We start from the raw sequence: 57,671 nt of genomic DNA, 5'->3' as shown, positions 1-57,671 counted from the left end.
ATAGCGATTCGCTTGCTCATGGCTTATGAATCACTTTGCGGGTGGGTCGCAGCTTGTTTCGGCATATTCACACCGGCCAAAGGCTGAAAATCATCAAAGCGCGTGGTGTAATGTTCAGGCTTTTGAATCAATAATTGCTGACACAATTCTCCACGCTCTAAATATTTAATTTCAAAATGCGTTCGGGCTGAGTCGGAAGCAACCACTTCTTTGACATAGGGTAACTTCCAGACCTGTTGTAACTGCTGCTCCGCTTCCGCTATGTATTCTGGAATATTGCTGGCCAATGTAATTTGCCCACCCACCTGTAAACGAGACAGTAGAAACTCGAAAAACGGCATATTTAACCAGCGCTGTGCGGGATTATGCGGTTCTGGATTTGGATAGAGGATGAAAAACTGCTGGACCTGAGCAGGTGCTAAAGCATGCACAACCCAGGGTAAAGCATCCGCATGAATAGGGGTTAAATTCGGCTGCCCTTCTAATTGATGCTGCTTTTGCATGGCTAAGAACTTTTCACGCGTACGCTCGACAGCAATTAATTTGCATTCAGGATGTTCACGCGTAAAGAGCAAGGCATGTTTGCCTTTGCCTGCACCAATTTCCACACAAATCGGGTCTGAATCAATCATGATAAAATCACGAGGGGCATGCATGTGCTGTGCTTGAAATTGACGAATCGGCATAATCAGATCAAACTTAAGAAAATCTGCGCCAGTCTAACACTGTGCAAAGTTTTGACCAAATCTTGCAACCGATTCACAGGAGCCAATCATGCCCAAGACCTTTGCTTGCCCACGTTGTGGCGAACCTTCTACTTGGGAAGGGAATCCTCATCGACCATTCTGCTCGGAACGCTGCAAATTGATTGATTTAGGAGCATGGGCCAATGACGAATATAAATTGCCTACACAAGATGCACCTCAAGCAGGTACGAAACGTCACGAAGATGACTATGAAGACTAACCTGCTTTACCCGCGACAAATGGATTGTGCTGTTTTTCAAAGCCAATCGTGCTGAGCGGCCCATGACCGGAAATAAATTGCGTTTCATCGGGTAAGCTAAAACATTCACGCTTGATTGAATCAATCAACTGTTGATGATTACCGCGTGGAAAATCTGTTCGACCTATCGAGCCTTTAAACAAAACATCGCCTGTCCACAACAAGGCATTTTCCGCATTATAGAACATTACATGCCCTGGAGTATGCCCCGGTGCAAAACGAACTTCGAAACTTTGCTGACCAAGCTGTAACGTTTCCCCACCTTCCAACCATTGGGTCACTTCGACCTTTTCTGGAATCGGAAAACCGTAACGTGCCGAAACGTCTTGCAGCATATCTAGCCAGAATTGGTCTTCTTTATGCGGTCCAACCACAGGGACATTCCAGATCCGACTCAAGGCACCGACCGCTCCAGCATGGTCTAAATGTCCATGCGTCAGCCATAAGGCTTTAACTTTTAACCCTAATGCCTCTACTTCTGCCTGCAATTTTTCAGGTTCACCACCTGCATCAATTAAAACCGCTTCTTTACTTTCAGAATCCCAGACAATGGAACAATTCTGTGCAAAAGCAGTTACTGGTACAATTTTTACTTGAAGCATCGTCGCAGGTCTCACTTAAGAATAGGCTAATGTTTGACGTAAGCCATCAAGATTAGCTTGCAATAAACTGAACAGCAATTTTAGATGATCTTCCCGCGTATTCAATGCCGGAATATAGGCGTACTGTTCACCGCCCTGCGACAAGAATAACTCGGCATTTTCAATCGCCAATTCTTCTAAAGTTTCCAGACAATCGGCAGAAAAGGCCGGACTCATAATCTGTACCGACTTTACCCCCTGTTCAGCCCACTCTTGTAGCAATTGATCTGTGTAAGGTTTGACCCATTCCTGTTTACCAAACCGTGACTGGAAACTAATCGCCCATTGACCCTCACTTAAATTCAGCGCTTGAGCCAATAATTGCGCGGTAATACGACAACGATCAGCATAAGGATCACCCTTATCGGCATAAGGCTGCGGAATACCATGAAAGGACATCAACAGTTTTTCCGCCTGTCCATGCACTGCCCAATAATCTTGAACACTTTGCGCTAAAGACTGAATATACAAAGGGTGCTGATAGTAATCCCGCACAATTGAAATCCCCGGCAAGTTACGTTGCTTCTGCATCCACTGTGCCAAAAGATCGTATAACGGTGCCGTTGATGTGGCTGAATATTGCGGGAATAACGGCAGCAGAATCAGATGGTCTTGGGGCGTTTTTTCTAGGCTGGCAAGCACACTAGATAATCCTGGCTGACCATAGGTCATGGCAGGCACCACATTCAATTCAAATTCGGGATAGTGTTCAGATAAGGCTTGTCGAATCTGCTCGACCTGCGCCAATAAAATCTCACGCATCGGAGAATCTTTTGACCATACACTGGCATAGGCATGTGCTACCCGTTTTGGTCGAAACGGCAAAATAAACAAACGCAAAATGATTTGCCACAACGGCTTGGGAATCTCAATCACGCGTTGGTCCGAAAGGAACTGCTTCAGAAACCGTCTCACTGCTGGAGCAGTTGGTGCATCGGGCGTTCCTAAATTGGCTAAAATAACGGTAATTTTTGCTTTTTCCGCAGGCATTATGCAACCTTCATATCCAATTCAACCCACCCACTTTAACAACTTTTGAGTTAAATTAAATATGAATTAATACAATTATTTCGATAGAGAAACACGATGATCGGCAAGCAGATAAGTTTCAATGATGTTATGTCCTTTCTGCGTCAGCTTCCATAACATGCGTTGACGGTCATCACGCCCTGCAGGACTAATCCACTCATTTTGGCGCATCTGCATTTTAATGTTATGCAAGGCTCGAATATTGATTTGAGCACGAGCAACAGCATGTGCACGTGGCATTTCCTGTCGCGCATCGTCCAAACCAATTTCATTCAAATATTCATTCATACGTTTAGAAAAATATTCTTCAGGCGTTGGATTGACAAAAGTACTGCCCAGTACTGCCAATAAGTCAGACCATGTCAGAGTTTTCTGAATTTTCAGCTCTTTAAAATTACCGTCCTGATAGGCATGTATGCGATATTCAAAACCAAAGGCTTCATTCATCGCCACTTTCGGCAAAGTCAAAAATGGATCTGCTTCTCGCGTCCCCAAATCGCGCTCGAGCTGGTTAATTTTGGCTTTTAGACGGTCAATTTCATCATGTAAGGCTTGTGTATTTTGAGGACGCACCCAACCCGTTGCTGGAGATCGTTCAAGCATATGGGTCATGTTTAAACGCACGGCCATTTCTAAGTCACGCAAAGTGCGGTAAGTAAAGACCTGATCTGCCTCTTGTTGTAGCAGCTTACGGAATTCATTAAATTTTTCTTTTAATTCTGGTTTCTGATCGTGCAAGGCTGGATCACGTGATGCTGGATCTTCATGCATAAACACAATAATCGGTTTTTGTTTGGTCACAGCATAAATATATTCAAGATGCATATACCCCACACCAGACACCGATTGTTCACCATATTGGCTACCAAGAAGAACAATCACATAGTCACAATCATCAATTTGACGACGTGCAAATGCTGTACTCAAAGGTGTTCGTTGTTCTAATCCCCATGAGAAAAATCCCATACCAACCAAAGTTTGAGATAAAACCATGCGCTCTGGCTGCATGTCCGCACCAGAGGTTGAAATAAATACTTGATAACGCTTATCGATCATTGGTTATCCTCATCCTTTCCTTTCATACCGCAGTTACAGCCATGCAGTATGACGACCCCAATTATTAGTATGAATGCATAAGTTCAAGACAGATTATTGTTCTACATCTATTTTGTTGCGATATCCGCAATACTCCAACTCAAGTCCGCTTGAATCAAGTGTTGCAAAATCGGTTCTAGATGTGTGGCATTATTTCCACTGACATAACATTCTATGCGCAGCAAACCATCATTCCGTCTTTGTTCAAATAATAACTCATTTTTTAATAAAATACGGCTAGTTTGACGCGCAACGGCATATCCAGAGTCAATTAATGTCATTTTTTGCCCAAAAATTGATTCGATTGCTGGTTTTAAGAACGGATAATGGGTACACCCGAGCACCAAATAGTCTGCGCCCTGATCGACCACAGGCTGCAAAAGTTGTTCTAAGGTCATTAAACACGCAGCACTCATTTGCTGACCACTTTCGACAAAAGGGACCAAATCCAGACAAGTGACAGGCAATACCGTGACCTGTGAAGGAATTGCGAAACGCTGTACCACATCATGAATCAGCTTGCCTCGAAAAGTCGCTGGCGTTGCCAGTACTGCGACGGTTTTACTTTGGCTTTGCAATACAGCGGGTTTTAATGCCGGCACCAAACCAATAATCGGGAAATTCTCTCCATAATGTTCGCGCAAATAATCCAGACTAAAGGCTGAGGCGGTATTACAAGCCACCACTGCAACTTTACAGCCTTGGCGATAAAGCCATTCGATGGCGCGTGCCGTCAGCTCACGAATTTCCTGATCATCGCGCGGACCGTAGGGCACATTGGCCGTGTCGGCAAAATAGAGAATCCGTTCATTGGGTAAATAGCGAGCGATTTCTTGCGCCACCGACAATCCACCAATACCCGAATCAAAAATTCCAATCGGGGCATCCAACTGCGCTTTTGGCATTGGATTGATTAAGGGATAAATCGGATGAATCGCTGTCATAACACACTATTCACAGGTTTGGATGGGAGATAAAACAAGCTTAAACCTCAAGTGCCTAATTGCAAGTGAAAATCACCGCTTTGTAGCGTTAAGATGGTATCACCCTGCTCATTTTCAAGCAGTGTGCCCATTTCAATTAAATGAAAAAAAGCCGAACGCTGAATTAAGGCATTAATTCCCCAACGTACATGCACATAAGGACGCAGTTCACCAGCATATTCACGCATAAAAATAGGATGTGCTACATCAACAATAATCACATCATCATGTGTGGTCTGCAGTTGAATATAGCGTTTATCCTCAATGACCACGGAGTCAACTTGATTGACGAACAAGGGTTCATCTTCTACCTCAATCTCAATTTGCTCGGTGGGGGTCTTTAAATAAAAACGCCCCTCTTCTTTCCAAAGCACGCTTGAAAACAGGTCCAGTAAGGACTGACGCTTAATCAATTGACCTTCGTGCCACCATTCTCCATTGGCTAAAACCTTTAAATCCATTCTGCCACAATGCTTTGGCTGCCATTGCTCCAAAGGGGGGATTGACCTTTTGTGACCGCCCTGTGCACTTTTTAAGTCTTGTGCAATACTCATTAAGTTTTTATCATCAATTTTCGCTGAATTATTCGTCGGGCTACTGGAATTAGTTTGATTTACCATGAATTAATGCCTACTTGACGTAAAAATATTATGATTCAGCCAATTGGCTAGACCGCGGTTTAAAACTATACTAGCCCACAATATAAAAGGCATGCTATGACAGTTGTGCCGAATATTTAAGAACACTCATGGCAGCACTGTAAAGAGTCATACAGTTGCCACCTTTAAGTAATATGAGGAGTCCTACATGGAACACATCGAACGTGAATCGATGGAGTTTGACGTCGTTATCGTAGGCGCAGGCCCTGCAGGTCTTTCTGCTGCGATCAAAATTCGTCAACTTGCGATTGAAAACAATTTATCTGATTTATCCGTTTGTGTGGTAGAAAAGGGCTCCGAAGTCGGTGCACATATTCTTTCAGGTGCTGTACTCGAGCCACGTGCAATCAATGAACTCTTCCCGAACTGGAAAGAAGAAGGTGCGCCTTTAAATGTTCCTGTAACGGAAGATAAAACCTATTTCTTGATGTCGCCTGAAAAAGCGCAAGAAGCGCCACATTGGATGGTGCCAAAAACCATGCACAATGATGGCAACTATGTCATTTCATTGGGCAACGTGGTGCGTTGGTTAGGTCAAAAAGCGGAAGAGCTAGAAGTTTCAATTTTCCCGGGCTTTGCTGCAGCTGAAGTACTTTACCATGCAGATGGCACGGTCAAAGGTATTCAAACTGGTGACATGGGCATTGGTAAAGATGGCGAGCCAACGCATAACTTTACCCCAGGTTATGAACTGCATGCCAAATACACCATTTTTGCTGAAGGCTGTCGTGGTCACTTAGGTAAGCGTCTCATTGCCAAATTTGATTTGGACAAAGATGCCGATCCACAGCACTATGGCATCGGGATTAAAGAACTTTGGGAAATTGATCCTGCAAAACACAAACCCGGTTTAGTGATGCATGGTGCAGGCTGGCCTTTAAGTGAAACAGGTTCTTCAGGCGGTTGGTGGCTATACCACGCAGAAAACAACCAAGTGACTTTGGGGATGATCGTCGATTTATCTTACGAAAATCCACACATGTACCCATTTGCAGAAATGCAACGCTGGAAAACCCATCCACTGGTGAAACAGTATTTAGAAGGCGGTAAGCGTATTTCTTACGGTGCACGTGCCGTGGTGAAAGGTGGTTTCAACTCACTACCGAAGTTTACCTTCCCAGGTGGTTCTTTAATTGGTGATGATGCAGGCTTCCTCAACTTCGCTAAAATTAAAGGCTCACACACCGCCATGAAATCAGGCATGTTGTGTGGTGAAGCCGTATTTGAAGCGATTCAAGCCGGTGTTGCCAAAGGTGGTGATCTCGCGATTGCTCGTGTCACTGAAGGTGAAGACTTCTTCGCGAAAGAACTCACGGCTTACACCGAGAAATTCAACAACAGCTGGTTAAAAGAAGAGTTATACAACGCGCGTAACTTTGGTCCAGCCATGCACAAGTTTGGTCAATGGATGGGTGGTGCATTCAACTTTATCGACCAAAACGTGTTTAAAGTACCGTTCACTTTACATGACCTCGTGCCTGACTTCAGTGCATTAAAAACGGTCGATGCGGCAAGCTTTAAACCAAACTATCCAAAACCAGATGGCAAATTAACTTTTGACCGTTTGTCTTCAGTCTTCGTTTCAAATACGGTGCATGAAGAGAACCAGCCTGCGCATTTGAAACTGACCGATGCCTCTATTCCAGTGAATGTCAACTTACCAAAATGGGATGAGCCTGCACAGCGCTACTGCCCTGCCGGTGTTTACGAAATCATGGAAAATAATGACGGTTCAAAACGTTTCCAAATTAATGCGGCGAACTGTGTTCACTGTAAAACGTGTGACATTAAAGATCCATCGCAAAACATCACTTGGGTAACGCCAGAAGGTGGCGGTGGTCCTAACTACCCGAACATGTAATATCAGCACATTGTGTCGCATTTTACTCGGCACTACTGCTGCATAAAAAATCCCCTCAAATGAGGGGATTTTTTATTGGTAAAACTTACTGGCTAATTAGCCCTTTTTCACCAAATAATGAAATTCTTTATTGCCATTTTCATCTAAACGTTCTTCTTGCAATAATAACTCGTGTCCCAAATGCAGACAAAATTTAGGAATATCCCAAGAAGTTGAATTGTCCGTTGCAAATACCTCAACCACATCCCCTGATTTTGATTTACGGATAGCTTGATGCAGCATCATCACAGGTTCTGGACAACGCAAACCACGGGTATTTAATTGTAAGGTCGGGGTAACAGAGGATTCAGACATCAGGACACTCTAGGCTTAGAAACAGGGATATTCTAACATAAACTCAGCACAGCACAGCAGCGGCTGCTTGAGCAGCCAAATGATGCTAAAAATGCCAATTTCAGCACCAGACTCAAGATTGAAAAATGACGATAACATTCATATTTTGCTATATTTTTTGCATAGACATCTGCATTTTCTAAGGTATGATGAAAATAATTTTTTTCATATATAGAGCCTTTAGGAAAGATCATGCACGATGAATCAAGCCCGTCGTGGGGCATGCGTGGCTTAAGAAAGTGGTTAGGAACTGCACCGGAAACTCGCGACGAACTGTTAAAATTAGTACAAGATTCACGTCGTTTTTTAGAACCCGATACTGTTGCAATGCTTGAAGGCGTGCTTGACCTGCCTGCAACCAAAATCCGTGAAGTCATGACTCCGCGTACCGCGATGATTAGCCTGCAAGAAGATGATGAATTACTGGATATTTTGCATGTGCTGATTGAATCTGCACACTCGCGCTTTCCGGTATTTTCATCCGATCAGCCCGATAATGTGGTCGGGATTTTACTGGCCAAAGACTTATTGCCTTTCCTCACGGAAAAAGCCAGTAAAGTCGATATTCGGGTACTGATGCGTCAGCCGCTGTTTGTACCTGAAAGTGCTCGCTCTGACCAAGTCTTACGTATGTTGAAAAACACGCAAACCCATATTGCTGTCGTGATTGATGAATATGGGACAACCTCTGGTTTGGTCACCCTTGAAGATATTCTTGAAGAGATTGTCGGAGAGATTGAAGATGAGCACGACATGGTCGATGAAGAAGCTCAATACATCGTACCAGATGATGATCCGAAGACAGCCAATACTTGGTTGGTGCAGGCACTTACACCAATTGAACATTTTAATAATCTTTTAGATGCTGATTTTCCTGACGATGAAGTAGAAACTATGGGCGGTTTATTGCTTCAAGAAATTGGTTTAGTGAGCGATCTACAAGGTCAAGTGATTGAAATTGGCGATTGGGAATTTACCATTGTAGAAGCAGATGCACGTACTATTCATCTGATTCGAGCTGTACTTAAATGAGAACTTATTTTCAGGCGCTGTTAAACTCTTCACAACAACAAAAACAGCTCCCCGTCATTTTACCTTTCATGATTTCCCTCAGTGCTGGTGCCATTCTAAGCTTTGCCTTGGCACCTTATTACTACTGGTGGATTGCACTCCTCTCCCCGGCCTTACTGTATGCCTGCTTACATCAACGTTCTGCAAAACAGGCGTTTTTCATTGGCTGGGGCTATGGTTTCGGATTGTGGTTTGTTGGCGCCTTTTGGCTTTACACCTCCATCCATGTCTATGGCGATACCAGTGCTGTACTCAGTGTCATTATGATTGCGATCATGGCGCTGGCGATGGGCCTTTTTACCGCACTACAAACCTGGATTTATCGCAGATTTTTCCCCGAAACGCCACTGACCTTTGCGCCACTTTGGGTGTTGTTTGAATGGGCAAAAACTTGGGTATTTACAGGTTTCCCATGGTTATTCGTCGGTTATGCCTTTACCGAACGTTTCCTCGATGGCTATGCACCACTTTTTGGCGTGTTTGGGGTATCCTTTGTGGTGATTCTCTTGGCCTGTGCCTTGGTCGAGATGCTCCATAAAAAATTCTTTTGGCTCATTCCCGCGGTGCTTTTACTGTTAGGAGCATGGGGAGCGGCTCAACTACAATTCGTACAACCGAAAGCAGAAAAGCCTCTCACGGTATCCCTCGTTCAGGGCAATATCCCGCAAGACCTGAAATGGCTGACAGAATACCAGACCCAAACCTTGATGATTTATGCTGAACTCACTCGAACTGAATGGGGACGGGATTTAATTGTCTGGCCGGAGTCGTCTATTCCGATGTTCCAAACTGATATCCAACCGTTCTTGGATGCCATGAAAGCTCAAGCGCAAAAAACAGGAACCTCTTGGGTCACTGGCATTCCGTATTGGGATCTAAAGGCTTCGGCACAACAAGACAGCCCCATGTTCTATAACAGTATTATGGCGCTCGGGGATCATGCCGATGGGCTGTATAAAAAGCAACGCTTGGTTCCATTTGGCGAATATATTCCGCTGTCTGGCATGCTCAGTTGGGTACTGCCAGCCTTACAAAACGATCCTTCGGTGAGCGGTTTTTCACGTGGTGCTGCCGATCAAAAGCCCTTACAGATTAAGCAGCATAACTTAGCTGCGGCCATTTGTTATGAAGTGGCTTATCCAAATCTAACCCGACGCAATGCCAGCAATAGTGATTTCTTAGTCACGGTGTCTAATGATGCCTGGTTTACTGGTACGGCGGGACCTTGGCAGCATTTACAAATGGTGCAAATGCGTGCCAAAGAAAATGGTCGCTGGTTTATTCGTGCCACCAATACGGGTGTGACAGCCTTCATTGACCATCACGGCCATATCGTGCGCCAAGCTCCGCTGGATCAAAAAGCAGTGTTACGCGGTGATTTACCGGCGATGCAAGGTCAAACCCTGTATACCCGCCTGAGTGACTGGCCAATTCTTGGATTCTCAGCGCTCTTATTAATCATTGGCTGGATTTTCCGACCACGCAAAGTCGATATTTCCTTTAAATCTCGACGCTAAGACATAAAAAAGGGAGATCAATATCTCCCTTTTTTTCAACACATATATTTCACTGGCACTGCTCAACGCTAAAATAGAACCGTGACTTGGGTTGCCAAATAAGCTGCCAAACTCGACAAAAATAGCATGGGAACATAACGGTACAATTTGAATACCACTTGCTCAGTGTGTGACAGACCCCTGCATTGCCATAGTGTGGCCTTGAGTGCCTTTAAAAAACAGACCACGCTCCAAGCTGTCACAATACTTAGGCTGACAAAGCCCACCATAATCTGACTGCTCCCTTCGGTATGCTGCCACAAGGTCAATGCACCTTGTATCATGGGCAAAACAGTCAGAATTAACACAACCGATTTCAGCATCGCCCAATGAAATTGGGTAATTTGATCTGATATCACGAATGCTTTCATTCTATTCTCCCCCACAACAATTTTTTGTTATGTAAATCATTATGCAAGGATTTTTTTAAATAAAAAGACTATTTATCTTCATAGTTGACTATTTTTGTAAGCATTACAGTTAGGAATAATTCTTATTATAACTCTCAAAAACCAATGATTATCTATATATATTATTTTTCAATATCTTATATTATAAAACCTGAACAAGAAAGATTATCACTTTATCTATAATTGAATATTTCATAACATAAAGTGATAATCTCAGAACTAGATTTAATCTCTTTTTTAATTAAGGCTGATAATAAATATCGGCATCGGTACCTTCACCACCTTCTTTACCATCGGCACCAAAGGAATATAAATCAAAGGCACGACCTTCAGCCCCTGGGCTGATATATTGGATATCATTTTCCCAACTGTCTTTTGGATAGCCGCCTTTGACATAGCCGCCTTGCATCCAGTTTTTGGCAGAAGCGGGTTGGTTCACCAAAGCATCTAAACCGCCATCCTGCATCGATGGGTATTTGCTATTGTCCAATTTATATTGATCTAAAGCCCCTGCCACCCCTTTTAGGGTAATCGCAGTCGTGTCGACCTTGGCCTTTTCACCACGCCCCATCACATTGGGAACAATCAGGGCAGCCAACACGCCCAAAATGACAATCACCACCATCACTTCAATTAAAGTAAAACCCGATTGTTTGATTTGATATTTATTCACTTGCATGCAACAACTCTCTTGGAAATCTTTTTCTCTTTAAATCATGTTATTCATGTTCACAATTGGCAGCATCACCGCAATCACAATCACCAAAACAATACTGGCCATTAGCACCAGCATTAACGGCTCCAGCAAAGCCAACAAGGTCGAAATCAGCGTGGTAACCTCTCGATCCTGCATATGTGATGCCCGTGCCAACATCCGATCCAGCTCACCGGAAGCCTCCCCACTTTTGATCATTTGTACCATCATCGGGGGGAAATAACCACTGCGCTCTAATTGGGTCGCCAGATTGCCGCCTTCGGTGACTTTTTCCGCTGCCAAGTTCACGGCATCCCGTATCACCCAATTATTACTCACCGCTGCACCGATCTTTAAAGCATCGACCAAAGGTACGCCCGACTGGGTCAAAATAGACAAGGTACTGGCAAAACGTGCCGCATTAATACCACGCGATAATTTACCAAATAATGGCAGTTTGAGTGCTAAACGATCAAAAGCATAATGCCCCGCGGTACTTTTTAAAAATCGTAATAACACCCCGATGCCGAGCACACTGACCACCAATAAAAAGGGCCACGCCATACGAATAAACTCACTGGCTTTCATGAGTGCTACAGTAATCCATGGCAATGCATCTTTATTTTGATCAAAGGTTTTTACGATATCGGGTACCACATAGGTCATCAGCCCCATCACAATCGCAAAGGACATCAGCATTAAAATGATCGGATAGATCATCGCGCCTTGAATCTTCTTTTGCATGGCAAACCGGTTTTCGGTGTAATCTGCCAATTGATCCAAAATCAGATCCAGATGTCCCGAACGTTCACCCGCAGCAATAGTGGCACGGTACAGTTCAGGAAAACGCCCCGATTGCTGTAAGGCATTGGCCAAGGAATGCCCTTCCAAGACTTTGGAACGCACTGACAGTACCAACTGCTGTACATGGTTTTTTTCACTTTGTTTGGCAACGGCGCGTAATGCTTCTTCTAAAGGAATGGCGGCTGCCACCAAAACCGACAACTGGCGGGTAAACAGCGCCAAATCATAGGCTGTAATTCCTTTTTGGAACCAACGCCCGCCTTGCTGCTGATCTTTCTGCTCCACAGGATCGACAGCAACAGGAATTAAAGATTGCTCACGTAATTGTTGACGGATTTGACGGGCAGAATCGCCTTCTAGTACCCCTTTTTGCTGCTTCCCTGAAGCATCGATGGCCGTAAATTGATATGCAGGCATTGTAATGCTCTAATTTTCCGAAATTTCCTTCAGCGCAGTTGCGTCTGACCACTAAAATCATTCATATTCTTGAATATAAATTTTATTCGCTCACTCTAACATAACTCTAGACTTCACACGACGACTATTCAGCTGGAACATTTGACCTGTTTATGCCAAATTCTGTACCGCCTTCATCGCCTCTTTATCGTATTCGTGTTGCCGTTCCAGCACATGTCTATGACTGTTTTGACTACCAAATTAGCGCTGCAGATTATGCACGTGCTCAGGTTGGGGCACGGGTTGCCGTTCCCTTCGGACCACGCAATCTCATTGGGGTGATTACAGAAAAGCTAGCCCTAGATGCCCCCAGCAACCCCAAATTCAAATTAAAGCCAATTCAAGCCCTGTTAGATGATGAGGCCATTTTAGATCACAAAGTTTTAACTTTATTGACATGGGCGGCTCAGTATTACCAATTTCCGATTGGTGAGGTCATTCAAAGCGCATTACCGACCCTGTTACGCCAAGGTAAACCTTACGACCTGTTGGCACATATGTGGCGTTTGCTGGATCTGAATGCTGAGGAAAAAATCAAGCGTTCGGAGAAACAGCAGCATGCTTATAAAATTTTAAAGCTGCATCCTGCAGGTACCTCGGAAAATATTCTGAATTTGGCCGGCATTGAAACTGCCACTTTAAAAGCCTTAGAAAAGAAAGGAATTTGTGAAAGCTATTTAGACCAGAAAGACTTTAGTCCACAAACCATGAGCTTGGCTCAAATGCCCTTGACTGCCAATCTCGATCAGAAACATGCGATTCAGCAGGTACTCAAATCGCTGTCGTCTTATCATGCTTTTTTACTGGATGGTTTGACGGGCAGTGGCAAGACTGAGGTCTATCTGCAAATTATGCAAGAGGTGCTGAAACAAGGTAAACAAGTCTTGGTCTTGGTGCCGGAAATTGGTTTGACACCACAAACCATCAGTCGTTTTCAGTCCCGTTTTCATTGTCATATTGCCTTGCTGCATTCAGGTCTCACCGACAGCAAACGTTTGCAAGCGTGGCAAAGTGCGCAAATGGGCAAGGCGTCGATTATTCTGGGAACCCGTTCCGCCATTTATACCCCGCTGCCGAATCTGGGATTAATTATTCTAGATGAAGAACACGACTTATCTTTTAAGCAACAAGAAGGCTTCCGTTATCATGCCCGTGATGTGGCACTGTATCGCGCCCATTTGGAAAACTGTCCGATTATCTTGGGGTCAGCCACGCCAAGCATGGAAAGTTATGCCTTGGTCAATCTCAACAAACTGACCTGTTTAGAGTTGAACCAACGCGCAGGTACAGCCTTATTGCCGAAACTACATATTCTCGATCTGAAAGTTGGCCGTAAGCAGCATGGTTTTAGTCAGTTCCTCTTGGATGAAATGCATAAACGTCTAGCAAAAAAAGAACAAGTGCTGATCTTTTTAAATCGTCGTGGCTATGCCCCTGTGCTGATTTGCGAAAGCTGTGCCTGGCAAGCCAAATGCCCGCACTGCGATGCCAATTTTACCTTGCATACTCAACCTTACCAGCACTTGCATTGCCATCACTGCGGCACTATTCACCGCATGCCCGATCATTGTCCGCAATGTCATCATACTGAACTGAAACCGATTGGCATGGGCACCGCCAAAGTGGAAGAACACTTAAATGAACTCTTCCCCGAGGTTGATGTGATTCGAGTTGACCGTGATTCAACCAGCCGGGTCGGCAGTTGGCAAAAAATTTATGAGCGGATTCAAAAAAGCGAGCCTGTCATTTTATTGGGTACACAAATGCTGGCCAAAGGTCATCATTTCCCCTATGTATCTTTAGTGGCAATTTTAGATATTGATGCAGGTTTACTCAGTGTCGATTTTCGTGCCCCAGAACGTACAGCACAGTTAATCGTGCAAGTTGCAGGGCGTGCAGGACGCGGCGAGAAAAAAGGCGATGTCTATTTACAAACGCTGCGTCCAGAGCATCCCTTATTGCACACCTTGGTTGATGGTGATTATCGTCAATTTGCTCGCCAAACCTTAAAAGAACGGCAGCAGGCGCTGTTCCCGCCCTACCGCTATGCTGCACTGATTCGCTGTGAATCGAAAAGTCAGGAACACAATCAGCAGTATCTCGGTGAATATGCGCAACAGTTACGTGAGATTTCAGCACAAAGTATTGAAATCTGGGGACCAATTCCAGCACCGATGGAGCGTAAAGCAGGTCGTTACCAAGCGCATATGGTGTTATTGTCTCAAGATCGTGCACGCTTACACTATTACTTACGGTCTTGGTGGCAAAATATGTTGCAACATAAGCCTGCCAGCATGAAACTGAGTCTGGATATTGACCCGCAAGAATTGAGTTGAATGCACACTCAACTGTTACTTTCAGTATAGAACCCATTTTTCAGGACAGAGGCATGTCGTTATTGTTGCAAATCACGCTTTTTCTCGGTGCAGCCCTGCTGGTGGTGCCGCTCCTAAAACGCTTGGGGATTGCTACAGTCTTAGGCTATCTCATCACGGGCATTGTTTTGGGACCACATGTACTGAATATTGCCAATGATCCTGAAGCGATTCACAAACTAGCTGAATTTGGCGTGATTTTCCTAATGTTTTTAATTGGGTTGGAGCTGCGACCGCAACGGCTTTGGACGATGCGTCAGTCCATTTTTGTGATGGGCAGTGCACAAGTGGGCATTACGGCCCTTGTGATTGGCAGCATTCTATTTTTGGTGTTAAAACAAGGCATCGCGACCAGTCTGGTGATTGGAAGCGCACTGGCACTGTCATCAACCGCATTTGTATTACAACTGTTGACCGAAAAGCAGCAACTGAATACCAGTTATGGACAACAATCTTTCTCAATTTTATTGTTCCAAGACATTGCCGCGATTCCGCTGATTGCGGTAATTCCCCTACTCGCGGGCAATGAATCCACCCATTATGGCATCGCCTACTTTGCAGCAATCGTGGCGGCATTTACCGGACTATTTTTGTTTAGTCGCTTTTTAATTCGACCTTTTTTTCGCTTTATCGTGAAAACTGGTGCACATGAATTAATTACAGCGATCAGTTTATTCATTGTTCTCGCTGTGGTGTTACTGATGGATCTGCTGAATATCAGCACCACATTAGGTGCATTCTTAACGGGAGTATTACTGGCGGATTCTGAGTTTCGACATGAACTGGAAGCCAGTATTGCGCCTTTTAAAGGACTGTTACTGGGACTGTTCTTTATCACCGTGGGGATGCTGACTCCAATTCAGCTTTTATGGCAACAACCGCTATTTATCTTGGCGGGTGCACTACTCTTGCTGTTGATCAAATTCACCCTTTTAGCGGCCATTGCCCGTTATTATCAGTTGTCTTGGCCCAACAGCTTGCTACTGGCCAGTTGTTTGGCACAGGGTGGAGAATTTGCTTTTGTCATATTCAGCGTGGCACAAACTGAACAGCTGCTCACAGAAGCGATTATCGCGCCTATCACCTTAATGGTGATTATCTCGATGATCCTCACCCCAGTTCTATACTGGATTATTCGCCAAGGAATTGTGCCCCATCTTACGCCTGTCACAGTACCCGCTTATGATGAAATTTTGGATCAGCAACCGGCCATGATCATTGCAGGTTTTGGTCGTTTTGGACAAACCATTGCACGGGTGGCCCATCTGCAACATCAAAAGTTTACGGCCATCGACAGCAATCTGGAAAAAGTTGATTTTGTGCGGAACTATGGGGGGCATTTGTATTATGGCGATGCCACCCATCCTGACATTTTAAGAGCCGCGGGTATTGAACAGGCCAAAGTCTTTGTTCTCGCCATTGATGATATTGAAGACTCGATGAATGTGGCACGCCATATCTGCCTGAATTACCCTACGTTACAGTTATTAGTCAGAGCACGAGACCGACATCATGTACACTTATTACGTGACTTAGGTGTGCAGCATATTTGGCGAGAAACCTATTTATCTTCGCTTGGCATGGCGTATCGTGCCTTGTGTGATTTGGGTGTCAGTGACAGCGATGCCAAGAAAAGTATCGAGCTCTTTCGCGATTATGATGAACAGCTTCTGGCACAGCAACAACGCGTCTATACCGACGAACAGAAGGTATATGAATCGCATCGCAATGCCCTAGCTGAACTGGAACATTTATTTGAGCGCGATGCAGAAATTCGTGCGGTCGAAACAGGCGTCGATTTACAGCGCGGTTTAGATTCTACCCGAATAGATGTGACACGAGATGAAGCAAAATGACTTGTGTTTTACAATATCGCCACCATTAAAGCAGGGTTTTGGAGAAAATTATGTCTGATATACGTCAACGCTTTTATATTGAAGATTGCCCTGTACGTGGTGAAGTCGTTCATTTAGAAGAAACCTTACAAACCATTCTAGCTCAACGCGACTACCCACAAGCCGTGCAAATTTTACTGGGCGAAATGCTCAGTGCGACCGCCTTGTTGGCCAGCACGCTAAAAATTAAAGGGCGTATCAGCTTACAAATTCAAGCCTCTGGAACATTTAAATGGGCCATGGCGGAATGCAACCATTTAGGTGAAGTCCGTGCCTTGGCGGATTATGAAGAAGATCCGCGTTTTCAAGCTGCAAGCGACAGCAGCACAGTGCTGAAAGCTTTGCTTAGCCCAGTGTTGTTTATTAACATTGAGCCTGAGTTTGGTGAGCGCTATCAAGGGATTGTACCCTTAGACCAACCGACACTCTCTGGTTGCTTGATGCAGTATTACGACCTCTCGGCACAAATTCCGACTCGCATTGTGTTAGCGAGTACTGCACAGCGCTCAGGTGGTTTACTGATTCAACTGTTACCACGTATCAATGAAGAAGAACAGCAGCGCGTAGATGAAGATTTATGGCCGCGTTTGACCATGCTGACGGAAACGCTCAAAGTCGATGAGCTGACCGAATTAGATGCCAATGAAATTCTGTATCGCTTGTATAACGAAGAAGATGTCCGCTTGCCTGAAGTAGAGCAATTACAGTTTGGCTGTACCTGTTCTAAAGAACGTTGTGCCAATGCCCTGCAACAAATTGGGGTCGAGGCTGTACGTGAAACCCTAGAGCATCAAAATCCAATTACCATGGATTGCCAATTCTGTAATACGCAATATCAATTCACCGCAGAAGAAGCACTGGCATTATTTGGCGAGCATCTCAGCTAAATTCACCGCCATCCCTGCCTGTTGGAGCATGTCTGCATGAACCAATAGGCAGATCTGTGCTGCCGAATGAATTCTTCGGTTGCAACCACAACAAAAAACAACTCCCCATCCTATAGTCCCCCCTAAGTTTTCGGCTCTTGGACTAAAATCGTATATATTTCAACTCCGCAATCACTCTATAAAAGACTGCGACCAAGACAACAAAAATACTGTTTACTGCGTCCTATCATGACAATAAATCCATAATTTTAATATGTGATTCATACCACTTCGACTTATACAATGAGGTATTCCTTCATGGGAACAACGTTTCTTTCCCGCACGGTTTTGATGTCTAGCCTTCTTTGCAGCCTGCACACCTTTGCCGCAACCGACCCGCTGCTCGGGAAATGGAAAACCGTGGATGATCGTACAGGACATTCACTGGCCGATGTCGTGATCAGCAAAGATCCGCAGGGGAATTATCAAGCGCAAGTAACCGAAATTCGCGCTATTGCAGGTAAGGACAAGCTAACTACTTGCCAAAAATGTCCAGGAAGTTTTAAAGATCAGCCCGTTTTGGGTTTAACCATTTTATCGGGATTGAAGAAAAACCCAGAACACCGGGATCAATATATCGAGGGACGTTTTCTGGACCCCGTTTCAGGACATTTATATGTTTCAGAAGCGCGTCTAGGACAGCAAAATAAATATCTACAAATTCGTGGTCAGGTTGCAGGCTCGGCCAATGTACGGCATATGACATGGATTAAAGTGCCTTAATGCACACCCGACTTCTGTTATAAAAAAGCCCGATTCGGGCTTTTTTTATGCATCTGGCATATGACATACACCAGAAGGTGCAGGTTTCAGTTCGTTAAATTGCATTGCATTTGCATAAATCAATATAAGTCATTCAATATTCTCAGAATAAGGAGAAATCTGTACTGCCTAAAAGGCGCATTGCTATTGCACCGTCATGATTTGAAACAAATATCAACAGTTCTACACTACTTCCCTGCTTCAGAAAGACATAATAATATTGGTGAAAATATCATCAATATTACTATGCTCATATGCCTAAGAATTATTACGAGATCCTTGGGGTAACACGCGAAGCTTCCCCCGACCAAATAAAAAAAGCATATCGAAAGCTGGCACGCAAGTACCATCCCGATATCAGTAAAGAGAGTGATGCCGAAGCCAAAATGCAAGAAGTCAATGTGGCTTACGATACGCTCAGTAATGAGGAAAAAAAGAAAGAATACGACTTCATCCTGGATCATCCTGAAGGATTCGCCAACTTTGGCGGGCAAGCAGGTCAATCTGGCTTTGATGGTGCCCAATATTATCGGCAGGGGTTTGGTCAGGGAAGCAGTTCAGACTTCTCGGGCTTTGAAGACTTATTTGGTCGCTTTGGTACAGGCTTTGGAGGAAGTAACTATCAGTACAAGCAAAGACAGCAGTCCTTTCGTGGTGAAGACCAGCATGCACGGATTGAAGTCGATTTAGATGTGGCATTTCATGGCACCTCACAGCAAATCACCATGCAAATTCCGAGCATTAATGCCTATGGTGAACCTGAGGTACAACGCAAAACCCTCCAAGTCAAAATTCCCAAAGGCATGAAAGAAGGACAACAGATTCGTTTATCGGGTCAAGGACAAACTGGCATCCGTGGCGGAGAAAACGGGGATTTGTATATTGAAATTTATTACAAGGATACCGCACAGTTTCGGGTCGAAGGTGCAGACATTTACTACACCGTTCCAGTGAGTCCTTGGGAAGCTGCGCTTGGTCAGCAAATTGAATTGCTGACTCCAGCAGGGAGCAAAGTGCAGGTGAACTTACCCAAAAATGCCCATACGGGACAACAATTACGCTTAAAAAATCAAGGGATTCCCAATAAAACACCAGGACACTTATTTTTAATTCTTAACATTGTGAATCCACCTGCTCAAACTGAGCAAGAACAGCAAGCCTACCAAGCTTTTGCTCAAGCTTTTCAGCAGTTTAAGCCTCGACAACTTTAAGGAGAACGCTATGACAACAATTCATTATCGTGAAATTATTTGCGACGGTTATAGTACCGCAGAAATCGTCGATGAACATCGTAGTTTCGATTTAAAACATTTTGCCGAAGCCTGTGGTCAAAGCCCTGAATGGGTGTTACAACTTTTAGAATACGATATTTTACCGTCTCGCCCAGAAGATCGAATTCATCAATTCTTTGGTGAAGATGTTTCACGTGCGCGTAAAGCCTACCGCTTACAACGGGATTTTGATGCCAGTTTTTCGGCGGTCGCCATGATGCTGGATTTAATTGATGAAGTCCAACAACTACGGCGCCAAGTTCGGCATTCCCATATTCAACAATCATAAACCTGTCATACAACCCATTTTTTTGATTAATCATCAAGCAATGGGTTGTTTTCTTTCAGCACTAACAGAAGAGTAAAACGGTTGCCATGAAAACAAAAGAATGTAACAAGAAAGTCAAACTCATGTTTCCCGAACATCGTGAGATTATTCCGCAATTGCGACAAGAAAATCCGCATTTTGCAAGAATTTTTGAAGAACATGCAGATCTCGATCAGGAGATTTGCCAACGAGAGCTGAATCCCGTTTTTCGCATCAATGATGATATTGAAGCCTTAAAACGGAAAAAACTGCGCCTCAAGGACGAAATTTATCGTCTGCTCCAGCACCATGCCAATGCTCAAGTTCAGGATGTATTCAAATAGGCGAAGATGATGCATACGAGCGTGAACAATAATTAAAAGCTCACCAAAAACAAAAGATTAAACTCTCGTTATAGACACAGCATAAAAGAAGAAGATGTCATTATCATGACATCTTCTGTCTTTGAGCAGGCCTATTTTAACTTCGTCAGTTTTTCTACTTCCTTGATCGTGACTTTAACCCCCTGTTTAATCGGCTCGTAATCCAAGAACCACAATAGCCCCACATGCTGGTCTTGATGTTGTTGTGCCAGCATATCAATCACGCTTTTCTCGCCTCGCCCCACCAAATGCCGGCGATAAAAATACAAAATGAGCCACACCGTGGTAATCAGCATCACCACCAACATAATCCAAAACCCAATCGGAGATTTCAGCCCAGGAATAAACTCAAAGTTCATGCCATAAATGCCAGTCAACAAAGTAAGGGGCGCAAAAATAGCGGTAATAATGGCGAGAATGCGCATATTTTCATTGGTCTGATTGGCAATTGCTGAAAAATGAAGTTCTATCGCAGCCTGTACTGCACTGCGCAAACGCGTAGTATGTTTTTGAATCCGCTCCACATGGCTTACCAGATCATCGGTCCGTACCAAGACCAGATCACGCTTTTCAGAACGTTTTTTCGGCTTTAAATGGGCAAAGTTTTCGACGATCTCATCGCGCAATTCCTGCAACACTTCAATTTGTTCTTCACATAAATTTTCAATCTGCTGAAACGCCATGTTTTCTTGTAGCAATTGGTTCCACTTGGTAAAGCGTCGGTGACCTTGTAGCAACTCCTGCTGCCAATATTCTACCCGTCGGGTCAAAGGTACTCGCAAGTCCAAATAACCGTCGACCATGGCATTCAAGAGACGTAATGCTAAGTCGAGCGGGCTTTGCGAGAGTTTTCTTGGCTTGTTTTGCTCGTCTTGTGAGCGTGCAGAAATCGCATTTATTCGTTCGATATATTGCTCGATGACACGATTCCCCCGTTCACGCACGGTAATCAGGACTTGAGGGGTCATAATAAAACTGATGGGCGTGGTGGATAATCCAAAAAATCGCTCATGCTGCTCGAGTGCTTGCTCTCCGACTTGAATTTTGTCATCGGGCGTAATCAGTTTACGGAAAATCAAGACGTCATAATCTTCCATCGCATCAAAAGCACACGGATGTTCTAAATTCAGAATATCCTTTAAATGGAATTCATTTAAGCTCACACCCGATAATTCATAGATTTGTGCTTGCCAGTGTTCAGCATGATTCACTACATCTTCACGGGTACTGTCGATCCAAATAAATTCGGGCTCAAGATCTTCACGGAGCTGCTGCTGGACATACAAATGTGCTTCGGTCGGATGTTGATAAAAATAATAACTTTGCATCGATCCCATCACTCTATGCTGGTGCTGTTGACTGTTTTAATAGGCTTGAGTGTACTGCATATTTTTTAACTTATTCATCTTTATCGCAATTTCACCACAAACTTTCCCGCATTGATCAACAAGCAATCTTCCTCATTTTTTGACATAAAAAAAGCCCACTTCAATGAGCGGGCTTTTTTAAAGTCAGTTTAATTCAAGATTAAACTTGCTCAATATCTTTCATCGTTAACTTGATACGACCACGGTTGTCGACATCTGCAACTTGTACTTTCACTTCCTGACCTTCAGATAATACGTCTGCAACATTGGCAATACGTTCATTTGAAATTTGAGAAATGTGAAGTAAACCATCAGTACCCGGAAGAATGTTCACGAATGCACCGAATTCAACGATACGAATAACTTTACCAGTGTAAATTGTACCTGGTTCAACTTCAGCTGTAAGCGCTTGGATTTTTGCAATCGCCGCTTGTGCAGCAGCTTTGGTTTCACCAAAGACGCGTACTGTACCGTTGTCTTCAATATCAATTGCCGCTTTAGTTTCTTCAGTAATTGCACGGATAGTTGCACCACCCTTACCAATCACGTCACGGATCTTGTCTGGGTTGATGTTGATAACTTGGAACGTAGGCGCATGCATCGAAATTTCTGGACGTGCACGTGAAATCACTTGGTTCATAGCATTCAAGATATGCATACGACCTGCATACGCTTGGTTTAATGCAACTTCCATGATCTCTTCAGTAATGCCTTCGATCTTGATGTCCATTTGCAGTGCAGTAATACCGTTGGCAGAACCTGCTACTTTAAAGTCCATGTCACCAAGGTGGTCTTCGTCACCCAAGATGTCAGAAAGAACTGCGAAACGCTCGCCTTCTTTTACTAGACCCATTGCGATACCGGCAACAGGTGCTTTCAATGGAACACCAGCATCCATAAGGGATAATGAAGCACCACATACCGAAGCCATAGAAGATGAACCGTTTGATTCAGTAATGTCAGATACAATACGAATCACGTACGGGAAGCGGTCAGCCGCTGGAAGAACAGCCTGTACACCACGACGTGCCAAACGACCGTGACCAATCTCACGACGTTTAGGACCAGATTCACGACCTGTCTCACCTACAGAGTATGCAGGGAAGTTGTAGTGCAACATGAAGTTGTCAGTTTTAGTACCAGAAAGCGTGTCAACCATGAGTGCATCACGCGTGTTACCCAAAGTTGTAGTTACCAACGCCTGAGTTTCACCACGTGTGAACAATGCTGAACCGTGTGCACGACCTAACACACCCACTTGTACGTCTAATGCACGTACAGTTTTCGTGTCACGACCATCAATACGTGGCTTACCAGAAAGGATGTTGTCACGTACCGTACGGTATTTCAAATCTTCGAACAATTCGTTCAAGTCATCTGCAATACCTGTTTCGTCATTTTCAGGAACGAACTGAGCAACCGCTTCCGCTTGAATCGCGTCTAATGCTGCATAACGGTCTTGCTTAACAGCAATCGTGTACGCTTCAGAAATTTTCGCTTCAAACGCTTCTTTTAATTTAGTACGAAGCTCTTCATTTTTCGTTGGTGCAGTCCAAGTCGACTCCGTTGCACCCGCAGCAGCAGCAAACTCTTTAATCGCTTGTACAGCAATTTGCATTTCGTCATGACCGAAAAGCACTGCACCGAGCATTTGGTCTTCAGAAAGTTCTTTTGCTTCTGATTCAACCATCAATACTGCTGATTCTGTACCTGCAACCACAAGGTCAAGGTCAGATTGCGCCATTTGTTCAAAGTTCGGGTTAAGAACATATTCACCGTTGATTAAACCAACACGCGCAGCACCAATTGGACCACGGAACGGTGTACCTGCAATAGCCAATGCCGCAGAAGTACCGAGCATTGCTGCAATATCAGCATCCATAGTTTTGTCAGAAGACACAACAGTGGCTGTTACTTGAATTTCGTTGTAGTAACCTTCTGGGAACAACGGACGGATTGGACGGTCGATTAAGCGTGAAATCAACGTTTCAGCTTCTGAAGCACGACCTTCACGTTTGCCATAACCACCTGGGATACGACCCGCAGCATATTGTTTTTCTTGGTAGTTCACAGTGAGTGGGAAAAAGTCTTGACCCGCTTTCGCTGTTGGTTGAGCAACAACGGCAACCAATACCGTTACACCACCCATCGTGATTAAAACTGTGTTTGCTTGACGAGCAACACGACCAGTTTCTAGTACCACATTGTACTGACCGTATTGGAATTCTTTACGAACGATATTAAACATCGACATATATTTTTCTTTCCTGATTTTATTCTAGTGGAGACCCCTAAGGTTTGGCATTCACAACCTAAAGTTTGTGCAAATGACAAAGCTTAGAAGCCGACCTCACTAGAAACACTATTTTTAAACGCAAAGAAGGAGCGAAACATTCGCCCCTTCCCCTTTATCTAGACGAAGCTAGATATTCTTTAGTTTTCAGCAATACAGCATTCAACATGCAATAATCCGAAAATAAAAGTTTCAATCGAATTAACGACGTAAACCTAAAGCACCGATCAAAGCAACATAACGGCCATGATCTTTACCATTTAGGTAGTCAAGTAACTTACGACGTTGGTTAACCATACGGATAAGACCGCGACGGCTATGGTGGTCGTGTTTGTGCTCTTTGAAGTGACCTTGTAAGTCATTGATTTGAGCAGTTAAAAGAGCTACTTGAACTTCTGGTGAACCAGTGTCGTTTTCAGCACGAGCAAATTTAGCGATGATTTCTGCGCGATCTGCGTTTGTTAAAGCCATTCGATTTCTCCGAGATGCTTAAAAAAGTTACATTTGATACGAATCAATCGATTGCTCAATTGACTGCCGTGCATCACTACAGCAAGAGCGTTATTTTAAGGGAAAATGCCGATGATTGCAAAATATGCGCACTATTTAAATTTACTAAACAAAAATAATGCATGAATAAATCACATCTGGCTCCGTAAATTGTCAAATATCATGAAAATAAGCGCACAACATGAAATAATGAATAGATAATCATAATTTGCATTCTATTGGATACCGTTGCCGATATTTCAACAACCAAGCCAGCGTATTGCACTAGCCCTTTCATCTTTAGCCAGAATGCACGATGCAAGAATTGAGCTTGTCGCAGTCTCGAGATAAAGTTTAAAACTCAAGATCAGATTTGCTCGGCAATGGCGGAGAGCATGAAAGAATACGTAAATTCCACAAAATAACGTGCTCAGATTCGCAATTTATAACCTTAAACATTAATTGCATCAAATTTAAATAAGATGTATTTGTGATACATTTTGCCAACCATTATTGCGATCTAGTTCCAAAAGAAAAATGCCCAAGCATAACTTGGGCATTTCTCATTGCGCTGTAGTTCTTATATTTATTGTTATTTTTATTTTAGTTATTGCGCATAATGCGCTTATTGTGACAACAGTCCTTGTTTCCACCAAGATGTCCTTATGTGTAATATTTTGCCACAACAAAGCAAAAAGCATAGAGGTGTTTTACCTAACTCAATGTACGCTTTAACTTACATGAGCGGGCTAAATGGTCTGGCGGATTCTGATCGGAATATTGGACTAAATATAAAAGTACAGGCAATAAAAAAGCCCTGTAGTCTCTCCCAAAACTACAAGGCTTAGCGGCTGTAAGTTTCCTCATTCACCTACTTCACTGTAAGTTCGCTGTCATATCCTGACTTTGTTATTATCCTTTTGCGATTATGGCTCAACGTTCCGTGTTGTGCTCTTTATGTGAACTCATCTTCTCAGAAACCGAATAAAAGCTCTATGCGCAAATATCTCGAATCAATGTAAGCTTTTTCGTACAAGAACACCGATTATTTAGCACAGATTAATAATCCAAAAGACCCTTTATTTTTTCTAAAACACCACTCATGCGCGTTGTTCTTTTCGACAAGGCTTGGATTAATGCCTGAGGATCTACCAACAGGCTCACAACGGTTTTAGCCCGAGTAATGGCGGTATACAGTAGCTCTTGGCTTAACAAGTTTTGTGCCTGAGCATCGAGTACCACAGCCGTATGGGTAAACTCAGAACCTTGGGATTTATGAATGGTCAGTGCAAAAGCCGTTTCGATACTTTTCGGTAAGCGCGTGGCTAAAACCCACTTCTCTAAACTCGGGAAGTAGACTTCAAACTGTGCTTGTCCCTGACGTTGCCGTTTAAAACAAATCCCGATATCCCCGTTCGACACGCCCAACTGATAATCGTTATAAGTCATCATCACGGGACGCCCCACATACCAATCCCCTTGCTTGGTGGTATAGCGACTTAAGGCACTGAGTAAACGCTGCTCAATCTGCTGGTTCAATTGTTTTAAGCCCAAAGCGCCATGACGGATTGCGGCCAAAATCCGATAGTCATCAAAGACCTGAATCACATGCTGAATAGAAGCTTCAGGATCTTCCGCAGTTAAATGTGTTTTTAAGGCTTCAACATAGTGCTGATAGCCTAGCATTAACTTATCGTAATAAGTCTCTGGATTAGTAAGATCCGCACTCAAATATTCCAGTTGCAACACATTCGGCATTTGCGCTTTCAATGGCACAGCACGAATTTCAGTCGGTTCAACCACCTGTTGATGAAATTGTTGTAATAATGCTGCGGTAGATGCTGATTCTGGCGGTTGCTGAATAAAACGGGCCATCTGTCCAATCAAGGCCTGACCATCAAAGCGCCGACTGGTCTGTAAATTGACCCTGTTATGCTGCAATGCCTGAACTTGCTGTAAATCCGCCAATACCGCGCCCACGTCCACCGAAGCCAGCTGATTCGCATCCCCCAATAAAATCAGACGGGCTTGACTCGGCACGGCAGCGAACAACATGCTGGCCAGATTAAGATCCAACATTGAAGCTTCATCCACCACAATAATGTCATAAGGCAAAGGCTGTTCGGCATGATAACGCGGACGGGCGGAATGCCCCAGCCCCAATAACCGATGTAAAGTGACTGGATTTAATTGTTTTAGCGCTGGCGTGACCAAAGGTTGCAATTTTTCATCATTCAATGCCTTTTGCAGGGCTTCTTTCATGCGCTGTGCAGCCTTACCTGTCGGTGCGGCCATCGCAATACGTAAATTGGGCAAAGACTGGTTTAACACGGTAATTATCCGCGCCAGGGTATAGGTCTTTCCTGTACCGGGCCCACCCGTAATAATATTCAGGGCATGCTGACAAACCATCTGCAGTGCCTGCTGCTGATGCGGATCACTGAGTAACGTGGCATAAGCCTGCGCATCGACGGTTGGCACCACTTGCTGCTGCAAGCGTGCGACATGCCGCGCCAAACCATCTTCCAGCTTCCAATAGCGATACAAATATAAATACTGTGAGTCATAAATGAAGGGCGCGACGCCAGTCGCGACTTGCTCGGCACTGACCGCCAAGTTAGCTAAGATTTGCGGTGTATCGGCCTGAATCGGCACACAACTGTTGCCCTGTAACATCGCTGCCAGCACAGACTGGATCAGCGTATCGGCCTGTAGATTTGGGCTTGCACAAAAAGGGGGCTGTTGGATTGATTGGCTCCATTGTGCAATCCAGTCGGGAGTTAATTGCAATGCCTGCTTGTTTTCCACACAGTTATCCTCAAAGTTATCCACAATCTAATTCATTGTTTTTTAATACAAGCTCAGCGCAACTATGCACTTTTATGCACCGCCACTTCAGCAAAATAGCCCAATATTGCATCCAAACGCAGAATAAACTCGGCCTCTGGGCACCAAGTATTAACCCCTAGCCCTGCTACGCCTTGCATACCACGTAAATACAAATAACTGGCTCCACCTAAATGTTGTTCAATCGCATAACCTTCAAACTGGACTTGCAAATAGCGATGCAGTGCCACCAAGTACAATCCGGCCTGCAACCAATAACTGGCATGCGACATGCTGTCCTGTATTTGGGTTGGATGATAGTCCTGCACATCGGCCCCCAAGAAGTTACTTTTATAATCGGCAATATGGTAGCGTTCGCCATCAAAATAGACCAAGTCGATAGAGCCCGTTAAGTATCGTGCTGAATTTGCAGCATTCAGCTCCGGCATCACAATGCCATATTCTGCAAACAAATCTTGAATGCGTTTAATCGCCAATACATGGTTGGAAAGAGACAGATAAAAAGGGAATTCCGCCAAATGTGCTTCTGCCGAAAGGTGCTTTAAGCAAAACTGCTGATGCAAAGGCGTCGATACCACCTGAGCCAGCCATTCTTGCATCCAGGTCAACAACTGCTCCTCATCCACAGACAGAAACTCTTGCTGATATTTGTCACACAAGTTCTGCCATAGACTCGGATAGTCATTTTTAAAACGACGGCGAATTTCAGTTTTCCAGTCCTGTTGCTGCTGAAAATCAATGTGCTCAAAGATTTCATGCAGGAAATTTCCCGCCAAGGTGCCCATCGGAAATTGACGCTGAATCCAGGGAATTGGTTGAGAAATCGCTACATCTTCAATAATCGGCTCTACATCTAGATGAAACTCATCCGCTGCACTTTGTGTGACTTCACGCTGCTGTGCCAAAGCATCCAACACCTGCTGACGAGTTAAATGCTGCGCCAAGGCACTGAAACTGGTTTTGCCTCGAGGATAAAAGCGTTGGGTCGGGAATTCGGCTGCAAAGAGTTCTGGAATTTGCGATTGCTGCTGGGGTTTTAATGCACTTGGACATGCACTCAACACCGCTTCATCCCCACTATAAGGATGCTGAAAGACCTGTTCCGCCTGCCCGCGCCAAAATGCCAAGCCAGTTGCAGATTTTCCTGCATGATCTTGCAGCATGGCATAAACCCGATGACTGGCACGGGTGAGTGCCACATACCACAAACGATGCTGCTCGGCTTCAGCCCGCGCATTATGCTGTTGGATCGCCACCTCATCCAATAAATGCTTGTCATTGATGGCAATCACCCGTTGCAGCTCGGTTTGCCCCGTTAACGGGTGAGCCAGGGCTTGGGTAGAAAAATTCAGAGTCTTGTTCATTTCACTGAATTTTTTATCAGCCCCCAATAAAAAGACAATTTTAAATTCCAGCCCTTTGGACTGGTGAATGGTCATCAACTGTACGCCTGCCTCGTTAGACAGCTTCCGCTCTAACTCCCATTCCCGCTCACTCGGGCTTTGAATCTGTTTTAAATACCAGTGATATAAAGCCTGAGGTCCCTGAAAATGCTCACTGTGCTGACTCAACAATTCAGTTAAATGTCTTAAATTAACCACACAGCGCTCATTGTCACGACTTTGGCTCGCAACCACATTCGACCAAGCCTTAAACACATTTAATGCATACTGCCAAGCTGGCAAAAAGCCGGTGTTAAACCACATTTCCCGAATGTAATCAAAATCCTCAATAAACTGGCTTAAACCCGCAGGCTGCTGTTCCAATTGAATTAACTGACTCAGTTGGAAATTCAGCATCCGGGTCAGCAAAGCCCGTTTCACTTTGCCTTCATCATAGGGATGCATAATCGCAGTCAAAATTGCTGCCACATCCTTGGCGATGACACTGTCAAATACACTGCGCTTGGATGGACGATTGACCCGAATGCCCAAGCGTTCTAATTCATATTGGACTTTATCGAGTCCATCATGGCTTTTGGATAAAATGGCAATATCATTTTCATCGACGGCGCGATGGCCTGTGGCTTCTGCCAAGTACAGTTGCTGTTGAATTCCCTGATTGAGCAAATCCCGGATTTTCCACGCCACCTGAATAAATTCATCTTTCTTGTCTTGCAGCATTAGCCAACGTAAAGGTTGATGATTTTGACCCTGTGCATCTACCAAAGCAGGGTGTGGTCGTGAACCCGCCTCTACCGCGGTATATTGCACCTCTTCACCAAACTCCGTTTGTCGTTGAAACAGGGCATCCACCACCGTCACTAACTCCGCCACAGAGCGATGGTTATATTTAAGACTATATAAACGTCCCTGCTTGGCAAGTACATCGGCCCGAGCCTTGTTATAGGTCAGCATATCTCCGCCACGAAAGCCATAAATGGCCTGTTTCGGATCGCCCACCATAATCATGCAGCCTTGGGCATAATGCTGTGCATCACGCCAGATCCTCGCCAGCATATTGTCTTGGTCTTGGTTGGTATCCTGAAATTCATCAACCAGAATCAGCGGATAACGTGCCTGCACAAAACGCGCAAAGCGGCGACCCTGCGTGTCTTGCAGCGCCTCAGCCAAAGTTCGGATTTGCTGCGCAAAGGTGGTTTCACCCTTTTGCTGCAATACCTGCGGCAAGCGTTTTTTGACTTCGGAAGCCAGATAAAACTGCAAATAGCTATCTAAAGTGTCTAGATCAAAAGTGAGCTGCTCCAGACCTTGAATAAAATGAGCCAAAACAACAAGCAGTGGATGTTGTTGGAAACCTTGCAACACATCCTCTGGACATTTATTCAGTGCTTTTTTAGTGACTAAATCGGTGAGATTTTTTAAGGTGTCGGCATATAAAGGCGCAAATAAGGCATAGACGCCTTGTTGGGTTAAGGCCGTAAGCAACTCAGGGAGTTTAAGGGTCAATAGCTGTTCTAACTTGCCGTCATCACGCCATTTTTTCGCCAAGACCTTAAAATGAACACCATCGGCAGCATAGTAGTCGGCCAAGCTACTAAGCAGACTCCAATCCTGTGCCAACAAATGTTCAAGCTGGGTGCTAAAGCCTGCCAAATCGACCTTGGGCGCATCCACAGCCTGAAAATGCGCAGAGGCAAAATTCAAACTGTTTTCCACTACGCCCACATAGGCATCTTGCGATTTTAATTTTTTATTCAGCAGCAGATAGTCCAGAATCTTTTGGGGCTGCTGCTGAATCCACTCACGCAACACATCATGAATGAGCTGTCGGGTATATTGCTGGGCATCGTCGGTAATTTCGGCACGTTCAATTTTGCCACTTTCAAATGCAAACTCGCGTAGCAGTTTCTGGCTAAAACTGTCCAATGTACCGACAAACAGCTCATCCAATTGGTCAATGACCAGTTTTAAGCGTTCCCGTGCATAGTCCACACGCGGGGCATAATCTTGCAATACTTTTTGATAGAGCGGATCGCTTTCCTGCGTGATTTTCTGTTGCAGTTCGGCTTGCGTCAGGCTCTGGCACGTTTCAAAAAATCGTAAAGTTTCAACCAAACGACTGCGAATTCGCCCCTTTAATTCTGCTGCGGCAGCACGGGTAAACGTGGTGGCAATCACCTGATTGGGTAAATATTCCCCCAGAAATATCCGCACCATTAAACTGGATAAAGTAAAGGTTTTTCCAGTGCCTGCCGAAGCTTCAATCCAGTGTAAGCCTTTAAACTGCATATCCACGATCGGATGATAAGAAATCGTGGCAGCTCTCGGAGTCGTCATCTGCATTATTCCTCAATCACCTGCTGATATTTAAAAATCGGCGCATACAAGCGCTCGGAAAAGCGCTGGCAGGCCTGAGCCAATAAGGCACTGGCATCTTGCTGCTGTAAAATAAATTGCCAATCACGATGATGCTGACTGGCTTCATTGTCGAGCACTGAAAACCCCGCAAAGCGACCATCATCTTGCCAAGCTTTCAGCAGGCTGTCCCAGTCTTTCAATTGCAATTTGCCCTGATCATCTGGCTCCCACTCATGGGTTTTGCCTTTTTCCGCCACCTGAAACAGCAAAGCTGCTGGTAAGACTACAGGTTCCGTCTGCGCTTGTTGCCACAACTCAAACCAAGCCGCTAACCATGCCTTGGCCTGATTGGATGAAACCCCTTGGCACAGGATGGTCTGATCGCTAAAGACCACTATCCGAGCCAAGTCCTGTCCAGCATCAGCTAAATTTTCATGCGCCAGCCAGAGTAAATACTCCAACCACAGCTGTACCCGACGTTTAGCACGTGCACTGGAGGCTTCTAAACTGACCCACTTCTGGGTGTGCTGTGCAGGCAGGGTAATTTGAAACTGCAGTGTGGGGGTCATGTTCCAAAGCTGCTGTGTCACCGCTGTGACGGCATCGGCATAGCGCGCAAGACGGGCGCGTAACTGCTGTTGCTCATTGATACTGACTTGCCAAGCCGCCTGCTGCATTTTTCCCACAGGTAGCTGATCTAATAACAATTCTGGCTGAAGATTTTGTCCCTGTTGTTGTAAAAAATGACGTACGGCATAGCGGCCCAGACCATCAAGCACCAGTGGCTCGACTTCATCGGGCAGATTTTCGGCCTTCAAATTTTCCACCCCAAGGGTTCTTAAATACAATCGTGCCGGGAAACAGACATCCTGAATCCACTGCTGACTTTGAATGCTTAGAAAATCACCAACTTCTGTCAAATACGGGGTATCCTGCCAAGCCTGACGCTGCCCTTGGGGTTGTACAATCTGCTGTGCCACCCGAAACCAATGATCCTGAAAACGCATCGGCTTGGTGTGTATAAATCCAGTCCAGTCAAAGGGTTGTAAGGGATGAATATGGTACAGCGAATGCAGTTGTGCAGGAATTTCCAAGCCCTGTACCTGAATGAGGCCTGCCTCTGCCGAACGTTGGGTAATAAATGCCAAATGCTGTACCAGTTCCTGCAAAGCAGTTGAAGGTTCGCGCACTTCCCCATCATTGACATCAAATCCATTGTAAAACAGCCACAGGCTTTGCTGCGCCAGCAGTAATCCATCTAAAAAAGCACCTTGATCATCTTCCAATCGAGAACGATCCCCCAGTTGGGGTTTAAGCAAATCCATCAGGTCAAAAGGTAAATGCTGGTTACGGCTAGGGAATTTACCACTGTCCAAATTCAGCATCACAATCAGCTGATAAGGAATTGGGCGAATTTGCCCCAACTGACTAAAGGTAATCTGTCCCGTCGGTTCAGCTTGATCCAGTTGTGCATCCAAAGTCGCCTGAATTTCATCTAGCACATAGGTTAATGGCAGAGTGAGCTGATCCAGACCATATTGATCCTGCCCTTCATAAAAGTTGGAGAGGGTCAGCATTCGCACCTGTTTTTTAATAATTTGCGCAACGCTGGCTAAAGCCTCGACCCCTGCTTGCTCAAACTCCGCCACTTCCTGTAGCAAGACTTTGAGCCAATGTTCGACTGGCTTCGGTTGTTCAGATTGCTCATGTTGCAGTAGCCAATCGCGTCGCGCGTCCAAGTCCTGATAAATCTGCAACAGCTTGGCAATCAATTCAAAATCGCTCGGCATGACTTCGGCAAAACTGAGTGTATCTGCAAACAGTGTATGTTCAGGAATCGCAATGCCCAAGGTCAATCGGTCTAAGGCAAACTTAAAACTAAAGCGATAGTCGGTATCGCCCTCCGTTAAGCTGAGTGCCAAATGCGGGGCATCCAGTCCTCGTTTAAAGCCAGCCTGCTGCAGAAGCTCCAGCATACGTTCTACGGCACTCATCTCTAGAGCATAGCATTGCTGAGTAGCCGCCAAACCCAGCCAGTCGGCAAAATCATCCAGACGGAAACGCCCTTGAACCAGTTGCATACGCCCCAGCACTGCCCGCCATGCATTAGTCGCATCCAGTTGGGTGACCCCTGCAATTTTCACTGGCAAATAGATCGTGTCTTGGCTTAAGCGCCCTGCTACGGCTGTGGCGGCTTCTGTTTCACGCTCACGTACTGGTGGCGCAAAAACACTGCGGATGAGCGGCTCTAATTCTTTCAGGTTTGGACTTAATACCAAAATATCACTCGGTCGACGTGGCTGCTGCTTGCTGCCCTGTGCTAACCATGCCGTCAGTTGATCTTTCAGTACTTCCAGTTGACGTAAACTGGAATGACAGACATGAATTTGAATGGACTCATCTTCGGCATCTAGGACATATTGATTGGCTTCAGGCTCAACCAAATACAGAATGTCCGATTGCAGCTTGCCCAATAGGCTGGCGGGATACTCATCCACAAAGACATCTGCCCAAACCCCATCTTCCCCCGAAGAAAGCCCTGAAAGCAACGAGAAGTGATCGCGGGCTGGCTTGCCAAAACGCGTTAATAACGGATGACGGGATTCACGCACTTCCGCATTGAAATGTAGGGTGAAATCCTGAAAGAACTGTTGAATTTCTGCATCGGTGGCCTGCGGATGCTTGGCAATAAAGCGTTCTTTGACCCTTAAGTCATAGCGTGCTTTCCAGTTCGGATCGACACTATCGGCCCAGTATTCCTGCGACGGGTTATAGTGCAGCAGATAAATATCAATGTACTGCCCCAAGCGCTGTAAAAACTGCAATTGACTCGGGGGCAAATCCAACAAGGTAAATACCACCAAGGGCTGCGGCAGCTTTTTCAGGGCTGCACTATTCGGCGCATCGACACTGCCCAAAGCCTGCCAGAAGGCAGCATCAATCTGCTGCATATCGAGAAAATCTTGATGAAACACCACCTGCCATAACCAGCGCTGCCAAGCTTCCAGCTCATGTGCCTGATTTAAAGTAAACGCCGAGATTTCATTATTGGTCTGAAAGAACATCTGCTCAATCGGCAAAGCCTGATTCTCCCCCCAACGCTGCAACCAGTTACTTGGGCAGGAACATTGATTGATTGGGCAGTTTTTTTGACAGTGCCCACGATATTCCATGTAGTGACTAAATAATCTGGACACCTGTTCGGCCACCCAGTACAACATACTTTGTTTTTTGAGTTGTTTTGCAAGGCCCTGTTGTAATTGGTCGGCACTGGCATAAATGCGTTGCACAATGGAATACAGCGGATGCTCGCTGCTTAAATTACACTGTTCCGGTTCGATATAACTGAGCAGCGCCTGATAAACCCGCCATTTAATAATAATGCGTGGAATATTGGCTTTACGTACTTGTTCTTTGTCTTGATCCAGTACCCATTGATAAGCCGTCCACTGAAATGCACGAATCCGGTGATGGAATTGGGTATTGGCACTAATGCCTTTTTGTTCAGCCAACTGCTGGGTTAACCACGCTTCGACTGCGGGTGAAGGCACAATAAAATGCTGGGTTTTTAAGACCTGTAGCGCATGTGCAGATTGTGATTTTACCGTTTTCAACATGGCCTGTAGCAAAACATCAATGCGTTGACTCTGAATCACATGAATGGCCATGAATAAATATTCTCCAACGATAAATAAATGAGGCTCTACAAAAGCATAAAGATTATTGACTATACTTAGTGTACTGTCTATGTCACGGTATAACAGTGCCGCGATTTAAAAAAGACTTTGAAAATCGTAGCTTAAAGATGCTTCAATATAAAAATGGATACAAGGTTTAAAGTACAGAATGAAAATAGACAATCTTCCCGACTCAATTGATGCCAACCTAAATCTAGAACAAGTGCGCGCTGAATGTCTCGAGCTGGTACAAAAACGTGCTTATGTATCAGCCGGTGCAGCCGTGATTCCTATGCCTTTTTTTGATGTTGTGATTGATGTTGGGATTTTGTCACAACTAATTCCTGAAATTAACGCGCGCTTTGGTCTTGCCCCCGAACAAATCAGCGTATTTGATTTAGAAACCAAACAAATCCACTGGCAGGAACTGCGTAAACGCGGCTTTGAGTTTTCTGGTTTGGTGGTGGCGCGAACGGCTGTAAAAAACTCCCTGCACAATATCGCCTCAAAAATGATTACCAAACAGGTCAGTAAATATATTCCCCTAGGTGGTCAACTGGTCGCGGCAAGCCTCGGCTATTTGGTCATGAAAAAAGTCGCCGAAGCCCATGTAGAGGACTGCTATAAGTTAGCCAAATCCATTCAACAAAAACAAAATTTACAAACTGCCGTCTAGCACCCGAGCTTTCGATGGCGTTATTGCCGCACTCCCCCTCAAAGCCATTTAATTGGCTTTGAGCTGTTTCAAAATACTTCTGAGTATGTCCAGTCTCGCCCCATATTTATCATCATTGGCCACAATGTACCAAGGCGCATGTTCGGTATTGGTTCGTTCAAACATATCGGCCGCAGCCTTTAAATAGTCATCCCATTTTTCACGATTGCGCCAATCTTCTGGGGTAATTTTGAAGCGTTTATGCGGGGTTTCTTCGCGCTCTTTAAAACGGGCATACTGTTCGTCTTTGCTAATCGACAACCAAATTTTCACCACCACCGTATTGCTATCGCTCAGGTCTTTTTCAAACCGGTTAATCTCATCATAGGCGCGCTGCCACTCAACTTCGCTGGCAAAGCCTTCCACCCGCTCAACCAGCACACGCCCATACCAAGTGCGGTCAAAAATGGTGATATTTTGATTGGGTAAAATCTTGCTCCAAAACCGCCACAAATACGGATGGCGCAATTCATATTTTTCTGGCGCGGCAATACTGTGAATATCATATTCACGTGGGTCTAAGCATTTGACAATCCGCTTAATCGCTCCACCTTTCCCCGCAGCATCCATCCCCTCTAAAGCAATAATCACATTACGCTCGCCAAAGCGTAAGGCATCGGCAACCTTGCGGGTAAGTCGATCAAGCTCAGTTTTGTATTCGGCTTTGTCAATTTTGAGCGTGGGTGGCTGTTCCAGTATGGCGGGAACCTCAGCCTGTTTCCATTTGTGCTGGGCCGATCGGACATGATCCGGACAATGCTGCATGGCTCTTAATACATGCAACGCAAACTGTTGATCGCGCAATTGCTCATCTTCACAATCAATAATCAGCCAGTCTTCGGTAAAACGCTGACGTAACTTTTGTAAACGGTCATACTGCTTTTTATTGCGCCAATTTAAACCATGCAATTTGTGCCAGTGCATTTCACTGGCATCCATATCATCAAGACGTCTTTGCAATGATTTCCACGACAAGTCAAACCAGATTTTAATCACATCCACATGGTTATTTTTGAGATCCTGCTCATAGGCACGCATGTTCTCCAGATATTCATCATAAAGGGTTTCGTCCAGAGGCTGCGACACATGCAGCGCAGTACTGAGCAGATCTCCATACCAGTTTCCAAACATCACCACGATTTGCCCTTCTGCTGGAATAAAGCGGGCATAGGGTTGCCAAAAAGTTTGTGTGTTATTAAACATAATCGGGGCATCCGCTTTTACCCGTAAATAACGCGGATCCATCCATTCGCGTAATTGCTTGACTGACTCGCCCTTACCCGCCAGCTCTATACCACTGACCAACACCAACAGGCTTTTCGCATTGGGCTGATCTTTCGTATCTTTTAAAGCGTATTGAGCATCAATTAAATCGAGTGACAGTTGGCTTTCATCTACCAAGGCTGGTTCTTGTGGTTGTTTTGCCATTTTTGTTTCGCCATAAAATAAAGGATATGATTTTGGTCTTTTAAAGCTGTGGTTTTATTTCAGTATAAAACAAGCAGAAGGCGCATTTTGACGAATCTTTGTATAATTTCATGACAAATTGGCTGATTTTCAGACCTTATTCGATCATTTTGTCATGGCGAGAACTTGCAACAAGCACTAAGATTTGCACAAGTTTCAAATTGAGATAGCCCATGTCTAAACTTGCCGTACTAGATGACTTATTAGCACAGTACGATCAATTGCAATATCACCACAATCCTGAGCTATTTCAACGCCTGCAAGATGTGCAAATGTGGCAGAAACAACGCATGCAACGTACTCATCAGCAGCACTTTGCGGTAAAGAGCCATCAATTGATGGCCGAATACTTTCTGAATCGCTTGTACGGCGGTTCCGATTTTGATGCTTTGGCCAAACAAATTGCACGTTTAATGAAGTATGCACATAAAGCCGAAAAGCTGATTCCAGAAAATGCCATTAAAACGGGTACCGCAGGGGTTGAGTTGGCCATTCTGGCGGTGCAGTTGGATGAACAGGTCGCAAGACAACTGTTAGCAGACTACGCGCCCAATACCCCACTGACCGATGAAATGATGCGTCTCAGCTATTTGAAACTGGATCAGGGGCAAGCACGCTTACATCAATTGGAATTGCTCGATCAGCTTGGCGCTAATCTGGATAAATACATGCGCTCATTTATGGTGTATACCGCCTTTAAAATGTGTAAAGGGGTCGCCTATAAACACCATTTCGAGGTGATGTATGAGTTTATGCAAGATGGCTTCTTGGCCATGAAACCACTCAAATCGGCAGAACAGTTTGTCAAAGCTTTTACTGCGATTGAGCGGCAAATTGTGGCTAATGTGCATGCAGGTGATCTACATCCTTTTCGGTAAAGGCTGCAGACTGAGCAAATAAAATCATCGATCAGCATACTGAGTCTGTGCTTTTTTCTGTATATTATTCATAACAATTGCATGATGATTACTGTACATCGGCTGAGAATCTGTCATCATGCTTGCACTGCAACATTAACCCTATTTTTATGTTAGGAGTGACTTGAATGTCTAATGAAAATCAAACGCCTACCCCTACACCTGAGTCGGCTCAACAAACAGACAAAGTCAGCCCATTCCTAAACAGCCCGCTCCCAGAAGGTGTTCCTCAAGGGCAGCAACAATCATTACAACAACAAATTACGGATACACCCGTCAATGGTACTGTACCGAAATATAACCTGCCGCGTGGTGCCAATACTGGCAATGTCGGTGCAACTACTCACTTCGGTTACCAAACGGTAAACAGTGAAGAAAAAGCTCAAAAAGTTGCGGAAGTCTTCCACTCGGTAGCCAGCAAATACGACATCATGAATGACCTGATGTCATTTGGTATTCACCGTTTATGGAAACGCTTTGCCATTAACATGTCGGGTGTGCGTCGTGGTCAACACGTATTAGACATTGCCGGTGGTACAGGTGACTTGGCTAAAGTCTTTAGCCGTGAAGTCGGTCCTACAGGTCATGTGGTACTTTCTGATATTAACGAATCGATGCTGAACGTGGGTCGTGACCGTTTAATGGATGCTGGTTGTACCAATGTCGACTTTGTCTTGGCAAATGCCGAAACTTTAGAACCTTTTGCCGACAACAGTTTTGATTTGCTCACCATCAGTTTTGGTTTACGTAACGTGACCGATAAAGATGCGGCACTGGCAGCCATGTACCGTGTGCTTAAGCCAGGTGGTCGCTTACTGGTCTTAGAGTTCTCTAAACCAGTGTTTGAGCCATTCTCAAAACTCTACGACCTGTATTCATTCACTGCACTGCCAATCATGGGCAAAATCATTGCCAATGATTCTGAAAGCTATAAATACCTCGCAGAATCAATTCGTATGCACCCAGACCAAAGAACCCTAAAAGGCATGATGGAACAGGCTGGCTTCCAGAACTGTGACTACCATAACCTGACTGGTGGCATCGTGGCTGTACACCGTGGTTTTAAACTCTAAACTAAGGTGAAGGTTAAGCTATGTGGTCGATTCTGGCACTTGGTGCAGTTGAACGCTTGATTCACCATGTGATTGATCTGGATGCGATTACCCGTATTCAGCTCAATCAGTTACAAGGCAAAATGTTACGTGTGGTGCTCGATGCACCGCAACTCTCTGTGGATGTGTTCTTTGATCAAGACAAAGTCCGTCTGGAACCGAGTGTGACCGGTCAGGCTGAGCGCCCGTCTATTTTTGAACAGCGCCCGTTTGACCCACAACACACCACAATGCCTGCAACTGCAACCTTGCATGTCTCCAATGTGGTCGAACTGCTCAAGCTGTTTTTGGCAGAAGATGTCGGCACCATTCCAGTACAGGGTGATTACCATTTACTGCAAGACATTCAACGTATTCTGCAACAGGCCGAACCTGATTTAGCAGCGCATCTCAGCCCGTGGATTGGACCCGCCTTGGCACATGAGCTGGGTAAAATTCAGCTTGCGCCCAAACACCTCAAACGCTCTTTACAGAGCCATTTATTCTTTGCCGAAGATGCCCTCAAAGAAGATTCAGGTCTGTTTGCTGCGCGTTGGCAAATGGATGACCTGCAACAAGACACCCGTCTTTTGAATCAGAACCTTGACCGTGCAGAAGCCAAAATTCAGCAGCTGCAACGTCAAATTGATGCCCTTCCAGACTCTCTTTAAACTTAGGTAAGACACTTTATGATTCCGCATGTTTCACGTTTACTCGAACTTTGGCGCATCGCTGCGCACTATAGACTCGACACGTTGTTTCCTGCGGAAGAACTACCTGAGAAAGCGCGTCATGCTTTGGCAATTATTCGCATGCACCCTGCGGCATGGTCGAGTAAAGAACGTAAAAACCCGCTGAAACTCAAGCAAGCGCTTGAAGATATGGGGCCATTGGCGATTAAGCTGGGGCAGTTACTCTCGACCCGTCGTGACTTGATTCCACCTGAAGTGCTGGCACAACTGGTGTTATTGCAAGACCGCGTCAAGCCCTTTGGCTCCGATGTTGCCAAAAGCCGTATTCAGCAATCGCTCAAAGCCGATGTGAATACCTTATTCAGCCGCTTTGATGAGCAACCGCTTGCCGCTGCATCGATTGCGCAAGTGCATACCGCAGCCTTGCACGATGGCCGTGAAGTGGTGGTCAAAGTCACTCGTCCCGACATTCGCAGCCAAATTCTGCAAGACTTTGAAATTCTGGAATGGCTCGGAGCTACCCTAGAAAAACGCCTCGAAGCGGCACGTGCGCTACACCTGTCCGAAATTATTCAGGATTACCGCCAAATTATCCTGAATGAGTTAGATCTGACTTTAGAAGCAGACAACACGCGTCGCATGCGCCATTACTTTACCGGTTCAAGCATGATGTACGTGCCTGAAGTGTATATGGATAGCAAAGAAGTCATGGTGGCGGAACGCATCACCGGTGTGCCGATTTCTGACACAGCGACCTTTGACCGCATGGGCATGGATCGTAAAGATTTGGCCGAAAAAGGCTTAACCATCTTTTTTACCCAAGTATTCCGCGACAACTTCTTCCATGCGGACATGCATCCGGGCAATGTATTTGTCGAAACCATCAATCCAAGCAATCCACGCTTTATTGCACTGGACTGCGCGATTATGGGCGAGCTGTCTAAACACGACCAAATGACCGTAGCGCGTATGTTACTGGCCGTGATGAACAGTGACTTTATGCAACTGATTCAGATTGTGCATCAGGCGGGCTGGATTCCGCCGGGCACCGATCAAGATGCGCTCGCGCGTGAAATGCGCCGCACGGTCGGACCGATGGTCTCGAAACCAATGCATGAACTCGACTTTGCTGGCATCCTGATTCAAGTCATGGATATTGCACGTCGTTTCCATTTAGAAATTCCACCACAGCTGATGCTGCTGCTAAAAACTTTGGTGCATGTCGAAGGCTTAGGGACAGATCTTTACCCTGAATTGGACATTTGGAGCTTGGCAAAACCCATCCTGACGGATTGGATCAAAGCTCAGATGAACCCGCAGAAAAACCTGAAAGAGCTTGGACAAAAAATTCCGGATTTGCTGTTAGGTGCACAGGATTTTCCAACTCTGTTGGTGGATAGCTTAAATGGCTTAAAAAATCAGTCAGCTTGGAATGCCAAACAGCTGAATGAACTGCAAAGCTTGCGCCTGCAAATGGAACATCAGCAAAAACGCAGTTGGATTTTCGGTAGCCTGATGGCGATTTTCCTGTCGATTGCGATTATTGCCCCGTGGTACATCTCGATAATTCTGATTGTCTGTGCCAGCCTATTGTCGGTTTGGCGTCTGTTTAAATAATTTTAACGATACATACTGCTGTGGATAGCCCAAGAGTTATCCACAGCCTTGTGCATTTTTAGCCCAATTCCTTAAAATGACTCTAAAGTCACCTAAAGTTTTTCCACGCCATTGAGCCCGCAAGCAGAACTTTTAAACTAAGTGCACATTTGTATATTTATAATTGCACTATGATTCAAATTCTTGAAAAGCGCTCTCCCGCCTTGAACATTCGTGCTGGTCATCTCGCTCGCGAACTCATTCAACAACAAGGTTTTCACGCCCAACAGGTCGATATTATACCGGGTGCTGCTGGTGGCCCCAAAGGCATCGGTTTAACTGGACTCGATCAAGCGATATTTGGAGATTTTCTACCTCAAGCCAAACAACGCCGCTTTTTAATCGGTTCATCTGTAGGTGCATGGCGCTTTGCAGGAGTTTTGGCACAGGGTGAAAAGCTAGGTCCCGAACAATTGGCTGAGCTGTATATTCACCTGCCTTTTCATAAAAAAATGAACATTGCCGAAATCGAAAAAATATCACGCGACATGCTCGCGGGAATTTTAAATCAGCAGACCCATAAATTAGTCGAGCATCCCGATTATCACTTGACCATTATTGCTGCCAAAGCTGCACACCTATTTCAGAGTGATCAACGCCTTGCCCTCTATGGTTCTTTACTCGGCATTATTGGCAGCAATGCCATTTCCCGTCAGCATTTAAAGCATTTCATGCAACGCGTAATTTGCCAGCCGCACGATTTCCCGCAATTCAAAATCAAAGACGATAGTTTTACCACGCATTATCTTAACTTCAACTCAGACAATGTGGCTGACTGGCTGATGGCTTCAGGCTCTATTCCGGGGGTAACTCCTGCGGTGAAAAATATCCATGATGCACCGCAAGGAGCCTATCGGGATGGCGGCTTGATTGACTATCACATTGATCTGCCCTTTGAAAGTCAAGGCATCGTGCTCTATCCACATTTTACCGACAGCATTACCCCTGGCTGGTTCGACAAGATGTTTAAATCGCGGAAATCTAATCCTGAAAATCAAGCCCGCACCTTGCTCATTTCGCCCTCGCAGGACTATCTGGCCAGTTTACCCCTAGGCCGTTTACCCGACCGTAAAGATTTCGTGCTGAAAGGCATGGAGCCACAACGTCGTATCCAGCTCTGGAAACAATGTGTCGCGGAAAGCCAACGTCTGGGGGATGAGTTTTTAGAGTTGGTTGAAAAGCAGCGCTTTGCCGAAGTCATGCAACCCCTTTAACTCGCTCAATGGTCTATGGCTCTGCCCAACGCACTTGTGGGTCGAGCCGTAACGGCTGGCTAAATTGATGAAAGATAATTAACACAAATCCAGCCCGATCACCTACACTATAGCCTGCTGCTTTTCACAGCAATTTAAATATTCTTTTAGCTCAACTGATTTTGGTGAAGTCCCTATGAACAATGCGCTCTGGCTCGATGAAGTAAAATTTAACGATCAAGGTTTAGTCCCTGCCATTGCTCAGCATCATCAAACAGGACGAGTGCTGATGGTCGCATGGATGAACCGTGAAGCGTTGGCACTCACTGCCGAAAAAAATCAGGCGGTGTATTTTTCCCGTTCACGCAATAAACTCTGGCATAAAGGTGAAGAATCTGGGCACTTTCAAACTGTGCATGAAATTCGCTTAGACTGCGATGCCGATGTGATTGTGCTGCAAATTGAACAACATGGTGGTATCGCCTGCCACACGGGTCGTGAGTCTTGTTTCTACCGTAAACTCACCCCGCAAGGCTGGGAAATTGTCGATGCTCAACTCAAAGATCCAAGCCAGATTTATGCCAATCAAAAATCGACCAATCCGCATACCCTCGCCATGAATGCTTCTAAGGCACAGTCTGAGCAAGTCGAAGTGCTGTCTTACCTCGGCCAGATGATGGCCGAGCGTAAAGCCGCAGATCCAGACTCTTCTTATGTGGCCAAACTGTATCACAAGGGTTTAAATAAAATTCTTGAGAAAGTTGGTGAAGAAAGTGTTGAAAGCATTCTCGCGGCCAAAGAATTCCAGCTCGCAGCCAATGAAGACAATAAAAACGATCTAATCTATGAAGTGGCAGATCTCTGGTTCCATACCATTGTGATGCTGGGTCACTTCGATTTAGACCCGCAATTGGTCTTGAATGAATTAGCACGTCGCCAAGGGCTGTCTGGCTTGATCGAAAAAGCCAACCGTAGCCACTAAAGTAGACTTTGCCTGTGTCAAACACCTCAAAAAAACCGAGCGCCACCTATGAGCAGGCCACTGCCATTGATAACGCTCGTCTGGGGCAATCCTTTAAGGTGATTGCCTATGCAGGCACAGGGAAAACCACGACGCTGCAAATGATCAGTGATGCCATGCCGCAACGACGTGGCATGTATCTCGCGTTTAACAAAGCCATCGCCAGTGAGGCCCAGCAAAAGTTCCATGCCAATGTGGATTGCCGTACCTTCCACTCCTTGGCTTTTCGCAGTGTTCCACGTGGAATCACCGACAAACTACGCCTGCCGCGTTTAAGTCCGAGTTTTATTGCCAAAGAATATCGCTTAGAGCCGATTACCTTAAGGCGCATGATGGGCGGGCGTTATGAAAAATACGTGCTGATGCCAAGCCGTCTGGCCAGTCTAGTTGCCAATGCAGTGAGTTACTTCTGCTCCACCAGTTCGCAATATCCTGCACCACGACATCTGCAAGCCCCAAACTGGTTGCATCCCGATGATATCGAGAGCCTGCAGAAACACCTTTATCCAGCGGTGGAACGACGCTGGTTAGAATCCATTGACCCGAATCATCAAGCCGGAATTGGGCATGACATTTATTTAAAACTTTGGGCACTGTCTGAACCGAATATTCCAGCCGATTATGTGCTGTTTGATGAAGCACAGGATGCTGATCCGTTAATGCTCGGTATTTTGTTGCGACAAAAAAGCACCCAAGTGATTTATGTTGGCGATGCGCATCAGCAGATTTATGCATGGCGCGGGGCGGTCAATGCCATGCAGCAGTTGCCACTGCCTGAATCGCGACTGACCACGTCGTTTCGCTTTGGCGAAAGTATTGCCCAGAATGCCAATGCCATCTTGGGGGCATTAAATGAAAAAGTCCCGTTGCTGGGTAATCCACTACTGAATTCCAAAGTGGTAAATAAACCACATACCAAAATGCGGGATGCGATTTTATGCCGAACCAATGCCCGTGCCATGGAGCTTCTGCTTTCAGGCTTAGTGCATGGTGAAAAAGTCAGTCTACAAGCCGATCATGTCAAACTGAATCGTTTTGTGGATGCCGCCAGCATGCTGAAACAAGGTAAACGTGTGACGGATGTGCCCGAACTGGCATGGTTCAATTCTTGGCATGATGTGCATGAATATTGCGAAACCAACGAAGGCAGTGACATCAAACCTTTGGTGAAACTGGTGGATGATCATGGCACCGATCCGCTCAAACGGGCGTTAGCCAAAATCACACCGATCGATCAGGCTGACTATATTATTTCTACGGCGCACAAAGCCAAAGGGCTAGAATGGGATCGCGTGCATATCGAAGATGACTACCAGTTTAAAGTCAATGAGCACGACCATAAAATTAGTGACGAAGAGTTAAGATTACTGTATGTCGCCTGCACTCGTGCTAAAGTAAGTCTAAATATTCATCATATTTACGACTTGATGCAACAATTAAAAAATAGGATGCCTATCTCGTTGCGCCAAGCTGTAGGCTAGTCGTTTGACGCATGCGGGGCTTCTATGAAAATCGAATCGTTACAGCTCAAACACACCAATCATTTTGCCAACCTACACATTCAGTTTCGATATCATGATCAACCGATCACCCTGATTTTGGGTGATCATGCCACGGGCAAAACCAGCATCCTCAAACATGCTTACCAAGCCCTAACCTGGTTCTCTGCGCGCTATAAAGATTTACGCAGTGCGGGGGTTGTCATGCTGGATCAAGACATCATGCACAGCCGCCTCCAATCCAAAGTGCAGATTTGCGTCGAAATTCCGACCGAGATTGGCACACTGGCTGAATCTGAAACCGCTCAGAGCGAAGCTTTAAATCTTTGCAGTTGGCAATTGTATAAGACCCTGAATCAGCAAGGTATTGGATTAAGTAAAGCCGAGACTGCGCAACTCGAACAATTGGTGCAACTGTATCATCGGGCACTCCAGCAAGACCCGATGCAAGGTCTACCTTTAATTGCCTACTACCCTGCGGAAAGATTCGTCAACGAAATCAATTTGCTCAGTAAAAACAACCCGATCATTTTTCAAACGGGACATGCCTATGAAGTCGCGGCGATCCCCTTTACCACCTTTAGCCGCTTCTTTGAATGGTTTCGCGAAATTAGTGATTTGGAAAATGCCCAAACTGCGCAATTGTTTCAGCAATTGATGCGCGAAAAACTGCATTTAGGTCCACATCTACAGTCTGAAAATGTACCGAATACCCTGTTTCAAGCACATGCCCAACTACATGCACCCTGCTTAAAAGCACTCAAAGACAGCCTCAAATTAATTTTGCCTGAATTGCACGATATCTTTATTCAATACCAACCAAAACTACAACTCATGGTGAACTATCAAGGCAGAACCATGCAATTTCAGCAATTATCGAGCAACCAGAAAAACTGGATTGCCCTGATTGGCGATATTGTGCGTCGGCTGTGTTTACTGAATCCCTTAAGCCTTTACCCCTGTCTAGAAGGTGATGGCATCCTCTTTATCGATGCGATTGATGCGCAGCTTGATCAACAGCAATGTTGTGAAATTTTGCATCGGCTTCATCAAGCTTTTCCACGTCTGCAAATTATTGCGACCGGCAATCGGACTGCCTTATTAGAAAATGCCGAGGCTTATCAATGTCTGCAACTCAGTCCACAAGGGGTGCAAGAGATTATCTTGCAGCCGCGACAACAACAATTTGAGCAAATTTATGCCGAACTGAGCCAACTGTCTTTGGCATCTGCAACTGAACAACTCTCGGATGAACCTCCACTGTCTGTGGCTCAGCACATGTATCTGCAAATTCAGCAACTTTCTCCCGAAACACAGGCCGAACTACAACAGCTCTGGCTGCAAGCCAAGGATAGTTCTTTTAAAGATTCCTCGACCTAATTGCTGACTTCCTCCGCAGTCATGCACGAAGTTTTAAGCGCAAACTTCCCTGCAACGCGTATAATCTGATGGGTGTGCGCAAAAAGGTTTGATGTTGTTTTATTCATGTAATAAGATCAGATTTATTCGGCTTTTTTATAGTAAAATTTTGTTTTGCTATAGTTTTGCAAGTTGCGCAACACAACTTGTTTTTCGTTATTTATTTTCTTTACGGCTTTCAAGATCGAGTATTTTTGGATATCTCTTTGCTGTCCTGTAATCCTTGAAAGATAAGATTCACCCTTAGGTTTCGACCTATCACGACAATGGATACAAGTGTGCTACCAATTATTATCTTGTTACCGTTAGTACTTGGCACAACCCTTGTCTCGTGGCTGAAGAAATTCTCGCGCGGGGTAACGGCTTTCGGGGCTATCGGAGTCAGTTTAAGCAGTTTAATTTTGTTACTGACTCAAGCAAAGCAGGTCTTTCATGGCGAAACCATTACCCAAAGTTGGTCTTGGCTACCACAACTGGGCATTGATCTCAGTTTTCGTTTAGACGCCTTAGGACTCCTTTTCTCTTTGCTGATTACCGGTATCGGTACCCTCATTTTTATTTACACCTATTATTATCTTAGCCCTAAAAACTCACTCAGCAAACTTTATCTATTGCTGATGCTGTTTATGGCGGCCATGTTAGGGATTTCTCTCTCCAATAATTTAATTTTACTGTTAATTTTTTGGGAATTGACCAGTATTTCATCTTTCTTACTGGTGGGCTACTGGAGCAACTATGAAGTTGCCCAACGCGGTTCACGCATGGCACTGACCATTACAGGTATGGGTGGCTTAGCGATGCTGGGGGGCTTCATTTTATTGGGGCAAATTACGGGCACTTATCAAATTGACCAGATTCTGACCATGTCAGAACGCATTCAAAGTCATGCCTTATTTGTTCCAACCCTGTTGCTGATTCTATTAGGTGCCTTTACCAAAAGTGCGCAATTCCCCTTCCATTTTTGGCTACCGAATGCCATGGCTGCTCCAACTCCAGTTTCAGCCTATCTGCACTCTGCCACGATGGTCAAAGCCGGCATTTTCCTGCTGGCACGCTTACTGCCAATTTTTGCAGGTGCTGCGCTTTATCACAATATTGTCACATTTGTCGGCCTATTCACCTTGTGTATGGCTGCATTTTTCGCCATTTTCAAAGAAGACCTCAAAGGTCTTTTGGCCTATTCCACCATCAGTCATCTGGGTCTGATTGTGTGTTTATTGGGAATTGGCTCTCCTTTGGCCGTAGCCGCTGCGATTTTCCATATCATCAATCATGCCACCTTTAAAGCGGCACTATTTATGATTGCGGGTATTGTCGATCATGAAACAGGCACCAGAGACTTACGCAAACTCAGTGGGGTCTGGCAACTCCTTCCCTTCACTGCCACGCTCACCATGATAACTGCCGCATCGATGGCAGGTGTACCCTTTACCAACGGCTTCTTGTCTAAAGAAATGTTCTTTACCGAACTGTTGGCCAACCTCAGTGGTCCTGTGCTGATTGTCGCGGCAATTGTGGCAACCTTTGCAGGTATTTTTGCGGTGACCTATTCCGTGCGCTTGGTACATGGGGTGTTCTTTGATGGTGCTTTGGGTGAACAAGTGCCCAATAAAGAGGGACATGAACCTCCGATTGGCATGCGCGCTCCAGCCATTTTATTGGCGACCCTATGTATTCTGGTGGGGATCTTCCCTGCATTAACGGTTGAACATATCGTCAATAGCACTGCACGTGCCAGTACACAACTCAATAACTTTACAGGCGCGCATCTGGCGATTTGGCACGGCTTTAACCTGCCCCTCGTCATGAGTATTATTGCCCTTGTCGGCGGTCTGGCTTTTTATTTTGCGCTGGCCAAAAATCGTAAAATTCGCGCGATTGATTTAGACCCTGCTTTGGGACAGTTCCAAGGTAGACTCCTGTTTGAATCTTTCCTGAAACAATTATTGCTAAATGCCCGCAAGATTAAACGGAAAACTGAAACAGGCTCCTTACAAACCTATCTGATCTGGATTGTGGTGCTGAGCATTGCATTAGTTGCAGCCCCCCTACTGGGACAAGGACTCACCACAGGCAGCCGTGAACTCACGCATGCCCCGATGCTCGCAATCGTGCTGTGGCTGCTGTTGTTCTCTGCTTGCTGGATGATGCTCTGGTTCCACCACGAACGGATTAAAGCCGTCCTGATTAGCGGTGCAATTGGTTTAGTCGTGACGATGGTCTTCGTGACCTTATCTGCGCCTGATTTAGCATTAACCCAAATCACGGTGGATGTTGTGACAACCGTCTTATTACTGATGAGCTTATCGCTCTTACCTCAACTCACTCCGTACGAGTCGAGTCAGGCACGACGCTGGCGTGATGCGATTATTGCCATTGTAGGAGGTGTCGGAATTGGCTGGATTACTTGGCTGATTCTGACCCGAGATCATAATTCGATTTCGTGGTTCTTCTTACAGCAGTCCATTCCATTGGGCGGTGGCTCCAACGTGGTTAACGTCATTCTGGTCGACTTCCGTGGTTTCGATACCTTTGGTGAAATCACTGTGCTCGGGATTGCCGGGATTGGAACCTTGTGTTTAATGGATGGTATGCGTACGCATGGCACCACCATGACGCAGGGCTTAACTTACCGTTTTAACCCCTCCCCTTTAATGCTACGAATTACCTCTTCGTGGATTTTGCCACTGGCACTGGTGATCAGCTTGTACATATTCCTGCGTGGTCACAACTATCCTGGTGGGGGCTTTATTGCTGGCTTAATCACAGCCTTGGCTTTAATCATTCAGTACATCGCCTTAGGTCAAGACCAAGCAGAACAGTTGTTAAAAGCGAAATCGGGACGTCTCTATGAAATCTGGATTGGTACTGGTTTAAGCATTGCAGGAATCACGGCCATTGCAGCTTGGTACTGGGGACGTCCATTCCTGACCAGTGCACATATTTATGTGTCACCGCCAATATTAGGTGAAATGCATTTGGCTTCTGCCGCTGCCTTTGATGTCGGGGTATATATCACCGTGGTTGGGGCGACCATGCTGATGATTTCTGTCCTCGGTGACTCCCGTCATTCCAGCATGTCTGGTCCATTACCGAAGGGGAAATAATATGATTAGTCTAGAATTTCTTATTGCCTCTGCGATTGGACTGCTGATTGCAACAGGCATTTATTTGATCCTGCGTGCTCGTACCTTTCCTGTGGTGCTTGGTCTTGCCATGATTGGCTATGCGGTCAATGTGTTCCTGTTTGCGATGGGACGCTTACAGGTTAATGCCCCAGCGGTGTTGACCGAAACCACAAAATCGACCGACCCATTACCTCAAGCCTTGGTGCTCACTGCCATTGTTATTGGCTTTGCAACGACCGCCTTTATTGTGCAACTGGCCTTACGAAGCCGTTATGAATCAGGGACAGACCACGTTGACTCCAAAGAAGAAATTAGTCTTGTCGACCCGCGCGAGGATGAGCCTTAATGCATAATTTCCTCCAATTTTGGGCCGAACATACACCAATTTTTAGCATTATTATTCCTGCCTTTACAGGGTTTTTACTGGTACTTTTGGGCAATCCTGGTTCAGGCTCCTTGGCTTACGATTGGCGCCAACCATGGCGTCGGGGCATCAGTTTAATTTCTGTGATTTTGGGGCTCATCACCGCCATCAGTTATCTTATGTTGGCGCGTCATGGACAAATCAGCAGTTATAACCTGAGTGAATGGACCGCCCCGTTCGGTATTGTTTTGGTCCTAGACCAACTCTCTGCCTTCATGCTGGTATTAACCTATGCCCTCGCAGTCCCAGTACTCTGGTTTGCCAGTCGTGAATGGGATACCCGAGGTCGTTATTTCCATGCCATGTTCCATTTTCTGCTCATGGGACTCTGTGGGGCGTTCTTAACCGGCGATTTATTCAACCTGTTTGTGTTCTTTGAAATTCTGTTGTTGGCCTCTTATGTATTGCTCTTACATGGGCAAGGCAAAGCACGCTTTCAACTGGGGATCCATTACGTCACCATTAACCTGTTGGCTTCTGCACTGTTCCTGATTGGGCTGGGCATGATCTATGGCAGTGTCGGCAGTTTAAATATGGCCGATGTGGCTCGTCTTATTCCGAGCCTACAACCAGATCAGCACAAATTGGCAGTCGCTGGAGGGCTATTGCTGTTCGTGGTGTTTGGTATTAAAGCCGCTATGTTGCCTGTGGGCTTTTGGTTACCTAAGACTTATGCCGTCGCCACAACTCCAGTTGCCGCAATTTTTACCATTATGACCAAAGTCGGGATTTATGCGATTTTAAGGGTAAATGGGACGGTCTTTGATGATGCCTTGAGCCAATCTATCCTGCAAAACTGGTTATTACCAATCGGTTTAATTACCTCACTCTATGGTGTAATTGGCGCGATTGGAGCAGAACGCTTACGTCGTTTTGTCGGTTTTATGGTGTTGTCTTCGATTGGTACCCTATTAATCGCCATTTCACTTGGCAACAGCCAAGCATGGTCAGCAACGCTATATTACTTGGTACACAGTACCCTGATTGCAGCTGTATTTTATCTGCTCTGTGGCTGGATTACCTCGCAACGTGGTGTCTATAAAGATCATTTAAAAATCGCACCACAAATGAAGCAGCATCATGTGCTCTCAATTTGCTACTTCCTGATTGCCTTAATGATGGCAGGTCTCCCGCCATTTAGCGGTTTCTTAGGAAAAGTTTTCATTTTACAAGCGACGGCCAACGCTCCTTACCAAGGGTTGATTATTGCAGTCATCTTGATTGTGAGCTTATTAAGCATTATCGCTTTCACCCGTGTAGGCTTTATTTTGTTCTGGCGTGCCAGCAAACCTGAAGAACTGGCACATACTGAAGCTGACTTTATTGCTTATCAAGCCACCCCAGAGCAAGCGCCTGCGCGTAATGATGCTGCGATTTACATATTATTGGCAGGCTTAATCCTCTATATGGTTGCGGCAAGTCCGATTCAGAAGTACACACTCAATACCGCGATGCAAATGCAAAATAATGCCTTGTATGAGGCCGCTGTATTGAAAAGGGATGAACTGAATCAGGTCATCAGTGTGCAACCATTTGACCCTGAAAATTTGCCAGAAACCAAATATGGTGGTGAAACGCAAGATCCGAATGCCCATCTGATTCCGTATGCAATCAGTGAAAAGACTTTGTCAGGTGAACATATTTCACCGTACAAGTTACGTCAGATTCAGGAACAGCAAACCCAAGAGATGTTGATTCCCGATGATGCTCAACTTAAACCAGTGGAGCCATAACGATGCAAAAAACCTCTGTTCTTAATCGATGGTTACCTCATCCTTTTGTTTCGGTACTGGTTGCCATTACCTGGATTATGTTGGCACAGAGTCTAGAAGCCACCACATTGCTGATGGCGACTATACTGGCGATTGTGATTCCACGCATGGTTCAGCCTTTTATCCAGAAAACACCCAATATTAATTGGGTTGCCGCTGTGAAGCTGTGTTTTGTAGTGCTATGGGACATCATCATTTCCAATATTCGGATTGCCAAACTGGTTTTAGGCCCAATGGATCGCCTGCATCCCAAATGGTATCGTGTACCGCTAGAAACCCAGCATGACGAGGTTAATAGCTTATTGGCAATGATCATTACCACCACCCCAGGTACCGTTTCTGCGGGTATTGATCAGGATCGGGGTGATATTTTAGTCCATGCTTTAAGTAGCGATGATGCTGAGGCGGATATTCAAGACATCAAAAACCGCTACGAAAAGCCCTTGCTCGAGATCTTCCACGTCCAATCAGGAGATGCCTCATGACCATTTTGCCTTATGCTTTAGCGATTTGTATGGTGGCGATTACACTCTCGATGCTCATGTGCTTGATTCGCTTGATTTTTGGCCCCTCGATTGTGGATCGCCTCTTGGCACTCGATACCCTGTTTCTGAATGCGACCTGCTTAATCGTCGTCTTAGGAATTTATTGGAGTACCACATCTTTATTTGAAGGTGCATTACTGGTTGCCATGCTTGGTTTCGTTTCCACAGTGGCTTTGGCGCGTTACTTTACCTCTGGCCATGTCATCGATTAAGGAGACCATAATATGCAACTTATGATGGAAATTTTGGTTTCTATATTTTTACTGATTGGTGCCTTCTTCATGCTGGTCGGTGGCATTGGCATGATTCGTCTGCCTGATTTGTTTATGCGCTTACATGCTCCGACCAAATCCAGCACTTTAGGCTTGGGGAGCTTTCTGATTGCCGCCATGATTTTCTTTGGCTTTCAGGGACATATCGGTTTTGCAGAACTTCTGCTTACGCTCTTGGCCTTTATTACCGCCCCTGTTTCAGCCAACTTGATGGCACAGGCGGCCATTCATCTCCGCTTACGCTCTATGAGTGGTGATGTACCTGAAGCGTTAAATCGACCGTTACCTTGGCAACGGCAACGTCGTCGTGACTAATTTTACCGCAATAAAAAAGCCACCCGAAGGTGGCTTTTTTATTCTGCTCAATTTAGAAAACCAAGCTTATTCATCATCTTGTTTCGCATCTGCAGGTAAATCTTTTACCGCTTCAGCGATCAGACCAAACATATAGTTACCATAGGCATTGGTCTTGTCATAATGGAAACGCAAACGCGGCGTAATACGTGTCTTAATACGACGACTCAACTCATGGCGCAAGAAACCCGATGCTTTGTTTAAGACATCGAGGGTTTCTTTATTGGCCACTGCACTTTGTTCATCGCCAAGTTCACGTCCCATCACGGTAACATAGACTTCTGCATAGCCTAAATCTGGGCTGACCTTCACCGCAGAGATGGTCACAAGACCACCTAAGCGTGGATCTTTCAGCTCTTGGCGGATTAATTCAGACAACTCACGTTGTACTGTATCTGCCATTCGCTTAAGACGCTGACTACCCGCCATTAAAGACTCCGTTTAATCAGTTGAACATCATAGACTTCGATCTTATCTTTGACTTTGATGTCTTTATAACCTTTCACCGCAAGACCACATTCCATACCCGCACGAACTTCTTCAACCACCTCTTTATAGCGACGAAGAGATTCAAGCTCACCTTGGAATACCACCACGTCATCACGTAATACGCGAATCGGTTTATTACGGTGTAACATGCCTTCAAGAACCATACAGCCTGCTGCTGCACCAAACTTGCTTGAGTGGAACACTTCACGTACTTCAGCCACACCCAGAATCGTTTCACGATGTTCTGGTGCAAGCTTACCACTCATGGCATCTTTCACATCATCAATCAATTGATAGATCACGCTGTAGTAACGAATGTCGATACCATCTGCATCAGCTTTTTGACGCGCAGTATTGTCTGCACGAACGTTAAAGCCAAGCAATACAGCTTCAGAAGATTCAGCCAATGTTACGTCAGACTCAGTAATTGCACCTACGCCTGAACCAATAATACGAACTTTCACTTCATCAGTAGCAAGTTCAGCAAGCGCAACATGCAAGGCTTCCAAAGTACCACGTACGTCAGTTTTCAACACTACGTTGACAATCGGCACATCTTTCTTGCCCATTGACGCCATGATGTTTTCCAAACGCATTGCGCTTTGACGCTCAAGACGTTTTTGACGTTCACGATCCATACGCGCATCGGCAACTTCACGTGCTTTCTTCTCGTCATTTACAACAAGAACTTCGTCACCTGCCATTGGCGCTTCTGGAAGACCCAAGATTTCAACTGGAATCGAAGGACCAGCAGACTTGATACGTTGACCGTTTTCATCTGCCATCGCACGAACGCGACCATAAGATGAACCTGCAAGCACAAGATCGCCGACTTTCAGAGTACCGTTTTGTACCAAGATAGAAGTAACTGCACCACGACCTTTGTCTACACGCGCTTCAATCACCACACCTTGTGCTGCACCTTCTTCAGATGCTTTCAACTCTAGCATTTCTGCTTGGATTGAAATCAAGTCAAGTAGCTCATCGATACCTTGACCAGAATGTGCCGATACCATTGCTACTGGAACGTCACCGCCCCATTGCTCAGGTACGATTTCTTTAGTAGTCAATTCATTCAATACGCGATCTGGATCAGCAGATTCTTTATCCATCTTGTTGATTGCAACAATGATTGGCGTACCTGCTGCACGTGCATGGTCAATCGCTTCCGCAGTTTGTGGCATAACACCATCATCCGCAGCAACAACCAACACCACGATATCAGTCGCTTTCGCACCACGTGAACGCATTGCAGTAAATGCCGCATGTCCAGGCGTATCTAGGAAAGTGATGATACCTTTGTCTGTAGTTACGTGGTAAGCACCGATATGCTGGGTAATACCACCGGCTTCACCCGCAGCCACTTTCGAGCGGCGAATACGATCCAGTAATGAGGTTTTACCATGGTCAACGTGACCCATGATGGTCACAACTGGTGGACGAGTCGTTTGCTCACCGCGTGCTTCTTCAGCCGCTTCAAGCAAGTTATCTTCTGCTTGTGTATCAGAAACCAAGACAGGGTTATGTCCCATTTCTTCAACCACAAGTGCAGCCACTTCTTGCTCAATTGCTTGGTTCTGAGTAACTAGCTCACCCATTTTCATGAGTGATTTAATAACTTCACGAACTTTAACTGCCATTTTCGCAGCCAAGTCAGCAACGACGATGGTTTCACCGATTTCTACATCATAAACCTGTTTTTTAACCGGTTTTTCGAAACCATGTTTATTCGCTTGGCTTGATTTTAAACCACGCTTGTGTGAGTTATCACGGAAAGATTGCTCTTCACCACGACGACCACCTTTCTTTGATGAACGTGTATTGGTCGTGCTTGTACCACGCTTTATTTCACGGTCTTCTTTAGCGAAAGAATCTTCGTAGGCTTGACCCACAAGACCTGCTGCAAGAGGAGAGTCATCAATCACACGGATTGTCGGTGTCGCATCGTCAGCAGAATATTTTGAAGCCATCTGACGCATCTGTTCAAGCGTACGTTGTTGTGCCTCTTCAGCTGCTTTACGGCGCGCTGCTTCTTCAGTTGCTTTAAGTTGTGCTGCTTGAGCCTCACGCGCTTTTTTCTGCTCAGGCGTCTCAATCACTTTAACTTGAGCTTTTACAATCGGCTTATTGGTTGACTTACGCTTTACCACCACCGCAGCTTTCGCTGTTTCTTGCTTTGTGGTTTCTTGCTTCGCAGCAGCACGCATCGCTTCTAAATTCGCAGCTGCTTTGTTTGCTACTGGAGTTTCAGCTTTTGGTTCAACCATAGCTTGCACGTTTGCACGCGCTTGTTGCTCAGCTTGTGCTTTTGCCAAAGCTTCTGCTTTGATTTGTTCAGGATCTGGCTTAGTAAATGTATGTTTCTTGCGAACTTCTACATTAATGGTTTTCGCCTTACCTGAGGTACTTGCCACTTTGGCAGTACCTGTAGTTTTACGTTTCAACGTGATTTGTCCTGCTTGCCCAGCGTCCTGACCATGAACTTTCTTCAAGTGGTTAACGAGGGTGTCTTGTTGTTCAGTGGAAATAAGGTCGTCAGCTTTACGTTGCGGTAAACCTGCATCACGAACCTGCTCTAGGAGCTTGTCTACAGGACGTCCTACGCTGAGTGCTAACTCTTGAATCGACTTGTCCGTCATATATTACCTCCTAGTTAAACCATGATTCGCGCGCTTTCATAATCAATTGACCCGCTTGCTCAGCCCCTAAACCTTCGATATCAGAAATATCGTCAGTCGCTTGGTCTGCCAAATCATCAACTGTCACTACTCCGCGTGCAGCCAATGCATACGCGATTTCTTGTGTCATTCCTTCCATTGCAAGAAGTTCAGCACTTGGATCTTGGATATTTTCTTGTTGCTGTAAAGCATCTGCCAACGCCACTTCTTTGGCACGGCTTTGCAATATTTCAACAGTTTCCGCATCCAACTCGATTTCGTCAAAGGTCTCAGCTGGAACATAAGCAATTTCTTCAAGTGAAGTAAAGCCCATGTCTACCAAAGCCATCGCCAAATCTTCTTCAATATCTAAACGTGAAACAAACAAGTCTAGGTATTGTTGAGCTTCGTTTTGCTGACGTGCATGATACTCTTCTTCAAGCATCATGTTCAGTTTATAACCCGTTAATTCAGAAGCTAAACGAACGTTTTGACCTTGTGAACCAATCGCACGAGCCAATTGATCGCTCGTAGCGAAAATAATGTCCGCAGTACGCTCTTCTTCATCGATCACGATACCCGACACATCTGCTGGCTCTAAAGCACTTGCGATATATTGCGCTGGATCGTCTGACCATACCACCACATCAATACGCTCACCATTCAGTTCCTGTTGAACCGCTTGGATACGTGTACCACGCATACCAATACAAGCACCTACAGGATCAATACGGTGATCATTGGTTTTCACTGCAATTTTAGCACGAACACCGGGTTGACGAGCAGCAGCTTTAATTTCAATGATTTCTTCAGAAATTTCAGGAATTTCCTTTTTCATCAAAGCCATGAGCATTTCAGGACGTGCACGCGACAATAAGAGTTGTGCACCACGACCTTCACGATTGACGTTAAATAAAATCGCATTGACACGTTGTTTTGGACGCAAAATTTCTTTTGCGATCATTTCTTCACGTGCCAGATAGGCTTCAGCATTATCACCTAAGTCAATAATGAAACCATCTTTGGTTTGCTTTTTCACTTCACCGTAGATCAGCTCACCAACCTTAGACTCATAAGCATCAGCCACTAAAGCACGCTCTGCTTCACGAATCTTTTGTACAATCACTTGCTTGGCAATTTGTGCTGCAATACGACCGAAATCAATTGATTCCACTTCAAGTTCGCGAATATCACCAATTGACCATTTTGCAGGATCGACATCAGAAATTGCATCCTGACATGCAGGCATTTCATGATCTTCATCCGCAACCACTTCCCATTGACGGAATGTACGATAGTCACCAGTTTTACGATCAATTTCTACACGCAGACGCGCTTCTTCAGAATTCG

General features: G+C 45.2%; 47 protein-coding genes (2 of these 47 cut by a window edge). 26 read left to right on the top strand and 21 right to left on the bottom strand.

What is annotated here, in order from left to right; all coding sequences use genetic code 11:
• Both ACX17N_RS10785 and ACX17N_RS10780 read right to left on the bottom strand, forming a co-directional pair.
• Nucleotides 1–20, bottom strand: partial view of a TIGR03862 family flavoprotein gene (locus ACX17N_RS10785; RefSeq protein ID WP_458892574.1) — the 5' end (the start) only. The gene continues 1,168 nt to the left of window position 1, outside the view; 20 of the gene's 1,188 nt are visible here — the first part of the coding sequence; its start codon is at nt 18–20; the stop codon falls past the left edge of the window.
• Nucleotides 21–23: 3 nt separating this feature from the next.
• Nucleotides 24–692: a class I SAM-dependent methyltransferase gene (locus tag ACX17N_RS10780; RefSeq protein ID WP_458892686.1), complete on the bottom strand. Its 669-nt coding sequence runs from the start codon at nt 690–692 to the stop codon at nt 24–26.
• 82 nt (nt 693–774) lie between these two features.
• Between ACX17N_RS10780 and ACX17N_RS10775 the strand changes: the two genes are divergently transcribed.
• Nucleotides 775–966, top strand: a complete 192-nt coding sequence (locus ACX17N_RS10775) for a DNA gyrase inhibitor YacG (RefSeq protein WP_458892573.1) — start codon at nt 775–777, stop codon at nt 964–966.
• Here the strand turns inward: ACX17N_RS10775 and ACX17N_RS10770 are convergent.
• From ACX17N_RS10770 to ACX17N_RS10750, 5 genes are all read right to left on the bottom strand, one after another.
• On the bottom strand, nt 963–1,607 hold the full coding sequence (locus tag ACX17N_RS10770; protein ID WP_458892572.1) for an MBL fold metallo-hydrolase: 645 nt from the start codon (nt 1,605–1,607) through the stop codon (nt 963–965). The genes ACX17N_RS10775 and ACX17N_RS10770 overlap by 4 nt on opposite strands.
• Before the next feature lie 15 nt (nt 1,608–1,622).
• On the bottom strand, nt 1,623–2,636 hold the full coding sequence (gene hemH, locus ACX17N_RS10765; protein ID WP_458892571.1) for a ferrochelatase: 1,014 nt from the start codon (nt 2,634–2,636) through the stop codon (nt 1,623–1,625).
• A gap of 75 nt (nt 2,637–2,711) precedes the next feature.
• A complete protein-coding gene (locus ACX17N_RS10760) occupies nt 2,712–3,731 on the bottom strand; it encodes a DUF4062 domain-containing protein (RefSeq protein ID WP_458892570.1) in 1,020 nt (339 codons plus the stop codon).
• Between the two features lie 107 nt (nt 3,732–3,838).
• A complete protein-coding gene (murI, locus tag ACX17N_RS10755) occupies nt 3,839–4,714 on the bottom strand; it encodes a glutamate racemase (RefSeq protein ID WP_458892569.1) in 876 nt (291 codons plus the stop codon).
• Between the two features lie 47 nt (nt 4,715–4,761).
• On the bottom strand, nt 4,762–5,373 hold the full coding sequence (locus tag ACX17N_RS10750) for a DUF1285 domain-containing protein (protein ID WP_458892568.1): 612 nt from the start codon (nt 5,371–5,373) through the stop codon (nt 4,762–4,764).
• A gap of 187 nt (nt 5,374–5,560) precedes the next feature.
• On the opposite strand from ACX17N_RS10750, the gene ACX17N_RS10745 reads away from it, so the two are divergent.
• The gene (locus ACX17N_RS10745; protein ID WP_458892567.1) at nt 5,561–7,273 is read left to right on the top strand and encodes an electron transfer flavoprotein-ubiquinone oxidoreductase; all 1,713 of its coding nucleotides are present in this window, start codon (nt 5,561–5,563) and stop codon (nt 7,271–7,273) included.
• A 96-nt stretch (nt 7,274–7,369) separates the two neighbouring features.
• Here the strand turns inward: ACX17N_RS10745 and tusA are convergent, their stop codons facing one another.
• Complete coding sequence (gene tusA / locus ACX17N_RS10740) at nt 7,370–7,627, bottom strand: sulfurtransferase TusA (RefSeq protein WP_458892566.1); 258 nt, start codon at nt 7,625–7,627, stop codon at nt 7,370–7,372.
• A 231-nt stretch (nt 7,628–7,858) separates the two neighbouring features.
• On the opposite strand from tusA, the gene ACX17N_RS10735 reads away from it, so the two are divergent.
• Together ACX17N_RS10735 and lnt are read left to right on the top strand one after the other, a co-directional pair.
• Complete coding sequence (locus ACX17N_RS10735; RefSeq protein ID WP_458892565.1) at nt 7,859–8,698, top strand: HlyC/CorC family transporter; 840 nt, start codon at nt 7,859–7,861, stop codon at nt 8,696–8,698.
• A complete protein-coding gene (gene lnt, locus ACX17N_RS10730; RefSeq protein ID WP_458892564.1) occupies nt 8,695–10,254 on the top strand; it encodes an apolipoprotein N-acyltransferase in 1,560 nt (519 codons plus the stop codon). Before ACX17N_RS10735 ends, lnt begins: the two co-directional genes overlap by 4 nt.
• Nucleotides 10,255–10,322: 68 nt before the next feature.
• On the opposite strand, the gene ACX17N_RS10725 is transcribed toward lnt, so the two are convergent.
• From ACX17N_RS10725 to gspF, 3 genes are all read right to left on the bottom strand, one after another.
• A complete protein-coding gene (locus ACX17N_RS10725) occupies nt 10,323–10,664 on the bottom strand; it encodes a hypothetical protein (protein WP_458892562.1) in 342 nt (113 codons plus the stop codon).
• Between the two features lie 280 nt (nt 10,665–10,944).
• The gene (gspG, locus tag ACX17N_RS10720) at nt 10,945–11,382 is read right to left on the bottom strand and encodes a type II secretion system major pseudopilin GspG (RefSeq protein ID WP_458892561.1); all 438 of its coding nucleotides are present in this window, start codon (nt 11,380–11,382) and stop codon (nt 10,945–10,947) included.
• Nucleotides 11,383–11,412: 30 nt separating this feature from the next.
• Nucleotides 11,413–12,618, bottom strand: a complete 1,206-nt coding sequence (gspF, locus tag ACX17N_RS10715) for a type II secretion system inner membrane protein GspF (protein WP_458892560.1) — start codon at nt 12,616–12,618, stop codon at nt 11,413–11,415.
• 152 nt (nt 12,619–12,770) lie between these two features.
• Between gspF and ACX17N_RS10710 the strand changes: the two genes are divergently transcribed.
• The 7 genes from ACX17N_RS10710 to ACX17N_RS10680 all read left to right on the top strand — a co-directional run bounded on the left by ACX17N_RS10710 (nt 12,771) and on the right by ACX17N_RS10680 (nt 20,537).
• Complete coding sequence (locus ACX17N_RS10710; RefSeq protein WP_458892559.1) at nt 12,771–14,993, top strand: primosomal protein N'; 2,223 nt, start codon at nt 12,771–12,773, stop codon at nt 14,991–14,993.
• Between the two features lie 53 nt (nt 14,994–15,046).
• Nucleotides 15,047–16,888, top strand: a complete 1,842-nt coding sequence (locus ACX17N_RS10705) for a monovalent cation:proton antiporter-2 (CPA2) family protein (protein ID WP_458892558.1) — start codon at nt 15,047–15,049, stop codon at nt 16,886–16,888.
• Between the two features lie 50 nt (nt 16,889–16,938).
• Nucleotides 16,939–17,814, top strand: a complete 876-nt coding sequence (hslO, locus tag ACX17N_RS10700; protein ID WP_458892557.1) for an Hsp33 family molecular chaperone HslO — start codon at nt 16,939–16,941, stop codon at nt 17,812–17,814.
• A 297-nt stretch (nt 17,815–18,111) separates the two neighbouring features.
• Nucleotides 18,112–18,576: a DUF2147 domain-containing protein gene (locus tag ACX17N_RS10695; RefSeq protein ID WP_458892556.1), complete on the top strand. Its 465-nt coding sequence runs from the start codon at nt 18,112–18,114 to the stop codon at nt 18,574–18,576.
• A 293-nt stretch (nt 18,577–18,869) separates the two neighbouring features.
• Complete coding sequence (locus ACX17N_RS10690) at nt 18,870–19,826, top strand: DnaJ C-terminal domain-containing protein (protein WP_458892555.1); 957 nt, start codon at nt 18,870–18,872, stop codon at nt 19,824–19,826.
• A gap of 10 nt (nt 19,827–19,836) precedes the next feature.
• Nucleotides 19,837–20,175, top strand: a complete 339-nt coding sequence (locus tag ACX17N_RS10685; RefSeq protein WP_458892554.1) for a chaperone modulator CbpM — start codon at nt 19,837–19,839, stop codon at nt 20,173–20,175.
• Between the two features lie 86 nt (nt 20,176–20,261).
• Nucleotides 20,262–20,537: a YdcH family protein gene (locus tag ACX17N_RS10680; protein WP_458892553.1), complete on the top strand. Its 276-nt coding sequence runs from the start codon at nt 20,262–20,264 to the stop codon at nt 20,535–20,537.
• Nucleotides 20,538–20,668: 131 nt separating this feature from the next.
• On the opposite strand, the gene ACX17N_RS10675 is transcribed toward ACX17N_RS10680, so the two are convergent.
• The 6 genes from ACX17N_RS10675 to ACX17N_RS10650 form a co-directional block, all read right to left on the bottom strand.
• Complete coding sequence (locus ACX17N_RS10675; RefSeq protein WP_458892552.1) at nt 20,669–21,904, bottom strand: magnesium transporter CorA family protein; 1,236 nt, start codon at nt 21,902–21,904, stop codon at nt 20,669–20,671.
• A gap of 199 nt (nt 21,905–22,103) precedes the next feature.
• Complete coding sequence (pnp, locus tag ACX17N_RS10670; protein ID WP_458892685.1) at nt 22,104–24,191, bottom strand: polyribonucleotide nucleotidyltransferase; 2,088 nt, start codon at nt 24,189–24,191, stop codon at nt 22,104–22,106.
• A 246-nt stretch (nt 24,192–24,437) separates the two neighbouring features.
• Nucleotides 24,438–24,707: a 30S ribosomal protein S15 gene (gene rpsO, locus ACX17N_RS10665; RefSeq protein ID WP_004637724.1), complete on the bottom strand. Its 270-nt coding sequence runs from the start codon at nt 24,705–24,707 to the stop codon at nt 24,438–24,440.
• 1,077 nt (nt 24,708–25,784) lie between these two features.
• On the bottom strand, nt 25,785–27,533 hold the full coding sequence (recD, locus tag ACX17N_RS10660; RefSeq protein ID WP_458892551.1) for an exodeoxyribonuclease V subunit alpha: 1,749 nt from the start codon (nt 27,531–27,533) through the stop codon (nt 25,785–25,787).
• Between the two features lie 62 nt (nt 27,534–27,595).
• The gene (locus ACX17N_RS10655) at nt 27,596–31,312 is read right to left on the bottom strand and encodes a UvrD-helicase domain-containing protein (RefSeq protein WP_458892550.1); all 3,717 of its coding nucleotides are present in this window, start codon (nt 31,310–31,312) and stop codon (nt 27,596–27,598) included.
• Nucleotides 31,313–31,317: 5 nt separating this feature from the next.
• Nucleotides 31,318–35,001, bottom strand: a complete 3,684-nt coding sequence (locus ACX17N_RS10650) for an exodeoxyribonuclease V subunit gamma (RefSeq protein WP_458892549.1) — start codon at nt 34,999–35,001, stop codon at nt 31,318–31,320.
• Between the two features lie 178 nt (nt 35,002–35,179).
• Between ACX17N_RS10650 and ACX17N_RS10645 the strand changes: the two genes are divergently transcribed.
• Nucleotides 35,180–35,686: a hypothetical protein gene (locus ACX17N_RS10645; protein ID WP_458892548.1), complete on the top strand. Its 507-nt coding sequence runs from the start codon at nt 35,180–35,182 to the stop codon at nt 35,684–35,686.
• Between the two features lie 48 nt (nt 35,687–35,734).
• Here the strand turns inward: ACX17N_RS10645 and pap are convergent, their stop codons facing one another.
• Nucleotides 35,735–37,153, bottom strand: coding sequence for a polyphosphate:AMP phosphotransferase (pap, locus tag ACX17N_RS10640; protein WP_458892547.1), 1,419 nt, complete (start codon nt 37,151–37,153; stop codon nt 35,735–35,737).
• Nucleotides 37,154–37,365: 212 nt separating this feature from the next.
• Between pap and ACX17N_RS10635 the strand changes: the two genes are divergently transcribed.
• The 14 genes from ACX17N_RS10635 to ACX17N_RS10570 all read left to right on the top strand — a co-directional run bounded on the left by ACX17N_RS10635 (nt 37,366) and on the right by ACX17N_RS10570 (nt 53,136).
• Nucleotides 37,366–38,070 (top strand): FFLEELY motif protein, encoded by a 705-nt coding sequence (locus ACX17N_RS10635; protein WP_458892546.1) that lies wholly within the window; start codon nt 37,366–37,368, stop codon nt 38,068–38,070.
• 167 nt (nt 38,071–38,237) lie between these two features.
• Nucleotides 38,238–39,182: a bifunctional demethylmenaquinone methyltransferase/2-methoxy-6-polyprenyl-1,4-benzoquinol methylase UbiE gene (ubiE, locus tag ACX17N_RS10630; RefSeq protein ID WP_458892545.1), complete on the top strand. Its 945-nt coding sequence runs from the start codon at nt 38,238–38,240 to the stop codon at nt 39,180–39,182.
• Nucleotides 39,183–39,202: 20 nt separating this feature from the next.
• Entirely contained in the window at nt 39,203–39,871 is a 669-nt protein-coding gene (locus ACX17N_RS10625) for a ubiquinone biosynthesis accessory factor UbiJ (RefSeq protein ID WP_458892544.1), read from the top strand.
• Between the two features lie 18 nt (nt 39,872–39,889).
• On the top strand, nt 39,890–41,509 hold the full coding sequence (locus ACX17N_RS10620; RefSeq protein ID WP_458892543.1) for an ABC1 kinase family protein: 1,620 nt from the start codon (nt 39,890–39,892) through the stop codon (nt 41,507–41,509).
• Nucleotides 41,510–41,679: 170 nt separating this feature from the next.
• Complete coding sequence (locus ACX17N_RS10615; RefSeq protein WP_458892542.1) at nt 41,680–42,762, top strand: patatin-like phospholipase family protein; 1,083 nt, start codon at nt 41,680–41,682, stop codon at nt 42,760–42,762.
• A 175-nt stretch (nt 42,763–42,937) separates the two neighbouring features.
• Nucleotides 42,938–43,723, top strand: coding sequence for a bifunctional phosphoribosyl-AMP cyclohydrolase/phosphoribosyl-ATP diphosphatase HisIE (gene hisIE / locus ACX17N_RS10610; RefSeq protein WP_458892541.1), 786 nt, complete (start codon nt 42,938–42,940; stop codon nt 43,721–43,723).
• Between the two features lie 14 nt (nt 43,724–43,737).
• Nucleotides 43,738–45,243, top strand: coding sequence for a UvrD-helicase domain-containing protein (locus tag ACX17N_RS10605; protein ID WP_458892540.1), 1,506 nt, complete (start codon nt 43,738–43,740; stop codon nt 45,241–45,243).
• Nucleotides 45,244–45,267: 24 nt separating this feature from the next.
• Complete coding sequence (locus ACX17N_RS10600; protein ID WP_458892539.1) at nt 45,268–46,641, top strand: ATP-binding protein; 1,374 nt, start codon at nt 45,268–45,270, stop codon at nt 46,639–46,641.
• 305 nt (nt 46,642–46,946) lie between these two features.
• Nucleotides 46,947–49,787, top strand: coding sequence for a monovalent cation/H+ antiporter subunit A (locus tag ACX17N_RS10595; RefSeq protein WP_458892538.1), 2,841 nt, complete (start codon nt 46,947–46,949; stop codon nt 49,785–49,787).
• A gap of 1 nt (nt 49,788) precedes the next feature.
• Nucleotides 49,789–50,154: a Na+/H+ antiporter subunit C gene (locus ACX17N_RS10590; protein WP_458892536.1), complete on the top strand. Its 366-nt coding sequence runs from the start codon at nt 49,789–49,791 to the stop codon at nt 50,152–50,154.
• Nucleotides 50,154–51,965: a monovalent cation/H+ antiporter subunit D gene (locus ACX17N_RS10585; protein WP_458892535.1), complete on the top strand. Its 1,812-nt coding sequence runs from the start codon at nt 50,154–50,156 to the stop codon at nt 51,963–51,965. Before ACX17N_RS10590 ends, ACX17N_RS10585 begins: the two co-directional genes overlap by 1 nt.
• A gap of 2 nt (nt 51,966–51,967) precedes the next feature.
• On the top strand, nt 51,968–52,489 hold the full coding sequence (locus ACX17N_RS10580) for a Na+/H+ antiporter subunit E (protein ID WP_458892534.1): 522 nt from the start codon (nt 51,968–51,970) through the stop codon (nt 52,487–52,489).
• On the top strand, nt 52,486–52,761 hold the full coding sequence (locus ACX17N_RS10575; RefSeq protein WP_458892533.1) for a monovalent cation/H+ antiporter subunit F: 276 nt from the start codon (nt 52,486–52,488) through the stop codon (nt 52,759–52,761). The genes ACX17N_RS10580 and ACX17N_RS10575 overlap by 4 nt, the downstream gene beginning before the upstream one ends.
• Before the next feature lie 12 nt (nt 52,762–52,773).
• On the top strand, nt 52,774–53,136 hold the full coding sequence (locus tag ACX17N_RS10570; RefSeq protein WP_458892532.1) for a Na+/H+ antiporter subunit G: 363 nt from the start codon (nt 52,774–52,776) through the stop codon (nt 53,134–53,136).
• Between the two features lie 66 nt (nt 53,137–53,202).
• Here the strand turns inward: ACX17N_RS10570 and ACX17N_RS10565 are convergent, their stop codons facing one another.
• The 3 genes in view from ACX17N_RS10565 to nusA are tightly spaced (at most 10 nt apart) and all read right to left on the bottom strand, a layout consistent with a single transcriptional unit that may run on beyond the window.
• Nucleotides 53,203–53,604: a ribosome-binding factor A gene (locus ACX17N_RS10565; protein ID WP_458892531.1), complete on the bottom strand. Its 402-nt coding sequence runs from the start codon at nt 53,602–53,604 to the stop codon at nt 53,203–53,205.
• On the bottom strand, nt 53,604–56,303 hold the full coding sequence (gene infB / locus ACX17N_RS10560; protein WP_458892530.1) for a translation initiation factor IF-2: 2,700 nt from the start codon (nt 56,301–56,303) through the stop codon (nt 53,604–53,606). The genes ACX17N_RS10565 and infB overlap by 1 nt, the downstream gene beginning before the upstream one ends.
• Before the next feature lie 10 nt (nt 56,304–56,313).
• On the bottom strand, nt 56,314–57,671 hold the 3' portion of the coding sequence (gene nusA / locus ACX17N_RS10555; RefSeq protein WP_458892529.1) for a transcription termination factor NusA. The gene runs 127 nt beyond the window's last position; 1,358 of the gene's 1,485 nt are visible here — the last part of the coding sequence; its start codon lies beyond the right edge, outside the window; it ends in the stop codon at nt 56,314–56,316.

Source organism: Acinetobacter sp. GXMZU3951 (genome assembly GCF_054457875.1).
Note: the sequence above shows the minus strand (reverse complement) of the source record. Positions and strands in the feature narration are given on the sequence as shown.

What these genes read in the sequence shown, in the direction of transcription:
- ACX17N_RS10680 (WP_458892553.1), top strand. Translation starts at nt 20,262, where the DNA reads ATGAAAACAAAAGAATGTAACAAGAAAGTCAAACTCATGTTTCCCGAA.
- ACX17N_RS10735 (WP_458892565.1), top strand. Translation starts at nt 7,859, where the DNA reads ATGCACGATGAATCAAGCCCGTCGTGGGGCATGCGTGGCTTAAGAAAG.
- ACX17N_RS10615 (WP_458892542.1), top strand. Translation starts at nt 41,680, where the DNA reads ATGATTCAAATTCTTGAAAAGCGCTCTCCCGCCTTGAACATTCGTGCT.
- ACX17N_RS10635 (WP_458892546.1), top strand. Translation starts at nt 37,366, where the DNA reads ATGTCTAAACTTGCCGTACTAGATGACTTATTAGCACAGTACGATCAA.
- infB (WP_458892530.1), bottom strand. Translation starts at nt 56,303, where the DNA reads ATGACGGACAAGTCGATTCAAGAGTTAGCACTCAGCGTAGGACGTCCT.
- ACX17N_RS10775 (WP_458892573.1), top strand. Translation starts at nt 775, where the DNA reads ATGCCCAAGACCTTTGCTTGCCCACGTTGTGGCGAACCTTCTACTTGG.
- murI (WP_458892569.1), bottom strand. Translation starts at nt 4,714, where the DNA reads ATGACAGCGATTCATCCGATTTATCCCTTAATCAATCCAATGCCAAAA.
- tusA (WP_458892566.1), bottom strand. Translation starts at nt 7,627, where the DNA reads ATGTCTGAATCCTCTGTTACCCCGACCTTACAATTAAATACCCGTGGT.
- pnp (WP_458892685.1), bottom strand. Translation starts at nt 24,191, where the DNA reads ATGTTTAATATCGTTCGTAAAGAATTCCAATACGGTCAGTACAATGTG.
- ACX17N_RS10655 (WP_458892550.1), bottom strand. Translation starts at nt 31,312, where the DNA reads ATGACGACTCCGAGAGCTGCCACGATTTCTTATCATCCGATCGTGGAT.
- ACX17N_RS10770 (WP_458892572.1), bottom strand. Translation starts at nt 1,607, where the DNA reads ATGCTTCAAGTAAAAATTGTACCAGTAACTGCTTTTGCACAGAATTGT.
- ubiE (WP_458892545.1), top strand. Translation starts at nt 38,238, where the DNA reads ATGTCTAATGAAAATCAAACGCCTACCCCTACACCTGAGTCGGCTCAA.
- ACX17N_RS10580 (WP_458892534.1), top strand. Translation starts at nt 51,968, where the DNA reads ATGCAAAAAACCTCTGTTCTTAATCGATGGTTACCTCATCCTTTTGTT.
- ACX17N_RS10710 (WP_458892559.1), top strand. Translation starts at nt 12,771, where the DNA reads ATGCCAAATTCTGTACCGCCTTCATCGCCTCTTTATCGTATTCGTGTT.
- rpsO (WP_004637724.1), bottom strand. Translation starts at nt 24,707, where the DNA reads ATGGCTTTAACAAACGCAGATCGCGCAGAAATCATCGCTAAATTTGCT.
- ACX17N_RS10745 (WP_458892567.1), top strand. Translation starts at nt 5,561, where the DNA reads ATGGAACACATCGAACGTGAATCGATGGAGTTTGACGTCGTTATCGTA.
- hemH (WP_458892571.1), bottom strand. Translation starts at nt 2,636, where the DNA reads ATGCCTGCGGAAAAAGCAAAAATTACCGTTATTTTAGCCAATTTAGGA.
- ACX17N_RS10625 (WP_458892544.1), top strand. Translation starts at nt 39,203, where the DNA reads ATGTGGTCGATTCTGGCACTTGGTGCAGTTGAACGCTTGATTCACCAT.
- ACX17N_RS10675 (WP_458892552.1), bottom strand. Translation starts at nt 21,904, where the DNA reads ATGCAAAGTTATTATTTTTATCAACATCCGACCGAAGCACATTTGTAT.
- ACX17N_RS10750 (WP_458892568.1), bottom strand. Translation starts at nt 5,373, where the DNA reads ATGGTAAATCAAACTAATTCCAGTAGCCCGACGAATAATTCAGCGAAA.
- ACX17N_RS10645 (WP_458892548.1), top strand. Translation starts at nt 35,180, where the DNA reads ATGAAAATAGACAATCTTCCCGACTCAATTGATGCCAACCTAAATCTA.
- ACX17N_RS10725 (WP_458892562.1), bottom strand. Translation starts at nt 10,664, where the DNA reads ATGAAAGCATTCGTGATATCAGATCAAATTACCCAATTTCATTGGGCG.
- gspF (WP_458892560.1), bottom strand. Translation starts at nt 12,618, where the DNA reads ATGCCTGCATATCAATTTACGGCCATCGATGCTTCAGGGAAGCAGCAA.
- ACX17N_RS10585 (WP_458892535.1), top strand. Translation starts at nt 50,154, where the DNA reads ATGCATAATTTCCTCCAATTTTGGGCCGAACATACACCAATTTTTAGC.
- ACX17N_RS10600 (WP_458892539.1), top strand. Translation starts at nt 45,268, where the DNA reads ATGAAAATCGAATCGTTACAGCTCAAACACACCAATCATTTTGCCAAC.
- ACX17N_RS10695 (WP_458892556.1), top strand. Translation starts at nt 18,112, where the DNA reads ATGGGAACAACGTTTCTTTCCCGCACGGTTTTGATGTCTAGCCTTCTT.
- ACX17N_RS10705 (WP_458892558.1), top strand. Translation starts at nt 15,047, where the DNA reads ATGTCGTTATTGTTGCAAATCACGCTTTTTCTCGGTGCAGCCCTGCTG.
- lnt (WP_458892564.1), top strand. Translation starts at nt 8,695, where the DNA reads ATGAGAACTTATTTTCAGGCGCTGTTAAACTCTTCACAACAACAAAAA.
- ACX17N_RS10620 (WP_458892543.1), top strand. Translation starts at nt 39,890, where the DNA reads ATGATTCCGCATGTTTCACGTTTACTCGAACTTTGGCGCATCGCTGCG.
- gspG (WP_458892561.1), bottom strand. Translation starts at nt 11,382, where the DNA reads ATGCAAGTGAATAAATATCAAATCAAACAATCGGGTTTTACTTTAATT.
- ACX17N_RS10565 (WP_458892531.1), bottom strand. Translation starts at nt 53,604, where the DNA reads ATGGCGGGTAGTCAGCGTCTTAAGCGAATGGCAGATACAGTACAACGT.
- ACX17N_RS10690 (WP_458892555.1), top strand. Translation starts at nt 18,870, where the DNA reads ATGCCTAAGAATTATTACGAGATCCTTGGGGTAACACGCGAAGCTTCC.
- ACX17N_RS10590 (WP_458892536.1), top strand. Translation starts at nt 49,789, where the DNA reads ATGATTAGTCTAGAATTTCTTATTGCCTCTGCGATTGGACTGCTGATT.
- ACX17N_RS10575 (WP_458892533.1), top strand. Translation starts at nt 52,486, where the DNA reads ATGACCATTTTGCCTTATGCTTTAGCGATTTGTATGGTGGCGATTACA.
- hisIE (WP_458892541.1), top strand. Translation starts at nt 42,938, where the DNA reads ATGAACAATGCGCTCTGGCTCGATGAAGTAAAATTTAACGATCAAGGT.
- ACX17N_RS10570 (WP_458892532.1), top strand. Translation starts at nt 52,774, where the DNA reads ATGCAACTTATGATGGAAATTTTGGTTTCTATATTTTTACTGATTGGT.
- hslO (WP_458892557.1), top strand. Translation starts at nt 16,939, where the DNA reads ATGTCTGATATACGTCAACGCTTTTATATTGAAGATTGCCCTGTACGT.
- ACX17N_RS10650 (WP_458892549.1), bottom strand. Translation starts at nt 35,001, where the DNA reads ATGGCCATTCATGTGATTCAGAGTCAACGCATTGATGTTTTGCTACAG.
- pap (WP_458892547.1), bottom strand. Translation starts at nt 37,153, where the DNA reads ATGGCAAAACAACCACAAGAACCAGCCTTGGTAGATGAAAGCCAACTG.
- ACX17N_RS10685 (WP_458892554.1), top strand. Translation starts at nt 19,837, where the DNA reads ATGACAACAATTCATTATCGTGAAATTATTTGCGACGGTTATAGTACC.
- ACX17N_RS10760 (WP_458892570.1), bottom strand. Translation starts at nt 3,731, where the DNA reads ATGATCGATAAGCGTTATCAAGTATTTATTTCAACCTCTGGTGCGGAC.
- ACX17N_RS10595 (WP_458892538.1), top strand. Translation starts at nt 46,947, where the DNA reads ATGGATACAAGTGTGCTACCAATTATTATCTTGTTACCGTTAGTACTT.